We start from the raw sequence: 57,671 nt of genomic DNA, 5'->3' as shown, positions 1-57,671 counted from the left end.
CTGTCCGGCGGCCGCCACCTGCCGGGCCTTGCGGGAGGTCTCGGCGCAGATGGCGGTGGTGGTCACCATCACGTTGTCGTTGACAAAGGCCCCGACCGGCTGGGCGTCCCTGATCGCCGACTTGTAGGACTCGACCACCCACTCCATGTCGGAGACCTTCTGCACGCTGAAGCCCAGCACGCCGAGCCCCTTGCGGGCGGCCATGGCGTACGAGGCGGGCGAGCCGGCCGCGTACCACATGGCGGGGTGCGCGGACCCGTACGGCTTGGGCAGCACCTTGCGGGCGGGCAGCGACCAGTGCTTGCCGGTGAAGCCCGGGTACTCCTCCGACAGCCACATCCGGGGGAACTCGGCGATGGTCTCCTCCCAGATCTCCCGGGTCAGGTTCATATCCGTGACGCCGGGCAGGAAGGCGAGGATCTCATGGCTGCCCGCGCCCCGTCCGGTGCCGAACTCAAAGCGGCCGCCGGTCAGATGGTCGAGCATGGCCGCCTTCTCGGCGACCTTGGCCGGGTGGTTGACCTGGGGCAGCGGGTTGAAGATGCCCGAGCCCAGGTGGATCCGCTCGGTGGCGTGGGCGAGGTAGCCGAGGAAGACATCGTTCGCCGAGAGGTGGGAGTACTCGTCCAGGAAGTGGTGCTCGGTGGCCCAGGCGTATTTGAACCCCGATCTGTCGGCCTGGATCACATACCGGGCCTCCTCCATCAGCGCATGGTGCTCGGCCTGGGGATCGGCCGCGGAGCGGCCGGCCGGCACATAGCCCTGCACAAAGATCCCGAATTCCATGGCGGCTCACCCAGCTTTCTGACGCTCAGTCAGGTTAAGAAGGTGCAGTGGACTGTGGCACCGGCGCCCGGCACCGTCAAGGACTTGCACCCGGCACCGTCAAGGCCTCCGCGCTCGGCACCGTCAAGGACTCGCGGCCGGCCCCCACAGCCCGTCCGCCCTGAGCCCCAGCAGTTCAATGGCGTTGCCGCGCACCAGGCGTTCGGTCGTGACCGGGTCCAGGTGCGCCATCTGCCGCTCGGCCACCTCCCGCGATTCGGGCCAGGTGGAGTCGGAGTGCGGGTAGTCGGTCTCGTAGAGCACATTGCCGGCCCCGATGGCGTCCAGGCTGCGCAGCCCGAAGGCATCGTCGAAGAAGCAGCCGTGGACATGCCCGGCGAACAGTTCGGAGGGCGGGCGCAGCACCTTGTCCGCCACTCCGCCCCAGCCCCGGTTCTCCGCCCAGACGGTGTCCGCCCGCTCCAGCAGATAGGGGATCCAGCCGATCTGCCCCTCGGCGTACATGATCCGCAGTCCGGGGAAGCGGTCGAAGGCGCCCGACATCAGCCAGTCGGCCAGCGAGAAGCAGCAGTTGGCGAAGGTGATGGCGGAACCGACGGCGGGCGGTGCGTCCTCGGAGGTGGAGGGCATCCGGGAGGACGAGCCGATATGCATGGCCAGCACGGTTCCGGTCTCGTCACAGGCGCGCAGGAAGGGGTCCCAGTGGTCGGTGTGCACCGAGGGCAGCCCCAGATGCGGCGGGATCTCGGAGAAGCAGACCGCCGGAACTCCCCGTTCCGCATTGCGTCTTACCTCCTGGGCCGCCAGCTCCGGGTCCCACAGCGGGATCAGCGTCAGCGGAATCAGCCGGCCGCCCGCCGTGCCGCACCACTCCTCGACCATCCAGTCGTTGTAGGCGCGCACACAGAGCAGGGCCAGTTCGCGGTCCGTGGCTTCGGTAAAGGTCTGTCCGCAGAAGCGGGGAAAAGTCGGGAAACAGAGCGCGGACTGCACATGGTTGAGATCCATATCGGCCAGCCGGTCCGGAACCCGGAAGGATCCCGGCCGCATCCGGTCATAGGTGATCCCCTCCAGCCGGACCTCATCCCTGGAGAATCCGACGGCGGTATCCAGCCGAGTGAGCGGACGGTGCAAATCCTCATAGATCCACCAATCCGCCAGCGGACCCTCACTCCCGGGGGCGCCCATCTCCGGCGCGAACCTGCCGCCCACAAAGGTCATTTCCTTCACCGGCGCCCGCACCACCCGGGGCCCGGCATCGCGAAATCGCGCCGGTAAACGGTCCCGCCAGACGTCGGGGGGCTCGACCGTGTGGTCGTCCACCGAGATTATCTTGGGGAAGCTGCGCATGACGGACACCGTAGCGCCGAACTGACGGACCGTCAGTAATAGCGCGTGGATGCCCTTGGGAGGCCCTGCGGAGAGGGCCGGACCGGTGCTGACGCGCGGGCCCGGTACAAGGCAGACTGGCCGGTGCCACCGAGCAGGAGAAGCAGGGGGTCGTCACCATGGCCGGAGACACAGGGCAGCGGCTGCGGTTCACCGTGCTCGGGCCCGTCCGCGCCTGGCGCGGTGACGAACCGCTCAACACCGGCTCACCCCAGCAGCGCGCCCTGCTGGCCGCCCTGCTGCTGCGCGGCGGGCGCACCGCCACCGCCCCGGAGCTGGTGGACGCCCTCTGGGGCGAGGAGCCGCCGCACGCCGCGCTGGCCGCCCTGCGCACCTACGCCTCCCGGCTGCGCAAGGCCCTGGGCCCGGACGCGGACATCCTGGTGAGCGAGGCGGGCGGCTATGCGATCCGGGTGGGCGTGGACTGCCTGGACACCGAGACCGTGGAACGGCTGGCCGCCGAGGCGGACAAGGCCCGCGCCGCCGGGCAGCGCGTCCAGGCCCGGGACCTGATGACCCAGGCCCTGGCCGTCTGGGACGGCGAACCGCTGGCCGGCGTCACCGGCCCGTTCGCCGACACCCAGCGCGCCCGCCTGGAGGAGTGGCGGCTGACCCTGCTGGAAACCCGCCTCGACCTGGACCTGGAGGTCGGCAGCCACGCCGAGGCGGTCTCCGAACTGACCGCCCTGACCGCCGCCCACCCGCTGCGCGAGCGGCTGCGCGAACTGCTGATGCTGGCGCTCTACCGGGGCGGGCGGCAGGCCGAGGCGCTGGCCGTCTACACCGACACCCGGCGGCTGCTGGCCGACGAGCTGGGCGTCGACCCCTGCCCGGAGCTGTCCGAGCTCCAGCAGCGGATCCTGCGCGGCGACGCGGACCTCCACCTCCACCCGGCCGCCGACCGTCCGTCCGCCGGCCTCTCCTTCGTCCGGCCCGCCCAGCTCCCGGCCACCGTCTCCGACTTCACCGGCCGCTCCGCCTTTGTGGACGAGCTCAGCCACCAGCTGGCCACCGCCGAGGGCCGGATCATGGCCGTCTCGGCCGTGGCCGGCATCGGCGGCGTCGGCAAGACCACGCTGGCCGTCCATGTCGCCCATGCCGCCCGCGAGCACTTCCCGGACGGCCAGCTCTATATCGACCTCCAGGGCACCGGCCCGGTGGTCGCCGAGCCGGAGGCCGTCCTGGGCGCCTTCCTGCGCGCCCTGGGCGTCCCCGACTCGGCCATACCCGAGGGCCTGGAGGAACGCGCCGCCCTCTACCGCTCCACCCTGGACGGCCGCCGGGTACTCACCCTGCTGGACAACGCCCGCGACGCCGCCCAGGTGCGCCCGCTGCTGCCCGGCAACGAGGGCTGTGCCGCCCTGGTCACCAGCCGCACCAGGATGGTCGACCTGGCCGGTGCCCACCTGGTCGACCTGGATGTGATGAGCCCCGACGAGGCGCTCGCCTTCTTCACCCGCATCGTCGGCGACGAGCGGGTGGGCGCCGAGCGGGACGCCGCCATGGACGTCGTCGCCGCCTGCGGCTTCCTGCCGCTGGCCATCCGCATCGCCGCCTCCCGGCTGGCCGCCCGCCGCACCTGGACCGTCTCGGTGCTGGCCCGCAAGCTCGGCGACGAACGCCGCCGCCTGGACGAGCTCCGGGCCGGCGACCTCGCCGTCAAGGCATCCTTCGAACTCGGCTACGGCCAGCTGGAGCCCGCCCAGGCCCGCGCCTTCCGCCTGCTCGGCCTGCCCGACGGCCCCGACATCTCGCTGCCCGCCGCGGCCGCCGTACTCGACCTGGGCCCCGAGGACACCGAGGAACTCCTGGAGTCCCTGGTGGACGCCTCCCTCCTGGAGTCCGCCGCCCCCGGCCGCTACCGCTACCACGACCTGCTGCGGCTGTACGCCCGCGCCTGCGCGGAACGGGATGAGCAGCCGCTGGCGGAGCGGGAGGGGGCGATGTCGCGGCTGCTGGATTTCTATCTGGCCACAGCAGCCGGTGTGTACGTCCTGGAGCGCCCGGGCGAACAGTTGCTCAAGCACCTGACGCCGACCTCCCACCCCGGTCTGGTCTTCACGGACCGCGCGAAGGCGGCGGACTGGCTGTATGCGGAGGCGGGGTGTCTGCTGGCATGCGTACAACAGCATGCGAACGCGACCGGTGATGCCCTGCGCCGAGCGGTGGATCTCCTGCGAGCGGCCAAGGACCTCACCGAATCGGGTGCCTACTCACGCCTGTACAGGCAAGCGGCGACGGCCTTGCTGGCCGCCACCCAAGCGGCCGGGGATGCTCGCGCGGAAGGGCGCGCACACACCGTGCTGGCCCATGTGTACAACCTCGCCGGCTCCTTCGACGAGGCGGACGCACATGCCATGGAGGCAGTGCGACTCGGGCAGCAGTGCCAGGACGCCATCCCCTGCTGCTACGCCTCCAACATTCGCGGCATAACGGCCATTTACCGGCACCGTTACGACGACGCGGAAGCGTTCATCAGCCAGGCTCTCGACTGGTTCCGGAAGGACGGCAACCGTCCCGGCGAAGCCAGTGCGCTCAGCAACCTCTCGCATGTGCACGGCGATACCGGACGGGCCGACTCTGCAGTCCGGCTGGCCGAGGAAAGTGTTGCCATCTACCGGGAGCTCAACGTCTCCTGGCGACTGGCCAACGCGCTGTACGCGCACGGGCTGGCGCTCACCAGTGCCAAGCGGTACGAGGAAGCACTGGGTCAGTTCACCGAGGCCCTGCCCATCTTCCGCGCCAATCGCCAGCGCATGTGGGAAGCCTGGACTCTGCACCGCATGGCGGGGCTCTATCTGTCAGCGGGTGACCACGGCCAGGGAGCGGCCTACTCGGAGCATGCCCTGGCCCAGATGCGCGGCATCGACGGTGACTGGCGGCGCGGTAGCGTTCTGACCGTGCTGGGCCGCTGCCTGGAGGCGTTGGGGCAGCGAGGCCGTGCAAGGGCGTGCTGGTCCGAGGGTCTGTCCGTCTTCGAGCAACTCGGGTACTCCAAAGAAGCGGACGAGGTCCGCGGACTGCTGGAAACAGCAACCGTCTGAGCCCGAACCAGTCGCCCGCGCTCAAATCCACGGCGTCATGCATACGTTCATCGATCGTTTATCGGCATCCGCCATTGTTGAGTACGTCGATCCGTCGCGTCGGGGGGCAGGCGGGTCAGGTGAGGAGCACCGTCTCACTACAGGGGAACACCAGCCCTGACAGGCCCATCCGGCGATCTTCGGGGGAGTCGCCGGGTGGGCCCTGCGGTCCCCGCCGTAGCATTCGACTCGCACTGAACCAATGGAGTTGAGAACCATGAACGATGAGCGCAACATCAAGCCGATCGTGACGCCGAAGGACGAACACTCCGGTGGCACCACCGGCCTTGTGGCCTCCTCGCTGCCGCCGCAGGGCGACCTCGGGGCCAGTAACCCGATCACCACGCAGGACGAGCACTCGGGCTCCGAGCCGGTCTAAGCGATACGGCGTCCTCAGCTCGGCGGTACAAATCCCTTCAGCATCAGGGGGAACCGGGGGAATCCAGGAGGGGTTTGTGGCCCGCCAGCCACAAGGCCGGCATCGACGACACGGAGGGGGAGCCGTCGATGTCGGCCTTTCGGCTGAGCATCTGTCCGACTCGGGAATCCAAGTCTTGGTCGTCCAGCACGGCCGTAAACGTCCGGCACGAGTTCTCCGTACTCGTTGACCGCCGGACCGCGTTCTCCAGGAACGCGTTCAACCCCCGAGGCAGAGGAGTCCCGATGACCCGCGCCACCGCAATGTGTATGAGGACGACGCTCGTCACACTCACGCTGGCCGCAGCAACGACCACGCTCGCCGCCGCATCGGCAACGGCGGCCGAGCAGCCGAAGGCCAACCACCTTGCGCTGCACACGGCACCGACGGTGAACGACATCATGCGGCCCAACGACGAGCACGCCAACCACTGTTCATAACCGCTTGACCAGCCGAGGTCCTGCCAGCCCGAAGGCCGGCGGGACCTCGACGCTTCTCCGTCCAGGTCCGGACCGTCCTCTGGGCAACGACTGTTACCGCCGCTCAAGCCCCTGAGGGGCAGTTGGCCGCCCAAGACGCACGCCAACCAACCCCGCCTCCCGCCAACACGCCGCGGCACGACCGTCCTGTCCCATCAGGGCCAGCGCATCCCCCAGAGCCGTCAGGACATCGCTCTCCCGCCAAATGTCGTGCAATTCGCGTGCGATGCCCAGCGCCAGTTCCGCCTGATGTACCGCATCCGACGGACGCCGGGCACCGATATGCGCCAGGGCGATCCGCCAGTGTGTCCAGCCCTCCCATCGCCGCTGCCGGGATGCGCGGAAGATATTCAGCGCTTCGGTCAAGTCCCCTACGGCCTCATCGAACCTGTCGGCCCTGGTCAACACCAAGCCACGCGTGTAGAGAGAATTAGCCCGCCGCCAGACCGTGCCACTCTTCCAGAACAGCTCAAGCGCATCCCCCACCAGCTCAAGTGCCCGTTTAATACGGCCTGTTTCCATGCACACTCGGGCAAGATTGCTCAACGCGCTTGCCGTCCCCGGCAGATTGTCATCGGCTCGAAACGCGTCCAGGGCCGCGTTGCAGCACCCTTCGGCCTTCTCCCAGTCCTTCACATAGATCGCGATAATCCCGCGGACATTCGGTGCATGGGAGCTGGTGACGGGGTCAAGCGCGGCCTCCCCCAGCCCTGCGGCCTGACGGGCATGCTCATCGGCCAGGTCGAACTTGCCGGACAAGCAGTAGTTGTACGCCAGCTGGGTCCGCACCCGTCCCTCCGCCCGGATGTCGTGGGACGCCTGTGCCGCCGCCAGCACCGATTCGGCGACTTCGCCATAAAGCTGATGGCTCTTTCCGGACTCGGAGAGGTCCTTGGCTGCGAAGAGAAGATCAGCCGCCCTCCGCAAACCGACCCCCACCGCCTGCTGCCGGACACACGCCAGCAAACAGGACGCCTCCCTGAACAGCCAGTCAACGGCGGCACGGTTGTCGGCGAAGGACAGACCGGCCCGTCCCGTCGGCTCCAGATGACCGGCCAGCGTATCGCCGGGCCGCTCCGCCGTATAAACCCCCGCCGCCGTAGCCAGATAGAAATCCAGCAACCGGCACAACGCGGCCTCCCGCCCCCCATCACCCTCCTCCCTCTCCGCCCGCGCCCGCGCATACAGCCGCACCAGGTCATGGAACCGGTACCGGCCGGGGGCGACCGACTCCAGGAGGGAGACATCCACCAGGGACTCCAGCAGGACCTCCGCCGCCTCGCCGTCCAGGTCCAGCAGCGCGGCCGCCGCCGTCAGCGAGATGTCGGGGCCCTCCGGCAGGCCCAGCAGCCGGAACGCCCGGGCCTGCGGCGGCTCCAGATGGGCGTAGCTCAGGTCGAAGGACGCCTCCACCGCCAGGCTGCCGGCGTGCAGTTCGGCCAGCCGCCGGCGCTCGTCGGCCAGCCGGTGCGCCAGGAAGGCGATGCTCCAGTTGGGCCGGGAGACCAGGCGGGACGCGGCGATGCGCAGGGCCAGCGGGAGGTAGCCGCAGGCGGCGGCCACCTCCAGCGCCGCCCCGGGCTCCGCGCCGGCCCGCCGCTCGCCGACGATGCCGGTGAACAGCAGCAGCGCCTCCGCGGGGCTCATCACCGCCAGATCGACCAACTGGACGTTCTCCAGGTCGATCAGCCGCGTCCGGCTGGTGATCAGGGCCGCGCAGCTGCGCGTACCGGGCAGCAGCGGACGGACCTGGGCGGCATCCCGGGCGTTGTCCAGCAGCACCAGCACCCGGCGTTCGGACAGCAGGGACCGGTAGAGCGCGGCCCGTTCCTCGGTGCTCTCCGGAACCATGGAATCCGCCACACCCAGGGCACGCAGAAACGAGCCAAGTACCGCGTGCGGCGCCAGATGACCGGGTCCGGCACCCCGCAGATCGATATACAACTGCCCATCGGGATATCGCTCCCGCGCCTCCTGCGCGGCATGGACGGCCAGTGTGGTCTTACCGACGCCGCCGGACCCGGAGATGGCGGAAACCGTGGTGGCGCCCCCGTCCGCGCCGCTCAGCCCGGCCCGTAACAAAGCGAGCGCCGCCGCCCGTCCGGTGAAATGGGCGGCATCGGCGGGAAGTTGGGCGGGGCGCACCCGGTGCGGGGCGACGGAGGGAGCGCAGTCACCGGTGGCGGCGAGTTCGGGATCCGCCAGCAGAATGCGCTGGTGCATCCCGGTCAATTCGGGGCCCGGATCCACCCCGAGTTCCGTGGCGAACAGCCGCCGCGCGTCGGCGAACACCGCAAGCGCCTCCGCCTGCCGGCCGCTTCGATAGAGGGCCAGCATCAGCAGCGTGCGGAACTGCTCGCGCAGCGGATGGGCGGCGATCAGCACGGTGAGTTCGGCGATGGCTTCGACATGGCGCCCCAAGGCCAGGTCAAGGTCCAGCCGCATTTCCAGCAGACCCAGCCGCCGTTCCGCCAGCCGGACCCGCTGGGCCTCCGCATAGGGTCCGGGCAGCCCGGCCAGGGGCTCGCCGTACCACAAACACAGGGCCTCGCCGATGAGTTGCCGGGCTCGGGTGAAGTCGCCGGCGCCGCGCAGGCGTTCCGCCTTGTCCGCCAGCCCTTCGGCCCGGTCGAGGTCGATCGGCTCCCGGCCGTCCCGCGCCGGCCGTACCGCATAGCCGCCCGACTCGTTGAGCAGCATCATCCCGGCGCCCAGGGACTTGCGCAGCCGGGAGGCATAGGTACGCAGGGTGGCCAGCGCGGCCTGGGGTGGCCGCTCGCCCCAGAGGTCGTCGATCAATTCGGCCGCGGTGGCGCCGCGTTGGCCGCGCAGCAGCAGGGCGGCCAGCAGGGCGCACTGCTGGGGTGAGCCCAGGGATATCGGTTCCTCTCCCCGCCAGGCACGGAGCGGGCCGAGCACGGTGAAACGCAACGGAGCCGCCGTGGATTCGTCTGGGGAGGCCGGCGGAGCGGCGGGCGGACGGCAATTGCCGGGTAAAGTCCCGGCCGCGGCAAGGGCGTTGGCATGCAGCGTCCGGGCGCGCTCCCACAACACCGCCCGGCCACGGGAATCCCGTACCAGATCGGCCACCAGCCGCTTCAGCACATGCAGCGGAACGGTCTTCGCCCCGGACCGGTAGTCGCTCCAGCTTGTCTTGCCCGCCGGGTACCGCTCGGCCAGTTCCCTGACCGTGAAGCCCCGGGTCAGCTCGCATAACAGGGAGGCCAGTTCATTGGCCTCCGCGGTCTGCCCTTTTGCCCTGCCCTGGGGACGCCCTGGCCTGCCCACCTTCAACTCCCCCACCTCATTGTCCGCGGACAACAGATATTGTCCGCCACTTTCCCCTGCGTCACCTGCGGTTCGGCAATTCCGCGTTGCCGGACAACCACGCCCGGCGACAAGGTGGACACACCACAGCATCGGGAAAGGGGGATTCACCACCAGTCTGTTGCACCGACCTTGCATGTCACCTTGGGAACACCCGGCCGGAGCGTCTCCACACTTCCCTGCCGCTCCGGCCGACCGGTCCATGCAGGGCACACCGGCCCTTATCCGCCTGACCGTGGAGTCCCCGTGACCGGCAAGGCCATCCGTCTGATCGAGACCGACGAAGCCCTCGACCGCCTGTCCGTGGTCGACTCGCCCGCCTGGTATCCCGGGCTCACCTCGACGGCCGTGGTCGTGCTGCGCCCGGGCGAGGAACTGGACGAGCGCAGCCTCGCCCGCGACGAGGAACTGCTCTATGTGATCAGCGGGGAACTGACCCTGGAATCACCCCTGGGACGGCACACCGCCCATGCGCACCAGGGTCTGGTGGTGCCCGGGAACACCCGCCATCACGCCCGCAACACCGGCACCGAGCCCACCCTGGTCATCCTCCACCAGCTGATCACGGCAGGTGCGCCCCATAAGGGGCGCGGGGGACTGCGCGACCAGCCATAGACGGCCCGCGCCCGCGCCAGAAGGACAGCCCGGCGGCGGCTACTCGGCGGCCACCCCCCGCAGCACCCCCTTCCGCACCTTCCCCGCCGCATTGCGCGGCAGCGAGCCCACGAACCGCACCTCCCTCGGCACCTTGTAGTTGGCCATCTCCCGCCGGGCCCAGGCGATCAGCTGTTCCGCGGTCAGCGCGGTGCCCGCGGCGGAGCGGACCACAAAGGCCCGGGCCACCTCGCCCAGGCGGGCGTCGGGGATGCCCACCACCGCGACCTCGGCGATGCCGGGATGCCGGCACAGCAGGCGCTCGATCTCGGCCGGGTAGGCGTTGAAGCCGCCCACCACAAACATGTCCTTGATGCGGTCGGTGACCCTGAGGTTGCCGTGTTCGTCCAGCACGCCCACATCGCCGGTGCGCAACCAGCCGTCGCCGTCCAGGACTTCGGCGGTGGCGGCCGGGTCCTCGAAGTAGCCGGACATCACCTGGTAGCCGCGCACCCGGATCTCCCCGGGCTCGCCCGCCGGGAGCGGGCGGCCGTCCACGCCCACCACCTCGACCTCGGTGTCCGCCAGGGCCCGGCCGGACGTGGTGGCGGCCGTCTCCGGGGGGTCGTCCCGGCGGCACATGGTGATCACGCCGGTGGCCTCGCTCATTCCATAGGCGGTCAGCACCTCGGGGACGCCCAGTTCACCGCGCAGCCGGTCGATCAGGGTGGGTGGGATCGCGGCCGCGCCGGTCACCACCAGCCGTAGCGAGGACAGGTCATGGCCGGCCCGGCCGGGGTGATCCAGCAGGGACTGGAAGAGCGTGGGCGGACCGGGGAGGACCGAGATCCGTTCCGTCGCGATATGCGCCAGCACGGTGGCCGCGTCGAAGACCGGCTGGGGCACCATGGTGGCGCCGCGCATCAGGCAGGCCAGGATCCCGGCCTTGTAGCCGAAGGTGTGGAAGAAGGGGTTGACGATCAGATAGCGGTCGCCCGCCCGCAGTCCGGCCAGCTCGCTCCAGGCACCGAAGGCCCGCAGTGACTGGGCGTGGCTGACCACGGCACCCTTGGGCTCCCCGGTGGTACCGGAGGTGAACAGGATGTCGGAGGGGTCGGCCGGCCTGATGGTGGCGGCACGGGCGTGGACCGCGGCCGGCGGGACCCGGGCGCCGGCGGCCAGGAACTCCCGCCAGGTGCGGAAGCCGCCGGGCGCGGCCTCCTCCCCGAGCACCACCACCTCGCGCAGCCGGGGCAGCAGCCGCAGGTCCTCCCCGGCCGCCCGGCGGAGCGCGGCCACATAGGAGGTGCCCAGGAAGGTGCCGGTGACAAAGAGCGAACGGGCCCGGGTGCGGGCCAGCACCTGTGCCGCCTCGGCCCCCTTGAAGCGGGTGTTCAGCGGGACCAGCACCGCTCCGGCGGTGACGGCGCCCAGGCCGGCCACCATCCACTCCAGGGTATTCGGGGCCCAGACGGCCACCCGGTCGCCGGGCTGGAGGCCGCCGGCCAGGCAGGCCGCCGCGGCGGCTTCCACCCGGGCGCCCAGCTGGGCGAAGGACAGCCGGGTCCGTCCCGCCACCACCGCCTCACGGTCGGCGTGGCGCTCGGCGGCCGCCCGTACCAGCCGGGGTATCGAACCGAACTCCAGATCCGCGCGCATCGCCCGGCCTCCGTCCCACCAGCTTGCTGACGGCTCGTCAGGTTAGCGATAGCCTTCAGCGCTGTCAGCACCGTCGGCCATCGCAGCCCGGAGGTGACCATGACCGCGACGCTCAAGGACGCCACGGCGATCGTCGGCATCGGACAGACTCCCTTCGCCCGGCAACTCCCGGATTCGGAAAAGACCTTGGCCTGCCGCGCGGTACTGGCGGCACTGGAAGACGCGGGCATCGCCCCGTCGGAGGTGGACGCCCTCGCCTCGTACACCATGGAGGAGACCGATGAGGTCGAGCTGGCCAAGGCGATCGGGGCGGGCGATCTCACCCACTTCTCCCGGGTGGGCTTCGGCGGCGGCGGCTCCTGCGCCACCCTCGCCCACCTCGCCACGGCGATAGCCACCGGTCAGGCCCGGGTGGGCGTCGCCTGGCGGTCACGCAAACGCGGCTCGGGCCCCCGGCCCTGGCGCGGCGCCGCCCAACTCCCCACCCCGGCCCAGTGGACCCGCCCCTATGGACTGCTGCGCCCGGTGGACGAGATCGCCATGCTGGCCCGCCGCTATCTGCACCGCTATGGCGGCACCCGCGAGCACCTGTGCAATGTGGCCCTGGCCTGCCGCCGGCACGCCAACCGCAACCCGGCGGCGGTGATGTACCGGCGGCCGCTCACCCGCGAGGCGTATCTGGCGGCGCGCTGGATCAGCGAACCGCTCTGCCTCTATGACAACTGCCTGGAGACCGATGGGGCGTTGGCCTGTGTACTGGTCTCCGCCGAACGGGCCCGGGACTGCCGCCACACCCCCGTCCACCTCCATGCCGCCGCCCAGGCCCTGCCCGCCCAGCACCATGGCATGGTCAACTACTGGAACGACGACCCGCTCACCGGCCCGTCCTGGACCGCCGCCCGACAGCTGTGGAAGACGGCCGACTTCGGCCCGCCGGACATCGACGTCGCCCAGATCTATGACGCCTTCACCCCGCTGATCCCGCTCTCCCTGGAGGGCTATGGCTTCTGCGCCCGGGGCGAGGGCGCCGCCTTCACCGAGGACGGCGCCCTGGAACTGGGCGGCCGGCTGCCGGTCAACACCAGCGGCGGCGGACTGAGCGAGGCCTACGTCCATGGCTTCAACCTGATCACCGAGGGCGTCCGGCAGCTGCGCGGCACCTCCACCGCACAGGTGCCGGGCGCCCGGACCTGCCTGGTCACGGCGGGCGAGGGCGTCCCCACCTCCGCCGTGCTGCTGAGGAGTTGATGTCTCATGCCGTCCATCATGCAGGGCACCACTGACAACGGGCTCCTGGCTCCGGTGCCCGACCAGGACGGCGCCCCCTTCTGGCGCTACACGGCCCGCGGTGAGCTGCGCGTCCAGACCTGCGCCGCCTGCCGCGTACCGCGCTTCCCGCCGCGCCCCTGCTGCCCGTACTGCCAGAGCTTCGCCCACCGCTGGCAGAAGATGTCCGGGCGAGGACACATCTGGTCATTTGTGGTCGCCCACCCACCGCTGCTGGAGGGCTACGCCCAACAGGCCCCGTACAACGTGGCCTTGGTGGAACTGTTCGACGCGCCGGGGATCCGGCTGGTGGGCAATGTGCTGGCCGCCCCGGACGCACCGCTGGGCGCCCTGGATCCGGCCCGGCTGGCCATTGGTGCGGCGGTCAGGGTGACCTTCACCCGGGTGTCCGGCGGGTTCACCCTGCCGCAGTGGCTGCTGGAGGGCCCATGACCGTACAGACCACCGTCAGCGGCCCCGTCGCCCTGGTGACCCTCAACCGGCCGGACCGCCACAATGCCATCGACCTGGCCATGGCCGCCGAACTCACCGCGCTCTGGGCCCGGTTCCGCCGGGACGACTCGGTGCGGGTGATCGTACTGACCGGCGCGGGCGAGCAGGCGTTCTGCACCGGCATCGACCGCTCGGCCACCGTCCCCCAGCCCAGCGGGCCCTGCGCCCTGGACGACCCGCTGCTGACCGTCGGCCCCAAGTCCGCCGACCTATGGAAACCGGTGATCGCCGCGGTCAACGGGATGGCCTGCGGCGGGGCGTTCTACCTGCTGGGCGAGGCCGAGTTCATCATCGCGGCGGAGCACGCCGCCTTCTTCGACCCGCACACCTCCTACGGCATGGTGAGCGCCTACGAGGCCGCGGAGCTGGTCCAGCTGCTGCCCTATGGGGAGGCCGCCCGCACCGCCCTGCTGGGCGCGGCTGAACGCCTCTCCGCCCAACGCGCCTATGAGCTGGGGCTGGTGACCGAACTGGCCGCCACCCCGGCCGAGGCGCGCGAGGCGGCCCTGCGCGTCGCCGCCGTGCTGGCCGGCCACCCGCCCGGTGCCGTCCAGGGCACGGTGCGGGCGCTCTGGGCGGCCCGGGAGACGGCCCGGGCGCACGCCAGGGCACTGGCCCCGCAGTTGATCAAGCTGGGCAGCGCGCCGCCCGGGGAGCAGGCGGCGCTGTTCGCGGCCCGCGCCCGGGAGCACCGGCTGCGCTGAACCAGCTGCCCGGCACGGTCAACGGCGGCTCTGGCCGGTGCCCTTGGCCGCGTCCAGGGCATAGACACAGCGGTCCTTGCTGCAGGCGTAGACCACACCGCCGGTGACCACCGGCGAGCCGGTGATCTCCCCGCCGGTGGCCAGCTTCCAGCGCAGCTGGCCGCCCATGGCGTCCAGGGTGTAGAGGCAGTGGTCGGCGGAACCGAAGTGCACCCGGCCGTCGGCGACCACCGGCGAGCCCACCACATCGCCACCCGCCGCGAACCGCCAGCGGGGCGTGCCGCTGACCGCGTCCAGGGTGTAGAGCGCCCCGCCGCTGCCCAGGTGCACCAACTGCCCGTTGACCAGCACCGGTTCGGTGGACTGGCGGCCCTCGGTGGCGATCCGCCAGCGCTCCCGGCCGGAGGCCGCGTCCAGCGCGTAGACCGTGCCCAGGTAGTCGGCGACATAGACGCCACCACCGGACACCTCCGCGCCGGGGGCGTACGCCGGCGGGCAGAGGAAGACCGCGGGCGCCTCGAACCGCCAGCGGACCTCGCCCCGGGCGACATCAATGGCCAGCACACGCGTCCCGGCGGTCACATAGACCACACCGTCGGGAGCGGCGAGCAGCCGTACCGGCACCCCGCCACAGGACGCGGTGTCGCCCACCGGGTAGGACCAGCGTTCGGCGCCGGTGCGTGCCTCCAGGGCGCGCAGCCGGGCGTCGGCCCAGACATAGACGGTGTTGTCATGCACCACCGGACCGCAGTCGGGAGTCTCGAAGTCGGTCTGCAGACCGCCGCGTTCCCACAGCAGCTCGCCGGTGGCCGCCTCCCAGGCCTGGGCGCCGCCGCCGCGCGTGCCGGTGACCACGGTGCCCCGGTCGGCCTTGAGCGAGTACACCCAGCCGTCGGTGGACAGCCGCCACCGCTCGCTGCCGTCGGCGGAGTCCAGCGCGTACAGCGTCGGCCCGTCGGAGGCGTGTATCCGGCCGTCCGCCACCGCCATCGCCCAGGCCACATCGCGGGTCTTGAACTGCCGCCGCCCGCTGGCCACATCGAGGGCGTGCACCTCGAAGGAGGTGACATACAGCAGGTCACCGGCGACGGTGGGGGTGCCCCAGACGTCATTGGACATCCGGAACCGCCAGGGCCGCCAACGGCCCGGCTCCGCCGGAGGGTTGGCGGGCTCGGCGGGCGGGGCGGTGGTGGCGCCGGACGGCGGCCGCACCCAGCCGGTGCTCGGCGGGGCCTGTGGTTCACGGGTGTCGGCGACCCGGGGGCCGGGGCCGATGGAGACCCGGGAGCCGGGCAGCCGTACCGGCCCGTCCTCGGTGAAGGCGGGCGCGGGTGCGGGCGCGGCCGCGTGCCTACCGTGCGCCGGGGCGACGGCCTGCGGGCTGCTCAGCCCGCCGCGCGGGTCCGCCACCGGGCCACGCCCGGTGCGGGCGGCGGCGCCCTGGCCCCAGCCGGTGCCCGGCCGGGGCGGCGGGGAGGCCGGCACCGGATCGGCGGCCGGCGGCCGGGCGGGCGGCGGCACGGCGGCCCGGCCGGCGGCACGGGAGGCGGCGGCCGCGGGCCGGTGCCCGGCCCGGCGCTGCTCGATCATGGAGACGGCATTGTCCGGCAGCCAGGCGGAGGCGGTGCCGCTGTCGTCACCGGAGGAGAACAGGTGCGGCGCCAGCTGGGACTGGAGGTCGGCCGGGCTGGGCCGGTGCTCGGCCGCCATCTGCATACAGGAGTCGATCAGCGGCCGCAGCTCCTCGGGCAGGCCACTGAGGTCCGGCCCCTCGCGCAGCAGCATAAAGACCGTCTCCACCGGGTTGACGCCGTGATACGGCGCATGGCCGGTGGCCGCGAAGACCAGGGTGGAGCCCAGCGAGAAGACATCGCTGGCCCCGGTGACGCTGCGGGAGTCGCGGGCCTGCTCGGGTGACATGTACGCGGGGGTGCCGACGGCGACATTGGTCATGGTCAGCCGGGTGTTGGACACCCCGGAGGCGATGCCGAAGTCAATGACCCGGGGGCCGTCCTCCACCACCAGCACATTGGACGGCTTCAGGTCGCGGTGCACCAGGCCCGCGCCATGGATGGACTGCAGCGCCTCGGCGATCCCGGCGGCCAGCCAGCGCACCGCCTGGGCGGGCAGCGGGCCGCACTCGTTGACGATCTCCTCCAGCGAGGGGGCGGGCACATAGGCGGTGGCCAGCCAGGGCACGGCCGCCCGGGGATCGGCGTCCACCACCGCGGCGGTGTAGAAGCCGCTGACCGCCCGGGCCGCTTCCACCTCACGGGTGAAGCGCACCCGGAACAACTGGTCCTCGGCCAGCTCCGTACGCACCGTCTTGATCGCCACCCGCCGGCCGGACGCCGAGCGGGCGAGATAGACCAGCCCCATGCCGCCGGCGCCGAGCCGGCCGAGCACCTCAAAGGGGCCGATCCGTCTCGGGTCGTGCTGCGTAAGCTGCTCCAACTGGCCTGCCACCTCCCCGTGGGGGCTTGAAGGGTTCCAGCCCCGTGCAGCGTCCCACCACGAATTGTCCCGGGATACGCTCCCCCGATTCTCCCTGGCGGAGGCCGTGGTTGCGAACTCGGGTCACGCTTGGCGTGTCCCCGCCACAAACGGAAGCCGGGCCCCCGCTACCCGCCGGCCTTCGGCCGGGCCCTGGTGGGGTCGATGATGACGAAGTCGGCCCCCTGATCATCGGTCAGCACCGCGTACCGGCCGTGCGGGGTGTCCTCGGGCTGACGCCGGACCCGGCCGTGCAGCTGGAGTGCGGTATAGGCGGCGGCGTCGCAGTCGTCGACCACGAAGTACACCAGGAAGTGCGCGGGCATCTCGGCGGGGAACCGGTCGTCCATCACCGCCCGGCCGCCGATGGCGTGGTCATGGGTGGCGGGCTCGCCGGCGGGCGTCCAGGCGGCGTAGCCGATGCCCGCGGTCCCGCTCAGGTCCATGCTCCGGAAGCCGAAGACCTCGGCGTAGAAGGCGTCCACCGCCGCCGGGTCGCGGGTGTAGACCTCGGTCCAGCCGAAGGAGCCCACCTCGCCGCGCTTCTCGAAGCCCCGGTGGGTCCCGGCCTGCCAGACGCCGAACACGGCACCACCCGGGTCCACGGCCAGCAGCACGGTGCCGTACTCGCCGACGGCCACCGGGCCGGTGATCACCTGCCCGCCGGCGGACCGGATGCGCCCGGCCGTGGCGGAGGCGTCGTCGGAGGCGAAGTAGACGGTCCAGGCGGTGGGCATCCTGCCGTCCGTCTTGGGGGCCAGGGCGGCCACCCTGGCGCCCTGGTGGAGGGCCTGGGCGTACTGCCCGAAGCGGGCGTCACCCTCCTGGAAGGTCCAGCCGAACAGTTCACCGTAGAAGCGCTTGCCCGCGTTCAGGTCGGGCAGTGTGACGTCCGCCCAGCACGGTCCGGCCCCCTGGTTACCGCCCGTGGCAGCGCTCATGGCGACCGCCTCCTTCCAACGCCCTCAGCAGCCACGGTATAGGCGGTACGCCGTTCCCGCCCGGGCTGCGGACAACACCGCGGACAACCGGGGGGACGGGCGGCGACCGGACGACGATCGGGCGGGGTACGGACGGCGGCGCGGACCGCCGGTCCACGACTCGCCGGTGCGACGATTCACCGGTACGGGCCAATGTCCAACGGCTCTCTTTTCGGCTCGCCAAAACCCCTCTGAGCTGCATGAAAACCCCGTTTCAGACCCCCGCCCCCATTTGCATGCGGCCGAATCGCGCTCCGATCACCCCTCGGTAAGCTGACGGCATGACAGGACAAGTACGCACCGTCGACGGCCGGGTGGCCGGCCGGCGAGGTCAGGCGACGCGGCAGAAGCTGCTCGACTGCCTCGGCGAAATGCTCAGCTCGTCGCCGTACCGCGACGTCAAGGTCATCGATGTGGCCCGTAAGGCCGGCACTTCGCCGGCCACCTTCTACCAGTACTTCCCGGACGTCGAGGGCGCGGTCCTGGAGATCGCCGAGGAGATGGCCAAGGAAGGCGCCGGCCTCACCGAGCTGGTGGCCGGGCGGAGTTGGGTCGGCAAGGCTGGCTGGCAGGCGGCCGAGGAACTGGTCGACGGCTTCCTGGACTTCTGGCGGCGCAACGACGCCATCCTCCGTGTGGTCGACCTGGGAGCCGCCGAGGGCGACAAGCGGTTCTACAAGATCCGCATGAAGATCCTCAACGCGGTCACCAACTCCCTTACCGATTCGGTCAAGGAGCTTCAGGCCAAGCGCAAGGTCGATCAGGACGTCAACCCCGCCGCGGTGGCGGGCTCACTGGTCGCCATGCTGGCGGCGGTCGCCTCGCACCAGAAGGGCTTCCAGAGCTGGGGCGTCAAGCAGGCCGAACTCAAGCCCAATCTGGCCCTCCTGGTCCACCTGGGCATCACCGGCAAGAAGCCCACCAGGTAACGGCGCGGCGCGCGTCCTGTCATCGCAAGGGCGGGCCACCGGGCCCGCCACCGCGCGCACCCTCACCTGACCCTTCCGGCCCATCCGGCCCATCCGGCTTGTGCAGCTCATCCGGCTCCAGCCGGAACAACCGGATCTCCCGTTCCACCCGCGCCTGATAACGGGCGTACGGCGGCCAGAAGGCCACCACCCGCCGCCAGACGGCCTCCCGCTCCGCACCGCGCAACAGCCGTGCGGTGACCGGCACTTGCCTGCCCCTACGACTGACCTCCGCCCGGGGGTGCGCCAGCAGATTGGCCGTCCAGGCCGGATGCGCGGGCCGGCCGAAATTGCTGCCGATCACGATCCACCCGTACTCCGCACCGTCCGCGCCACGCTCCGGCAGACAGGCCAGTGGTGTCCGCCTGGGCAGTTGACTCCTGGCACCGGTGCTGATGAGAACCAGACTCGGCAGCAGGCGGGCACTGAGCAGCGTCCGGCCGCCGGTCAGCCGGTGGACGGCCGAGTCCAGGGCAGGCACAAAGTGCGGGCCCACCCGGGCGAATGCCCTGCTGGACGAGACCTGTTGGACGATCCGTTCGACAGCGCCCCTCACAACACCACCGCCTCCTGGTAACGGCCCTCCTCGAACAGGCCGACCGCTTCAGCCGCCCTGGCCCGCAGCCGGTGCACCGGACCGAACAGCACGGCGTCGGAGGCGGCCCGCTTGAAGTACAACTGCGCGTCGTGCTCCCAGGTCACCCCGAGGCCACCGTGCAACTGCACGGCTTCGCCGGCGACCAGGCACTGGGTTCGCAGCGCCTGGGCCAGGGCCAGCGCCACGGTCGCCGACCGCCGGGCGGCACCGGCGGGACGGTCGGCGCCGGTGGACTGTTCGGCATCGGTGGACTGGGCCGCATCAGTGGAACGGTGGGCATCGGCGGGACGGTCAGCGCCGGCGGGTTGGACGGCATGGGTGGAACGGTCGGCGCCGGTGGGTTGGACGGCATGGGTGGAACGGTCGGCGCCAGCGGGGCGGGCGACCGCCCAGGCCGCGTAGTACGCCGCAGAACGCGCCGCCCGCACCGCCACATAGAGGTCCGCCAGCCGGTGCTTGACCGCCTGGAACGAGCCGATGGGCCGGCCGAACTGCTCCCGCGTCCGGACATGTTCCAAGGTCAGCTCCAGCGCCCGGTCGGCGGCGCCGGTGGCCTCGGCGGCCAGCACAGCGGCGAACGGGCCGCCCAGCCCGGCCAACGCGGGCCGCGCGTCCACCGGTTGGGGCCCCAGCGGTTCGGCCGGCGCGTCCCGGAACTCCACCCTGGCCTGGGCGCGGGTCTCGTCCATCGCGGTCAGCCGGGTGCACCGCACCCTCTCATCCGGCACCACCGTGAACAGCGCCGGGTGGCCGCGGGCATAGCCACCGGTGTGCGCGGCGACCAGCAGCAGGTCCGCGCCATGCCCGGCCGGCACCTGGGCGGCGGAGCCGAACAGCCGCCAGCCGTCGCCGGTTTGCCTGGCCTGCACCCCGCCGGACCGTCCGCCGCCCGACCAGTCGCCACTGGGCCGGTCACCACCGGTCCGGTCGCCACCGGGCCAACCACCGTCATTGGGGGCGGTGAGCGCCAGGGCAGCGGGCAGGGTACCCCGGGGTACGGCCAGGGTGGCGGTCAGCCGGCCGTCGGCCAGCCGGGGGAGCAGGCCGGCGCGCTGCTCAGGGGTACCCAGCGCGGCGATCAGCGGAGCCGCCAGCACCGTGGTGCCCAGCAGGGGCGAGGGCAGCAGGAACCGTCCGGTCTCCTCTGCGGCCAGGGCGAGTTCGGTCCAGCCGCAGCCCACTCCCCCATAGCGCTTGGGCACCGCCAGCCCCGCGAGGCCCAGCGATGCCAGCTCCCGCCACAGCCCCCGGTCCCAGCCGACGGGGGTGGCGACCGCCGCCCGCACCTCGCCGGACCCACAGCGCTTGAGCAGCAGTTCGCGCAGCGTACGGCGGATCTCCCGCTGCTCCGCGCTCAGTTCGACGTCCATAGGGCGACCTCCATCGCTCCCGACGGAGCCGGGTGTACGGAGCGGATGTGCGGATATTAGGCAGCCAGGCCATAACTTCCCAGCCCTGAACTGATGTACCGTCAGTTTTTATGAGCCCGGGCACCCGCAAGGTCGCCGTACTCGGCGTGGCGCTCTCCGACTGCGGCCGGCTGGACACCGTCTCGCCCTACGCCCTGCACGCCCAGGCGGCCCGGCGCGCGCTCGCCGACTGCGGCCTGGACCGGTCAGTGATCGATGGGTTCGCCTCCGCCGGGCTGGGCACCCTGGCCCCGGCCGAGGTGGCGGAGTACCTGGGACTGCGCCCGGCCTGGGTGGACTCCACCTCGGTCGGCGGAGCCACCTGGGAGGTGATGGCGGCGCACGCCGCCGACGCCATCGCGGCCGGGCACGCCGAGGCCGTACTGCTGGTCTACGGCTCCACGGCCCGCGCCGACCTGCGCGCCGGACGGCGCACCGCCAACCTCTCCTTCGGCGCCCGCGGCCCGTTGCAGTTCGAGGTGCCCTACGGGCATACGCTGATCGCCAAGTACGCCATGGCGGCCCGGCGCCATATGCACCAATACGGCACCACCATCGAGCAGTTGGCGGACATCGCCGTGCAGGCCCGGACCAACGCCGCACACAATCCACAGGCGCTGCACCGCTCCCCGATCACCATCGACGACGTCCTTGCCGGACCGCCGGTGGCCGAACCCTTCACCAGGCTGCACTGCTGCATCCGCTCCGACGGCGGCTGCGCGGTACTGCTCGCGGCCGAGGAGTACGCGGCGGACGCAGCCAAACCGCCGGTCTGGGTGCTGGGCACCGGGACCGCCGTCTCCCACGCCGCCCTCTCCGAATGGCCCGACTTCACCGTGTCCCCGGCCGCCGCCTCCGGACCACCGGCCTTCCGCCGGGCGGGCATCACCCCCGACGACGTCCAAGTGGCCCAGATCTACGACGCGTTCACCTATATGACCCTGGTGACCTTGGAGGACCTGGGCTTCTGCGCCAAGGGCGAAGGCGGCGCCTTCGCCGCGGACGGCAGGCTGACCATTGGCGGAGCACTGCCGGTCAACACGGACGGCGGCGGCCTCTCCGCCTGCCACCCCGGTATGCGCGGCCTGTTCCTCCTGGTGGAGGCGGTGCGCCAGCTGCGCGGCGAGGCAGAGGAGGGCCGCCAGGTCCGCCTGCCCGACGGAGCCCCGCCCCGCCTGGCACTCGCCTCCGGAACCGGCGGCTGGTTCTGCTCCTCGGGCACGGTGATCCTGGGACGCGACTGAGCACCCGGGGGGGGCGGGCCCGGCACTCGGCTCCCTTGGCCCGGCCCCCATACCGCCGGGCTCCCATGCGCCGCCCGGCCCGCTTGGTTGGATCTTGGTTGGATCTTGGTTGGATGAGGCATATGACCACCACCCCGCCGCCCGACGACCAAGCCGCCCAGCAAGCCTTCCGCGAGCTCCTGCGCACGCTCCGGGTCTGGGACACCGAGTTGCCCGCCTTCGACCCGGACACCGCCCCGCCCGCCCCGCTGCCCCTGTTCCAGCGCTGGCTGACCGAGGCGGCCGCGGCTGGCAGCCCGGAGCCGCACACCATGACACTGGCCACCGCCGACGCCCATGCACGCCCTTCGGTGCGGACGGTGATGCTGCATGACGCTGATCACCGCGGCTGGCACTTCGCCACCCACCGCACCAGCCGCAAGGGCCGGGAACTCCAGGTCCGCCCGCAGGCCGCACTGGGCTTCTACTGGCCGGCCGTGGGCCGCCAGGTCCGGGTGCTGGGCACGGTGACCCAGGCCGGCGCGGCCGAGAGCCGGGCGGACCTGGCCAAGCGCTCCACCGGTGCGCTGGCCGCCGCCCTGGTGGGCCGCCAGAGCGAGGAGCTGACCTCACTGGCGGAGCTGGAGCGCGCCTCCAGCGATGCCTGGGCACGGGCTACCCGGGAACCCGAGGCCCCGGTGGACAGCTGGCGGCTGTACATCCTGGACCCGGACGAGGTGGAGTTCTTCCAGGGCGACGCCAAGCGCAGGCACATCCGCCTCCGCTACCGCCGCTCCCCGGACGGCTCCTGGACCACCGGACTGCTCTGGCCCTGATGCCCGGGCACCGGGTCGGTGGCCAGCCGGGCATGCAGGTGCGCATCCCACATCCGGCCGTCGGTGCCCGGCATCTCCCCGCGCATGACGCCCTCCGGCAGGTAGCCACAGCGGCCGGCCACCCGGCAGGACGCCCGGTTGGGCAGCACATGGCTCAGCTCGATCCGGTGCAGCCCCACCTCCGGCCCGAACCCCCAGCGGGTGACCGCCTCCACGGCCCCCGAGGCCCGGCCCCGCCCGCGGTACTCCGGCAGCACCCAGTAGGAGATCCGGGCACTGCGGTTGATCCAGCTGAAGTTGGCCAGCCGCACATCACCGATCACGACCTCACAGTCCGGCCCGGCCATCACCACCGCGAACGCGGCCACCCGGCCCTCCTGCCAGCCGGTGATACTCCGCCGCAGGTAGTCATGCGCACCATCCGCGGTCGGCGGCGGAATGGTCACCGCGTTCCAGCGCCGGAAGTCCGGGTCGGCTATGCCTCGCTGCACCGCCTGGACATCTCCCTCCCGCCAGGGGCGCAGCAGGAGATCGCCATGCTGACCACCATGTGTCAACCGAACTGGTCCATGCCATGCCGTGGGTTGTGTCATAAACCCATTCAACAGGGCCGGAACAACGGCACGGTGGGCATCACCTCGACGACCCCGGACCGTCCGTCCCGAGGGTCGGGGACGGTAGGCAGGGCCGGTGCGACAGGCATGGTCGGAATGGCAGGCATGGTTGGGACGGCAGGCATGGTTGGGACGGCAGACATGGTCGAGGTGGCAGGCGCGGTTGGGCTGACAGGGACGGTCGAGGTGGCAGGCATGGTCGGGGCGGCCGATGCCTCGGGAGCGGCCCGCGCTGCCGGTGGGGCCAGCTCCGCCGGTGCGGCGGGTGGGACCTTTGGGGCCTGTGGGGCCAGCTCCGCCGGTGCGGCCGCAGCCACCGGGCCTATCCGGCCGTCCGAGCTTCCCAAACTCCCCGGGGTCCCCGGGGTCTCCAGGCTCCCCGAACTTCCCGGGGCGTCCGGAAGAGCCCGGAGACCACCAGAGCCCCGGAATCCCCCGCGGTCCCCAGAGTCCCGAAGGTCTCGGAGGTCCCGGAACACCACCCCCAGCCGCATCCCCACACGCAGGGCATCCGGCGCGCAGTCAACCACCTCGGTGGCCAGCCGCGGCCCCTCGGCGAGATCCACCATGGCAGCCACATAAGGCAACCGGTCATGGAACGGCGGCAGATCGTTTATATGGACCACGGACCAGGTGTAGAGCACCGCATCCCCACTCGCCTCCTCCCAGATGACGTTCTCGCTCCAGCAGTGCGGGCAGAACTCCCGCGGATAGTGGTGCGCCCTGCCGCAACCGGCCGCCCGGCAGCGGCGGATCAGCAGCCGGCCATCGGCGGCCGCCTCCCAGTAGGGCCGGGTGAACTCGTCGATCTCCGGCACATCGAACCGCCCATGGGCTGGGGAGCGTTCCATGATCCGCCCTCCCTTCTCCTCGCTTTCTCCGGTACGACGCGTTCCTGACGGTGAGTCAGCTCAGTACGCTGACTGTACGTCAGCTCATCGGTCCTCGAGCAGGAGTGGGCGAGAACGATGCTTGGATCGACTCACGGCACCCTCACCACCACCTCCCGGCCGGCCCGCGTGGTGGCCTGCGGCGAACGACCGGGCCTCACCGTGCACGGTGACGCGGGCGCCACCGCCGACCTGGACGCCGGCGGCCGCCCCCTGACCTCCACTGTCCCCGACCTCGACCGATTCTTCCGCCCCAGAACTCTGGCCGTGATCGGCGCCGGTGACACCGAGGGCCGCCCCGGCACCCGCATCACCCGGCAACTCATCGGCTGGGCCGACCGCGTCGGCGCCCGCGTCCTCCCCGTCACCCCCTCTCGTGACTCCGTCTTCGGCCTGCCCTGCCTCCCTTCCGTCCGCGAGCTCCCCGAGGGCATCGACGTGGCCGCCCTGCTCATCGCCAATCCCATACCGGTGATCGAGGAACTCGGCCCGCGCAAGGCCGGGTTCGCCGTGGTCTTCGCCTCGGGCTTCGCCGAGACCGGTCCCCAGGGCGCCCTGGCCCAGGACCGGCTGGCAGCCGCCGCCCGGAGTGCCGGGGTCCGCCTGCTCGGCCCCAACACCAACCTCAACGCCTTCGAAACCTTCCGCGAAGACCTCCACGGTCCGGCCATCGCGCTGATCACCCAGTCAGGCCACCAGGGCCGCCCGCTGTTCGCCCTCCAGGAGCTGGGCATCCGGCTGTCCCACTGGGCGCCCACCGGTAATGAGGCGGACCTGGAATGCGCCGACTTCCTCTCTTACTTCGCCACCCGCCCGGAAGTCGGCGCGGTCGCCGCCTATGTGGAAGGGCTCAAGGACGGGCGCGCCTTCCTCCTGGCCGCCGACCGCGCCGCCCGGCACCGGGTGCCGGTGGTGGCCGTCAAGGTCGGCCGCACCGAGGCCGGAGCCCGCACCGCCGCCACCCACACCGGCAAACTCACCGGCGCCGACGCGGTGGTGGACGCGGCCATGCGCCAGTTCGGCGTGGTCCGGGTGGCCGGGCTGGACGAACTGCAGGACACCGCCACCCTGCTGGCCCGCGCCCGGCCGCCGCGCGCCACCGGCGTCGCCGCGTATTCGATCTCCGGGGGCTCGGGGGCCCACTTCGCGGACCTGGCCACAGCGGCCGGCCTCCACCTGCCCACCCTCTCGCCCGAAAAACAGCGGGAGTTGCACCAGTGGATCCCGGACCACCTCTGCGTCGCCAACCCGGTGGACAATGGTGGCCATCCGGTGGGCGACTGGCGCGGCCGCCGGATCATCGACGCGCTGCTCGCCGACCCCGCCATCGGCGTCCTGGTCTGTCCCGTCAGCGGCCCGTTCCCGCCGCTGAGCGACAAACTGGCCCAGGATCTGGTGGATGCGGCGGAGCAGACCGACAAGCCGGTGTGTGTGGTGTGGGGCTCGCCGGTCGGCACCGAGGACGCCTATCGCCGGACCCTGCTGGGTTCCTCGCGAGTGATCACCTTTCGCACCGTCGGCAACTGTGTGACCGCCCTGCGCGCCTACTTCCGCCACCACCGCTTTGCCGCCGACTACCGGTCTCCCTTCGAGGATGCCCCGCGCACCGCCTCGCCCGCGGCCGGCAAGGCGCGGGCCCTGCTGCGCCCGGGCGAGCAGCTCAGCGAACACGCGGCCAAGCAACTGCTGCGCACCTATGGCATACGAGTGCCCAGGGAACAGCTGGTGACCAGCGCGGCCGCGGCCGTACGGTCGGCGGCCCAGGTGGGCTACCCGGTCGTCATGAAGGCATCGGCGCCCCGGCTCGCCCATAAGACCGAACTCGGCCTGGTCCGCATCGGGTTGACCTCGGCCAGCCAGGTGCGTGACGCCTACCGCGACCTCACCGAAATCGCCCGCTGCCAGGAGATCCCGCTGGACGGGGTGCTGGTGTGCCAACTGATCGAGCGGGGCGTGGAAATGACCGTGGGCCTCTCCCAGGACAGCCTCTTCGGGCCCACCGTGACCGTGGGCCTGGGCGGGGTGTTTGTGGAGGTGTTCCGGGACACCACCGTATGCGTGCCGCCGTTCGGCGAACGTCAGGTTCGGGATGCCCTGGCCGAGTTGCGCGGGCATGCCCTGCTCACCGGCGCCCGGGGGGCTCCCCCGGCCGATATGGACGCCCTGGTCGAGACGGTGCTGCGCATCCAGCGCATGGCTCTGGACCTGGGTGACGCACTTGCTGAGCTGGACGTCAATCCCCTGGTCGTACTCGAACGCGGACAAGGCGCGGTGGCCCTGGACGCGCTGGCCTACTGCGGCTGAACCGCCCCGCCGCCCCGGCCTGCCGTCCATGAACCGCCGGCCCACCCGTACCACCCGGTCCCATGAACCGCGGAACCTACGGAGCTCCTTCATGACCCTCTCCCCCCAGGATGTGTCCCCCGGCTCCGGCGACCTCGCCGAACCCGGTGGAGCCGATGGGATATTGATAGGGCACACCACTGACAACGGAGTGTCCTGGATCACACTCAACCGCCCGCAGACACTTAACGCCATCACTCCTGACCAGCGGGAATGGCTAATCTCAAGATTTTTTCGGGACTCTTCCGACCCGGCCGTCCGAGCCGTGGTGATCACAGGTTCGGGCAAGGGATTCTGCTCGGGTGCGGACCTCCGCACCGCGGCCGGACCGGCGGGCGCGGCACGGGTTCCGGGCGATGTGGCCCGTACCCTCCGGCTGGGCGCCCAGCGGCTGATCGGTGCCGTACTGGACTGCGAGAAACCGGTGATCGCCGCGGTCAACGGGGTCGCCGCCGGACTGGGCGCCCACCTGGCACTCGCCTGCGACCTGGTGCTGGCGGCGGAACGGGCCACGTTTATCGAGGTGTTCGTGCGGCGCGGACTGGTCCCGGACGGCGGCGGCGCCTACCTGCTGGCCCGTCTCGTCGGACCCCAGCGGGCCAAGGAGCTTATGTTCTTCGGCGATCCGCTGACCGCCACCGAGGCTCACCGCCTCGGGGTGGTCAACCGTGTCGTCCCGGATGGTGAGTTGACGGCCACGGCGCGGCGGTGGGCCGAGCGGCTGGCCGCTTCCCCCACCCGGGCGCTGGCCCTGGCCAAGCAACTCGTCAATTCTGCGGGCGAGTCCGACCGGGCGGCCGCCTTCGCCGCCGAAGCAGCGGCCCAGGAGATCAATATGAACACCGCCGACGCGGCCGAGGGCATCGCCGCCTTCCTGGAGCACCGCCCTCCGGTTTACCGGGGACGATGATGCGCCCCCGACTCAACCCTGAGATCTCCTGGACCACCTTCCCCGCCGCATTTCCGTCGGCTTCAATGGAGGGGTGATGGGACACGCGGGCATGGCCACCGCCGCCCTGCGCCACCTGCGCGCCCAGGGCTCCTTGCCGGTACCTTCCGAGGCGTTCCGGCCGGTGCTGCGGGCGGTGCGCGCCGATGAACCCCTGCCACCGCCACCGGAGGAATTCCGGCGTACGTTGGGCCACTTCGCCAGCGGTGTCACGGTGATCACCGCACCGGGCGCCGACGGCGAGCCACCGGCCGGCTTCGCCTGCCAGTCCTTCGCCTCGCTGTCGCTGGAACCACCCCTGGTGGTCTTTATGGTGGGCCGGACATCCACCACCTGGCCACGAATCGCCCGGGCCGGAGTGTTCTGCGTCAACGTCCTGAGTGCACAACACGGTGAACTATGCCGGGACTTCGCGGCCAGCGGCGCCCGGGTGCGCGACAAGTTCGCCGGGGTGTCCTACGAAGCGTCCCCGGTGACCGGTTCGCCCCGGCTCACCGGCGTACCCGCATGGGTCGACTGCGGCATCCACACCGTGCACACCGGCGGGGACCACCTGATCGTGGTGGGCAGTGTGCTGGCGCTGGGGACGGACGAGGCGGCCGCCGAGGCGGGGCCGCTGCTTTTCCACCGGGGCGCGTTCGGCACGTTGGGCACCTTCGAGGGGTGAAGGGCTCAGGGGTGAAGGACTCAGAGGTGAACGCCGAGGGTGCCCAGGGGGCCAAGAGACGGAGCGCTACTTGTCGGCTCTGACCTTGGCCTTGCTGACGCCCTTTCCCTTGACGACCTTCTTCAGTTCATAGCGCTTTCCGGAACCCGGCTTGCCGACACCGTAGAAGATCCGCGGTTCCTTGGCTGTACCGGCGACACTCCAGTTCCGGTTGAAGCCGCACTTTGCTATTTCCAGGTGCACTCCCTGGACCTTGCCGCCGTCCTTCATGGGCGACCAGGTGCCGGGGCCGTCACAGTCCTTGGCCTTGTCCTGGCCCGTCCCGTCCCACAGGTAGTTGTCGAGCCCATTGGCCACAGCGGTGCCGTTCTCGCTGAGCTCCACCCGGCCACCGCGCCCGTCGTCCCAGACGCCGGCCAGATCCGACTTATGCAGTTTTGGCGGTTTGTAGACGGCCACCAGACCGGTGCCGTACAGCGCCGCACCCAGCGCACCTATGGTCAGCCAGGCGATGGCGCCGTCCCGGGTGACTCTGCGGGCCATGCTGCCGGACCGGCCCGCCCGGACCCGGCGGTCGGCGATGCGGGCCACAAAGGCCGCGGGCAGCAGCCCCACGGTGAGCGACGCCCACCAGATGAGATAGGACAGCGGGTTGGCGAGCGAGAGGCTGCCGAGCGCCGCCACCGCGCCGAATGTGATCACCCCGGCCGCCGACACCGCGGCCACGGCGCCCGCGGTCCATGGCCAGCGTCCGGAACGCCCCGTGCGCCGTGCCGCACGGCGCGCGAGGGTGAGCGCGGGCATCACGGCGGCGGCTGTGACGAAGCCACTGAGCAGCACGGTCAACAGCAGCGCGGCCAGCGATACGGCGGCGAGCAGCAGGACACCGTGTGGCAGACCATCGTGCTCGCGGGAGAGCAGCACCAGCAGACCAGAGGTCGCCGCGATGACGACCTCGGCGCTCAGGGTGGCCATCGAGGCGCAGAACGCGGCACCGAAGCCGTCCGGCTTCTCCTCTTGCCGGGAGGGACCGTCGGTCCGCACCACCGCTTCGGCGGCCGGCTCCCCGACTGCCTCCGCGATCGTTTCCGCGGTCGGCTCCGGGTCCGTCCCCGCGTCCGCCTCCACGTCGGTTCTCTCGACCGCACCCTTCGCCGTCGTCGCCTCGTCCGGTATCGCGTCCGGCTCGGCTTGCTGTGTCATATCGGCCCCTCTCTCCCTGAAAGATTCCCCCAGAGGCCGAGAGGTTGCGTGGAGAGGTGTTTCGAGACCCCGCTCACCCCCGCTGATTCCGCCGAAAGGGAGGTCCGGGCGCACAACGGCACCGCGGCGGCCGCAGGCGGGCACCATTTTTTACCGGTTGATCCCTGATGAGTCGAGGGAGAGGGCGGCCAGGAAACGATTCGGCGAGCGACGGCTCAGCACGAGAGACAACTCGGAGCGAGAGGCGGCTCAGAAGGCCAGCACGCAGCGGGCCACCCGTCCGCCCCGCACATCCTCCGCCGCCCGCACAAAGTCCTCCACCGGGTGGACGGCCGTCACCAGCTCATCCAGCAGCAACCGGCCCTCTCGGTAGAGCCGCGTGTAGAGGGCCACATCATGGTGCGGACGGGAGGAGCCATAGCGACAGCCCAGTACCGACTTGTCGAGATAGAGGGCGGAGATCGGAATAGGTACCTCCGCTCCTCTGGGTGGCACACCGAGCAGCACCGCCTGGCCTCGCCGGTCCAGTAGTTCCACGGCCTGCCGGACCAAGTGGGGGGCACCCACGCACTCGAAGGCGTGGTCCACGCCATTGGGAACGATCTTCCGCACCGCGGCCTCGACATCCATCGCGGAGGCGTCCACAAAGCAGCTGGCACCGAACTTCCGGGCCGTCGGCTCCTTCGCCGGGTTGGCATCCACCGCGATCACCGGGTACGCCCCGGCGAGCCTGGCTCCCTGCAGCACATTGAGGCCGATGCCACCGGCGCCGATCACCAGCACGGATTCACCCTGGGCTACCCGGGCCCGATTGAGGACGGCTCCAACACCGGTCAGGACGGCGCAACCAAGGAGGGATGCCGAGGTCAGCGGCATATCGGCGGGAATCCGCACCGCCTGCACGGCCTTGACGACGGTGCGCTCCGCGAAGGCGGAGACGGCCGCGAACTGGTACAGGGGCTCACCGCCCCGGGAAAAGGGCTGCCCGGGCCGGCCGATGGAACGCCGGCACATCGTGGGCCGTCCCCGGTCACAGTCGCCACAGGCGCCACAGGCAGCCAGGGTGGAGAGCACCACGTGATCACCGGGTGCCAGATGGGTGACGCCCGCGCCGACCTTCTCGACCAGCCCCGCGCCCTCATGGCCCAGGACGACCGGAGCCGGGTGAGGAAGGGTGCGGTCGATGACCGAGAGGTCGCTGTGACAGATGCCGGCGGCGACCAGGGAAACCTGAACCTCGCCGGGGCCGGGAGCCCGGACTTGGAGATCGTCCACGACCATGGGCCGCCCACCGTCGAAGATCACGCCCCTCATGACCACTTCTTCCTCTGGTATCCGGTGGTGCCCGTTGGTACTCACGTGGTGCCCGTTGGTCTCCAGTGGTGTCCGGCGACATCAGCGGTGCCCGGCGGCTTCAGCGGTGCCGGCGGCTTCCGGCCGGCGGTGCCCGGCATGTCACCGGCCACCGGCCACCTCCCCCGCCCCCGGCCCCCGGCCCCCGCCCTCAGGACGGCCAGACCACCGACTGGAGTTCGCTATAGGCGTGCAACCCGAAGGAGCCGCCATCCCGGCCGATGCCACTCCCCTTACAGCCGCCGAAGGGTGTCTCCGGGTGCCGCTGCAATGTGTTGATCCCTACGTTGCCGCTGTACAGCCGGCCGGCGAGTGCCCAGGCCCGGGCGGTGTCGGAGCTGAAGACATAGTCATAGAGGCCATAGGACGTGCCATTGGCGATCCGGACCGCCTCGTCCTCATCCTCGAAGGGCAGCGCCACCACCACCGGCCCGAAGATCTCCTCACGGGCCACCGTCATCTCGGGAGTGACCTCGGCGATCAGGGTGGGCGCCACATAGAAACCGGGTGCCAGCGGCGGCCGAACACCGCCTGTGACGATCCGGGCTCCCTGACCCCGGGCCCCCTCGATATACATCTCCACACGTTTTCGCTGGTCATCGGAGATCAACGGCCCTATGTCGGTGGAGTTTTCCACAGGGCTTCCCATTGTCAGTGACTCAGCGTAGTCTTTGAGACCGGTGACGACCCTTTCGTACAACGGCCGTTGGACGAGCACCCGGGTCGGTGCCGTGCAGATCTGCCCGCTGTGGAAGGACCAGACCGACCCGACCGCCTTGATCGCCGACCTGAGCACCTTCTCGTCGGCGTCGCCCAGGACGATGGCCGCGCCCTTGCCGCCCAGCTCCATCAGGGTGCGCTTCATCGACCGCCCGGCAGTCTCGGCGATCTTCCTTCCCACTGAGGTGGATCCGGTGAAACTCACCATGTCGACGCCGCTTTGGGACACCAGCAGTTCGCCCGCCCCTGTCCCGGAGCCGGTGATGACGTTGAACACGCCGTCCGGACAGCCGGCTTCCCGGAATATCGGACCCAACTCCAGGCAGCAGAGCGGGTCCTGGGGCGCCGGTTTGGCGATGGCGGCATTGCCCATGGCCAGCGCGGGCGCAACCTTGCCCGCCAGGTTGGCGAGCGGAAAGTTGTAGGAGGTGATGCAGGCGACGACGCCCACCGGGCGCCGGACCGCGGCGGCGCCGATCAGGCCGCCGGGGGCAAGGGGGTTGGCCCGCACGGGCCACGGCGGGAGCGGCAGGACGCCGGGCTCCAGCGCGCCGCGCGCAGCGCGCCGGAACCGGTCCACGGCCGACGGAAGTTGCACGGCCGAGGCGACGCGCAGGGTGGCGCCGGTCTCGGCCTGGATCAACGGAACCAGTTCCGCCGCACGCTCAAGAAGAAGATCGGCCACCCGGTCCAGTACAGCGGCACGCTGTTGTGGACCGGTGAGCGACCAGCCGCTCTGCGCGGCCCGCGCGGCGGCCACGGCTTCGGCGACCTCGGCTTCGGTCGCCTCCGGGGCCTCCCCGACGACTTGCTCGGTCGCCGGATTGACAACTGGATAGTGCCCTTTGTCCGGCGTGCGCCACGCCCCGTCGATCCAGTGTCCATAGGCCCTCACGGCCGGACCTCCTTCAGCAGGCCGAGGACGCGCTCGGCGATGACGGTGCGCTGGATTTCATCCGAACCGCCATAGATGGTGTCGGCTCGGGAGAGCAGGAAGTGGCGTTGAAGGAAGTCGAGTTGGTACGGGCGGTCGGCGTTCCAGTCCTCCGGCCCGATCGCGGCGGCAGCGCCACGCACCAGCATCGCCAGTTCGCCGAGCCGCTTGTGCCAGCTGGCCCACAGCAGTTTGGCGACGCTCGGCGCCCCAGGGTCACCGGCCGCCCCCAGGGTGCACAACGCGTTCCAGCGCAGGGCCTGCAACTCGGCCCAGTGCCGTACGAGCCGGTCGCGCAGTACCGGCTCCGCTGCGGCCCCGCTGTCCACCGCCGTCTTGATCACCCGGGCCAATTCGGCTGCGAAACCAATCTGTTGGGCCAAGGTGGCCACGCCGCGCTCCCGGGCCAGGAGGTCTACGGCGACCCGCCAGCCATTGCCCTCCCCTCCCACCAGGTGTTCCGCTCGAGCAATGGCGCCATCGAAGAACACCTCGTTGAAATCGGAGTCCCCGTGCAGTTGGCGGATGGGGCGGACCTCGATCCGGCCGGGCTGGTCCATTGGTACCAGCAACAGGGACAGGCCCTGGTGGCGGCTCGATCCCCGGGTGGTCCGGGCCAGGACGAAGCACCAGTCGGCCTGGTGGGCGAGGGAGGTCCAGATCTTGTGTCCCTCGATCCGGTAGCCGCGGCCGCCATCGTCCCAGGTGGCGGCGGTCCGTACGGCGGCCAGGTCGGACCCGGCGCCGGGTTCGCTGTAGCCCTGGCACCAGATCTCCTCGCCGCTCGCGATGGCGGGGAGGAAGCGGGCACACTGTGCGTCGTCGCCATCGGCGAGCAGGGTGGGTGCCAGCAGTCGCTCACCGATATGCCCCAGCCGGGCGGGTGCCCCGGCCCGGGCGTACTCCTCGGCCCAGACGACCTGTTGGGTGAGGGTCGCCGTCCGGTTGCCATAGCTGCCGCGGCTCCGGTCCCAGGCGAGCCCGATCCAGCCGCCCTCACCCAGCCGGCGCTCCCAGGGGCGGCCGGCCACGGGAACCCGGCCACCGGCGAACTGCCCGGCCAGCCAGGCCCGGGCCGCTGTGCGGAACTCCTCGTCTTCCGGGCCGAACGCGAAGTCCACGCCCGCTCCTTCCGCCGGTGCCGCCCGTCCGCGGCGGCTGTGTCACAGACCGGGAACCAGGGGTTGTCGGGGATCAGAGGTTGGGCCGCGCCTTGGCGGCGGCGGCCTCGGCCATCGCGTCCACCAGGGCGAGCATGGGCATGGGATCGGTGCCCACGGTGCCGGGGAGGAGATCGGCGATCCGCTGGGGCGTCCAGGCCCCGTCCGCGTAGGCGGCCCGCAATTCACGGGGCTGTGCCCAGACCGCGATCTTGGGCCCGGCCACCGTGTAGACCTGACCCGTGACAGCCTGTTCCCGGGCCCGCTCACTGAGCAGGTAGACCACCAGGGGCGCGACGTCCTCGGCCTCCCCGATCTCGGCCAGTTTCAGGGGCACTTCGGCCGACATCCGGGTACGGGCCACCGGGGCCACGCAGTTGGCGGTGACCCCGTACTTCCGCAGGCCCAGTGCGGCACTGCGCACCAGGGAGATCACCCCGCCCTTGGCGGCGGCATAGTTGGCCTGAGAGACACTGCCCTGGTGGTTGCCGCTGGTGAACCCTATGAAGGTGCCGCCGCGTTGGCGCCGCATCACGGCGGAGGCGGCGCGCAGCACGGTGAAGGTGCCCTTGAGGTGGGTGGCGATGACCGGATCCCATTCCTGTTCGGTCATATTGAAGAGCATCCGCTCGCGGAGGATGCCCGCCGCGCACACCGCTCCGTCGAGCCGGCCGTAACGATCCACGGCCGTGTCCACGACCCGCTGGCCGCCGGCCATGGTGGACACATCGTCGGCGACCGCGGTCGCCTGACCGCCCGCCGCCTCGATCTCCTTGGCCACCGCGGCGGCCACCTCGCTGGTGGGTTCGGCGCCCGAGACCGATACGCCGTAGTCGTTGACGACGACCTTGGCGCCCTCGGCGGCGCAGGCCAGAGCCACAGCCCGGCCGATGCCACGCCCCGCGCCGGTGACGGCGACCACCTTGCCTGCCAAGAAGTTCCCCACGGTGGACACCCCTTCCCGCAGTTCTGACGGCCCGTTAGATTTTTGGGCAGCGCGGGCCGGAGCACAACCCCTACGGGCGTGGAAGGGAAGGCAACGATGTCACTGCCTGACGAGTTCCATGAGATCGCCAAACGGGTCAGCAACTGGGGGCGTTGGGGTGCGGCCGATGAGATCGGCACCCTCAACCTGATCAGCGAAACCGTCACCCGGTCCGCCGCCGCCCGCGTGACCAGCGGACGAAGGGTTTCGCTGGCACTGCCGCTGCGCCTGGACGGGGTGCAGAACGGACTGATCCCCGGCAGAGTCAACCCCCTGCACACCATGGTTGCGGTGAATCTGGAGATGTTCGGCCCCGGGACGGTGGCCACCAGTGACGACATGGTGGTCATGGGGCTGCAGGCGGCCACCCACTGGGATGGGCTCGGCCATGTCTCCCACAGCGGCAGGATCTACAACGGCCGCCCGGCGGCATCGATCACCGCGCATGGCCGGGCCGGGTTCAGCGGACTGGAGAAGGCCGGGCCGGTCGTCTCCCGGGGGGTGCTGCTCGATGTGGCCAGGGCCCGGGACGTGGAGCGCCTCGATGGCGGCCATGCCGTCACCCCGGAGGACCTTGCGACGGCCGAGGAGCTGGCGGGGGTGACCGTTCAGGCCGGCGACATCGTGCTGGTCCGCACCGGACAGATCCAGCGGTATCTGGCGGGCGACAAGGACGGCTATGCCCACCCCTCCCCAGGGCTCTCCATTCGCACACCCGAGTGGTTCCACGCCCGGGATGTGGCGGCGGTCGCCAATGACACCCTCACCTTCGAGATCATCCCGCCGGAGATCGAGGGCCTGTGGCTGGGGGTGCACGCACTCCACCTGGTCGAGATGGGGATGCTCCAGGGGCAGAACTGGAATCTGGAGGAGCTCTCCAGGGTGTGCGCGGAGGAACAGCGGTACACCTTCCTGCTGTCGGCCACCCCGGAACCGTTTGTGGGTGCGGTGGGCGCACCGGTCGCACCCGTCGCCGTCTTCTGACCCTTCCCGCGCACGGTAGTGCGATGACATGTGGGCCACAGCGCCCAACAGCGGGTGACAGCGGACACCGGCACGCGGGCCACCAAGTCCGGTTCTCACCCGACCGCTGACTGTTATGCGCCAATTACCAAAGGTCGGGCGAGCGGCGGCGTACAGATGCGCACCCCGAGCACGGCACCGTGCGCCGCCGCCCAGCTCCGGCGCTTGAGCCCTGTTGCCGCGCCGGTCCGCGACCCGCACTCGCCAAGGCAGCCCGGGTCACATGGGCCTCTCGACGTCCCCTCGCAACGAATCGCTTCATCCAAGGGTGATCAGGTGGCCACTTCACGTCAACACCTGGTCTGGACTTTGCCACCTACGCCCTATTTGTGACGGCGTGTTGTGGCTCAAAAGCACCACTCCACCGTGTCAACGGCGATGAACCCCGGTCGATCTCGCACCAGATGCGCTTCCCCGCACCCTCCGGCTGCCAGCCCCAGCGGTCGGCCAAGCCCTCCACCAGTTCCAGGCCACGGCCTCCGGTGTCATCGCCATGGGCGCACCGCTGCCGGGGCGGGCGGGCGCTGTTGTCGGTCACCTCGACCCGGACGATGCCCGCGCGGGGATGAGTGACCGCACCTGGAGTACCACTGGCCCCGGGGAACAACATCCGTAGCACGCCCGGGCATCCGGTGTGCACCACGGCGTTGGTGACCAACTCGGAGATCAGCAGGATCAGCGTGTCCGCAAGCGGCTCGTCAACCCCTATCCCCGACCCGGCCAGCCTTGACCGTGCCCACTTGCGGGCGCGGCCGACCTCGGCGGGGTCGGCCCGCACCTCCATCTGCATCTGAAGCACCTGCAACGCTCACACCATCCGAACCGGCGGACACAATGCCTCGCGCCCTAGTGGAGTCACCGAGGGTGATCTCCTTCCACGACAGCATGGTTGACGCTGAGTTACCCCGACAAACGCTTCCGACGTATTCCCGCGCAAAGTAATGAGTCTGCCGGAAACCGCGCGAAGCACCTGGCCGGGGTTCGGGGCCGGGATATTCACACACCCCACCCCCAACGAGAGGGAACCGATCGGGCAGCGGGCAAGGTCACTTGGGCAACCCCCATGCCACCCCGCATATCCGAACCGCTCGCATTCAAGGGAGCGTACCCGAGCGGGAAGCCGACTCCGCGCCGTGGCAAGTTACGCTCAGAACACAACTCGATATCAACGCAGCGTGACCTCTCTTCCCGGCCGAACTCGTATTTCTCTCGCGGGGCTTACCCTCCGCATTCACATCGCTCAGGGTTTCGCCCGAGCGGATTTCCGATCGACTACCTGGGACCGGCCGGGTCGTCGGCCAGAAGGCGCTCCGCCAGTTCGGTCTCGGCCTGGGCGGCCGTCTGCCACTGACCGGCCCTGAGCCAGGCCCGTTTGAGATGGGGATGGACATCGGCCTCCCAGGTGAATCCCAGGCCGCCATGCAGTTGCACACAGTCACGGGCGTTGCGTACGGCGGCCTCGTCAGCGAGGAGTTTGGCCGCCGAGACATCCGCGGGCAGCACGGTCAGTGACGCGGCGTATACGGCGGCGCGGGCGAGTTCGGTGCGCAGCAGCATCTGGGCGCACAAGTGCTGGACCGCCTGGAAGGCGCCGATCGGCCGGCCGAACTGCGTACGGGTCTTCGCATGGGTGACCGCCATCTCCAGAGTGCGGCCGGCGCTGCCAAGTTGCTGGGCGGCGGTCAGCACGGTGCCCTCCAGTCGCAGCCGGGAGGCGGCGGCGCCGGGGACGGGGCGGGCGTCGCCGAGCGGCGGGATTGCGGACAACAGGTGCAGGGGCGTGACCGGGTCAACGGACCGGATGGGGGTGGCCAACAGGGCGTGGACGGCGGCACCTTGGGTGTGCCGGGCTCCTTGGAGCAGTCGGGGCCGGGGGCCGTCGAGGAGGAGCACGGCATCGGCGGTGGCGAGGTGTTCGACGGGCCCCGGGCCGTCCACCGCGGTCACCACACAGGTGCCCTCAGCCGCTCCGGGCAGCAGCCCGGCTGCCAGGTGGGTGGCGGTCAGTGGCCCGGGCAGCAGGTGCCGTCCGGTCTCCTCGAAGACCAGTGCCGCCTCCGGCAGGGCGAGGCCGGCGCCGCCGTCCTGCTCCGGCAGCCGCAGGGAGAACAGTCCGGCGTCGCCCAGCTTCCGCCACAGCGAACGGTCGATGTCCTCGCCGGTGCTGTCGACCGACTCCCGCAGGCGCTCGCGGGGGTAGAGCGCGGCAAACAGCCGGCGGGTTTCCGAGCGGAGCAGCCGTTGGTCGTCAGTGAGCCGGAAGTCCATGGTCATCTCCAACTTCCGCTGGGCAGGCCGAGGATGCGCTCGGCGATGATGTTCTGCTGGATCTGGGAGGTGCCCGCGGCGATGGTGTAGGCCAGCGAGGAGAGCCGGTCGGCCGTCCAGCTCTGGTCGGCGTCCAGGGAGCGGGGCCCCAGGACTTCGGCGGCCGCCTCATAGAGTTCCTGGCGGGCGTGTGAGTAGCGGAGTTTGAAGACCGAACCGCCCACGCCCGGCACTCCTCCCGCTCCGGAACGCCAGGAGTGTTCGGCCTCGCTCACATTGGCCTGGACCAGTCTCCAGAGTGCTGTGAAGTCCGCGTGGAGCCGGCCCAGTCGGCGGCGCAGCACCGCGTCCTGCCAGCTGCCGTTGGCCCGGGCCGCGCGGGCCAGTTGGGCCAGGGTGCGCCGGCAGGCGACCACTTCTCCGGCGAAGGCGGTGCCGCGTTCGAAGGACAGGGTGACCATGGAGACCCGCCAGCCGTCGTTCTGGGCGCCCACCCGGCAGGAGACCGGCACCCTCACCTCGTCCAGGAACACCTCGGCGAACTCGGTGGAGCCGGCCAGGGTACGCAGGGGCCGTACCGTCACCCCGGGCGCGTTCATCGGCATGGCCAGCCAGCTCAGCCCCCGGTGCCGGGGTGCCGAGGGGTCGGTGCGGACCAGCAGTTCGCACCAGTCGGCGATCTGGGCATGGGAGGTCCAGATCTTGCTGCCGGTGACCAGGTAGTCATCGCCGTCCCGGACCGCCCGGGTGCGCAGGGCGGCGAGGTCGGAGCCGGCTTCCGGTTCCGAGAAGCCCTGGCACCACACCTCCTCGCCGCGCAGGATCGGCGGCAGCCAGCGGGCCCGCTGGGCATCGGTGCCCTCGGCGGCGATGGTCGGCCCGGCATGCAGCAGTCCGACGAATCCCGCACCCACATAGGGGGCGCCGGCCCGTTCGGCCTCCTCCAGCAGGATCAAGTGGCGCAGTGGGCCCGCCCCTTGGCCACCGGCCTCGCGGGGCCAGTGCAGTCCGGCGTACCCCGCCCCGTGGAGCGCCCGTTGCCAGGCACAGTCATGGGCGCGGCGGGCGGGCCAGTCGTCGGGGTCGGGTGCGGGGGGCAGGGTGGGCAGTGTCCGGTGCAGCCAGGAGCGCAGCCGGCGGCGGAAGTCCGCTTCCTCGGGGGTGTCGTCGAGGTTCATGAGGCGTCCGGCCGGTCGAGGTCGAGTCCGAGCATGCGGATGGCGTTGCCGCGCAGCAGTTTGTGGACGGTCTCCTTGTCCAGGCCCCGGACGTGCTCCAGGGCCACGGCCTTGGTGTGCGGGAAGGTCGAGTCCACATGGGGGTAGTCGGTCTCGAAGGTGGCGTTGTCCGGGCCCACGGTGTCCAGCGCGGCGATGCCGTGCTTGTCGCGGAAGAAGCAGCAGTAGATCTGCCGGTAGTAGTAGTGGGAGGGCGGTTCGGGGATCAGGTCGCGTACCCCGCCCCAGGCGCGGTGTTCCCGCCAGACATCGTCGGCGCGTTCCAGGGCGTAGGGGATCCAGCCCATCTGGCCCTCGCTGTAGGCGAGTTTGAGCTCGGGGAAGCGCACCAGGACTCCGCTGAAGAGGAAGTCGGCCATGGAGGCCATGGCGTTGTTGAACGACAAGGTGGCCTGCACCGCCGGGGGTGCGTCGGGCGAGGCGGCGGGCATCTGGGATGAGGAGCCGATGTGCATGGCGACCACGGTCCGGGTCTCCTGGCAGACGGCGAAGAAGGGGTCCCAGTGGCCGGAGTGGATGCTGGGCAGACCGAGGTGGGTGGGGATTTCACTGAAGGTGACGGCCCGCACGCCACGGGCCGCATTGCGGCGGATCTCCTGGACGGCCAGGTGCACATCCCAGAGCGGGATCAGGCACAGCGGGATCAGCCGGCCCCCGCTGTTGCCGCACCACTCCTCCACCATCCAGTCGTTGTAGGCGCGCACGCAGGCCAGGGCCACCTCCTTGTCCCGGGCCTCGGCGAAGGTCTGGCCGCAGAAGCGGGGGAAGGTGGGGAAGCACAGGGACGCCTCGACATGGTTGAGGTCCATGTCCTTCAGCCGTTCCACCGGATCCCAGCAGCCGGGGCGCATCTCGGCGCGGGTGATGCCCTCCAGGGTCATCAGGTCGCGGTCGAAGCCGGCGGCGGCGATGTTGCGCTTGTAGGGGAAGGCCAGGTCCTCGTAGATCCACCAGTCGGCCGGCGGCCCGTCGGGGTCCATGGTGAAGCGGTACTTCCCGCCGGTGTACTCCAGCGCTCCGATGCCGGTGGTCAGCGGCCGGGGGCCGCGGTCGCGGTAGACCGCCGGGAGCCAGGTGTCGAAGAGGTGGGCGGGCTCGATCACATGGTCATCCACGCTGACGATCAGGGGCAGTTCCACGAGAGCCCTCCGTTGCGAAGGTCGACAGAGCATGCGTCTGACGCTCCGTCAGTTTTTCTGTCGAAGCTAGCCGCCACCCCCTGGACCGGCAAGCGGCCGCCGCCCTAGGCTCGAAACTCCAGCTGATGCGGCATCAGTTCAGCGAGGTGGCCATGCTCCCTGTGCCCGGCACGCTGTGGGAACTTCTCGACCGCCGCGCCGGCCGCTCCCCCGGCGCACCCGCCCTGATCCAGGCCGAGGACCACCGCACCCTGACCTTCGCCGGTCTGCGCGAACGGGCCCTGTGCACCGCCGGCCGCCTCCACCGGCTGGGGGTGCGCTCCGGCAGCCGGGTGGTGTGGCAGCTGCCCACCGGAATCGAGACCGTAGTCCTCTGTCTCGCCCTCTCCCGCCTGGACGCTCTGCAGAGCCCGCTGATCCCGCACGGCCGGGACCAGGAGGCGGGCCATGCGCTGCGCACCACCGGGGCCGGATTCTTCGTGGTCCCCGGCGTCTGGCGCGGCTTCGACCACACCGCCATGGCCCACCGGCTGGCGGGCGGGCTGACCCGCCCGCCAAAGGTGATCACGCCCGGCGACCTGGCCGGCGCGACACCGGGGAAGGTGCCCCCGGAGCCGGCGGACGGTTCGGCCGTCCGCTGGGTCCACTGGACCTCGGGGACCACCGCCGATCCCAAGGGCGTGCTGCACACCGACCGCTCGCTGCTGGCCGCGAGCGCCGCCCTGGCCGGGGCCCTGCGGCCGGGGCCGGAGGATGTGGGCTCCATCGCCTTCCCCTTCGCGCATGTGGGCGGGGTCCACTACCTGGTGATGCTGCTGCTGGGCGGCTTTCCCGCGCTGCTGGTCGAGCACTTCGCCCTGCCGGCCGCACTGGACGCCTACCGCCGCCACCGGGTCACCATCGCGGGCGGGTCCACCGCCTTCTACACGATGTTCCTCGCCGAACAGCGCAAGGCTCCCGGCCGGCCGCTGCTGCCCGCACTGCGGATGCTGGCCGGCGGCGGGGCGCCCCGGCCGCCCGCGCTCCACCGGGAGGTCACCGAGGAGCTGGGCTGCGCCCTGCTGCACGGCTATGGCATGACCGAAGCCCCACTGATCACCATGGGCACTCCCGATGACCCGCCGGACCGGCTGGCCACCACCGAGGGCCGGCCGCCCGCCGGAATGGAGATCCGGGTCACCGCCGCCGACGGCACCCCGCTGCCCGCCGGTACGGACGGCGAGATCAGGCTGCGCGGCCCGGCCGTCTGCCGGGGCTACGCCGACCCGCACCACCGGGGCCGGGCCTTCGACCGGGCCGGTTTTCTGCCCACCGGCGATGTCGGCCATCTGACCCCGGACGGCTATCTGGTGCTCACCGGGCGGCTCAAGGACGTCATCATCCGCAAGGGAGAGACCATTTCCGCCTCCGAGGTGGAACGGCTGCTGCGCACCCACCCGGCGGTCGAGGACGTCGCGGTGATCGGGCTGCCCGACCCGGCCCGCGGCGAACGTGTCTGTGCCGTGCTGCAACTGCGGCCGCAGTCAGCACCGTTGACCGTGCCGGAAGTGGCGGACCATCTGCGCGGCCAGGGGCTGGCCGGGTACAAGGTGCCCGAGCAGGTGGAGGTCGTGGCCGAGCTGCCACGCGGTCACACCCTGCGCAAGGTGCTCAAGGACGAGCTGCGGGCCCGTTTCTCCGGCGGGGCCGGGCGTCAGCCGTCGGCCCGGTAGCTGCTGGTGGCCTGCTCGAAGAAGGAGTCCACCGAGCGCTGCCCGGAGGCCGGGCCGATCACCTGGAGCACATGGTAGCGGCCGTCCAGGATCAGCGCCGCGTTGCGGACATAGAGCTGATGGCCGCTGTCATCGGTCCAGTTGAAGGTGCCCTGCGCCCCGGCGTTCCGGCCGACATCCACCCGGCGCAGACCGGAGGCACCGGACCAGGCCGAGGCACGGAAGGGATCCAGCTCCGACTCCTTCTCCTCCTGGTAGACCAGCGGATCGGCACCGAACTCGGCGACCTTGTCCCGGCCCGGCACCACCAGCAGCCGGAAGTCGCCCCGGACGTACGTCACTTGGCCGCGCCCGGTGTCCCCCTGGCGCTGCCAGTCCGAGCCGACCGCCACCGTGAAGCCCTTGGGGTCATGGCGCAGGGCAACGCCCTGGGCCGGCTCACCGCCGGCGGAGGCACCGGGCGACGCGGCGCCTGCACCGCCTTCCGGAGCCGGGCTGTTGGGGCCTGCGCTCAGCGCCTGGGTGGCGGCGGTACGGTCCCCGGTGCTCTGGCCGGCGCTCTCGGTGGCACGCGGCATAAACAGCAGCGCATAGAGCACGGCCCCCACCAGCAACAGCAGTATCAGCCCCAGCAGCAGCCGGCCCAGCCGGTGCGGGCTGGCCTCGGCACGTACCCGCTGCTCCTGGAGGTAGGCGCTGGGCCGTTCCCCGCCCGGCTCCCGGTCCCCCGCTCTCTTGTGCCGCCCGTGCGGCGCCTCCGGACCGGCGGCGGTGCGCCCGCGCCGGCGCATCAGCTCGCCCCGCCGCCGGACGGTGGGCAGCCGGCCCGCCTCCGCGGCGGCGCCCGTCCCCAGGGCGGTGGACGGCACGGTGACGGTCCGGCTGCCGATGTCCGGCTCGGGGGCGGAGCGGATCAACGACCGCAGCCAGCCGCGTAGTTCCTCGAAGTCGGGCCGTTCCGCCGGGTCCTTACGCATCAGCGACTCGACCACCGGGCGCAGCGCACCGCACTCCTCGGCGTAGGCGGGGGGCTCCTCACACACCAGCCGGACCAGGTCGGCGGTGTTGTCCTCCGGGTAGGGGGCGTGCCCCTGGACGACCCGGAACAGCAGGGCGCCCAGCGCCCACAGGTCGGCGGCGGGACCGACCGGCGGGGCGAGCTGCCAGTTCTCTGTCAGGGGCCAGGCCTGCTCGGGGGCCCAGCGTTCGGTGACCGGTCCCACCACCAGCATCCGCGCCTGCCGGGCGCGTTCGGCGGCCAGCGCGCCACCGGAGCCGGCGGTCTGCGCCCAGCCCTCGGCCACCCGCCCGGCCGGGGCTCCGGACTGGGTTCCGGGCTGGGCTCCGGCTTGAACTCCGGCCTGGGCCCCGTTACGGCCCGAGGCGCTGTCCTTGAGCAGTGCGTCGGCGTTCCAGCGGGTGGTCTGCGGGGCGGGTGAGCCGGGGGCGGGTGCGGTGCCGCTGGCGGCGCTGCCGCCGCCCCAGGTGGCGGCACCGGCCGACGGGCCGGGGAGCGTACCGCGCGCGGCGCCGGCCTTGGCGCCCGCCCGGTAGGCGGCGATGGCCCCCGGCTTGGGCCGGGAGCCCGGGGCGCCGCCGGCCGCCTGGACCGGCACCCGGGCCACGCCTGCGGTACCGGCCGGGCCGGCGGCGCCGGACGGGGCCTCGGCGGTCACCGGTGGCACCGGGTCATAGCCGCACAGCGCCTCCTCCGCCGCGCCGGCCGCCAGCCCGGTGAGGATCGCTCGTCCGTCCTCGCAGATCAGCACGGTGCGGGTGGTGATGTTGCGGTGCGTCCAGCCCTGGGCGTGCAGGGCACGCAGCGCGGTGAGGATGTCGGCGGCCACCTCGGCGGCCCGGTGCGGGGACAGGGCGCGCTCGGCGAGCACCGCGGCCAGCGGGCGGGCGCAGACCAGTTCGCTGACGATCCACAGGCTGCCCGCCTCGGCGAACACATGGAAGACCTGGTCCAGCCGTGGATGGTCGGGGATCCGGGCGGCGGCGGTGGCGGCGGCCAGCGCCCTGCGCACAGCGGGGTCGCCGGGGCCCACCACGGTGCGCCCGGGGCTGGCGGCCTCCGGCCGGGCGCCGTTCTCCCCGGGCCCGTCCACCAGTTCGGCGTCCACCACCTCGGGCAGCGGGATCTGGCGGACCAGTACCTCCTGCCCGCTGTAGGTGTCGAAGGCCCTGGTCTCCACCAGTTCGAAGGCATCGGACGGGGGCCGTGGCAGGCGGTAGCGGTCGGCCAGCACCCGGCCCGCGTAATCGTCCACGACGCCTCCCCAAGCGCGCGATACCCGTGTTGCCAGAGCCCGAACGGCCTTACCGGCAGCGCGAGTTGCCGCGAAGCACGGCTGCGCACCGTCCGCGCTCCCTCACGATACGTGCCGAAGAGCCCCTTTCGGGGCCGTACGGCGCAGCTCGTCCGGCCGGCCCGCCGCCTCCCGCCGGCAATCCGGACGGACGGCCGGCCCAGTGGTCACTCGGCGCTCAACTGACCCTGCTGCCAGGGCTGGTTGCCCACTGCTGCATACCCATCCGGGCTGGTTCCGACGCCCAGGTGCCCGGGCCGGAAGAGCGCGGCGTGGGCGTGGTTGGTGCCCTTGCCGCTGTTCTTGCTGTCGCCGCCGTGCATCACCAGGGCGATCACCGTGCCGATCACCGCCAGCACCACCAGGGCGATCACCAGGATCAGCACCCGGCGCTGGGCGGGCACCCGCATCCGGACCAGCGTGGAGGTGTAGCCGCCGGCCAGCGGCTCCTGGATGTCGCGGGCGGTGGTCGAGGAGCCGGACGGGATCTCGTCCCGCAGCGGCCGGAAGGCGCTGCCCGCCGGGGTCTTCTCGGTCCTGGCGGGCTGCTGCACCGGCGCCCGCTTGGGCGCCTTCTTCTCGGACGGACCGGACGGACCGGACGGGCCGGACGCGCCGAAGGCACCGGACGGGGCGCTCTTCCGGGCGGCGGCCGGCAGCTCAATGGCCTGGGTGACGTCCAGGTCGGGGGCCGGCGGCCGCTTCTTGGCCAGCCGCTCGTCCGTGGTGTTGATGGCCTCGGTGAGCAGCGCCCGGGCACCCGCCTCGTCCAGCCGCTTGGCCGGGTCCTTGGCGAGCAGCCCGTACATAAGGCCTTCCAGCGGGCCCGCGTTCTTCGGCGGACCCAGCGGTTCGGTCATCACGGCGGTCAGGGTGGCGATGGCCGAGCCCTTGTCATAGGGCGGCGCACCCTCGACGGCCGCGTACAGCAGGCCGCCCAGCGACCACAGGTCGGCGGGCGGGCCGGGTTTCTGACCGCGTGCCCGTTCCGGCGATATGTAGGAAGGGGCGCCCACCAGCATGCCGGTGGAGGTGACCGAGGGGTCGCCCTCGACCTGGGCGATGCCGAAGTCGGTGAGCACCACCCGGCCGTCGTCCGCGATCAGCACATTGGAGGGCTTCACATCACGGTGCAGGATGCCCTGTTGGTGGGCGGCACGCAGCACGTCCAGCACGGCCAGGCCGACTTCGGCGGCCCGGCGCCACTTCAGGGGGCCGTCCTCGCGGATGACATCGGCGAGCGAGCGGCCCTCGATCAGCTCCATCACGATCCAGGGGCGGTCGTCCTCGTGCACCACGTCATAGACGGTGACGGCACCCTTGCTGCGGATTCGGGCAATGGCCTTGGCCTCACGCAGGGTGCGGGTGATCAGGCGGCGCTTCTCGTCCTCGTCGATATTCGACGGGAAACGAAGTTCCTTGACGGCGACCACACGGCCCAGCGTCTCGTCGTTGGCGCGCCAGACCGTACCCATGCCGCCCCGGCCGAGAACGTCACCGAGGCGGTACCGCCCGGCGAGGAGGCGCCCGGTCGTGCCCTGCGTCTGCTCCGCGTCCGACATGCGTCCCCTCTGGCATCCAGCTCTGCGACCAACCGGCCCCGGCAGAGCGACCATTGTCTCTCATCCGCGGACCAGTGGAAGTCCAGGGTCCGAGTGACCACGGGTGATGAACGCGCGCTGCGCCGGGTTTCCGGATGGCGGAGTGTATGGCGGAGTGTCATGGCCGCGCTGCCGGCTGCCCCTTTACATGACCCCGTTTCCGATAAGTCGGTTCCCGGTGAGGCCCGGCCGTCACAGAATGCTCATGCCGCGTACCGAATCCTCATGGAGCGTCAGCGACCCGGCCCCCCTACAGCGGCTGCACATCGGGAGCGCCCAGCCGTGCCGCGTCCGCCGTCAGGTCGTCCGGCTGCAACTGGGACTCGCGCTCCGCCTCCACCCGCTTCTCATAGCGCTCCACCTCCTTGTCCACCTGGGCGGCGTCCCAGGCCAGCACCGGCGCCATCAGCCCGGCCGCCTCCCGGGCGCAGCGGGTGCCCCGGTCGAAGGTCTCGATGGAGATACGGGTGCGGCGGGTGAGCACATCGTCCAGGTGACGGGCGCCCTCGTGCGAGGCGGCGTAGACGATCTCGGCGCGCAGATAGTCGTCGGCCCCGGTCAGCGGCTCGCCCAGGGAGGGGTCGCCGGTGACATACGCCAGCACCTCATCCGTCATCGAGCCATACCGGCCCAGCAGGTGCTCCACCCGTGCCACATGCAGCCCGGTGCGCTGGGCGATCCGTGCCCGGCCGTTCCACAGCGCCTTGTAGCCCTCGGCGCCCACCAGCGGGATGTCCTCGGTGACGCAGTCGGCCACGCGCTGGTCCAGACCGTGCACCGCCTCGTCCACCGCGTCCTTGGCCATCACCCGGTAGGTGGTGTACTTCCCGCCGGCCACCACCACCAGCCCGGGCACCGGATGGGCCACCGTGTGCTCCCGGGAGAGCTTGCTGGTGGCGTCCGACTCCCCGGCCAGCAGCGGGCGCAGCCCGGCGTAGACGCCCTGCACATCGTCCCGGGTCAGCGGGACGGCCAGCACCGAGTTGACATGTTCCAGCAGGTAGTCGATGTCGGCGCTGGAGGCGGCGGGGTGGGCCTTGTCCAGGTCCCAGTCGGTGTCGGTGGTGCCGATGATCCAGTGCCGGCCCCAGGGGATGACGAACAGCACGCTCTTCTCGGTGCGCAGGATCAGACCGGTGGTGGAGTGGACGCGGTCCTTGGGCACCACCAGGTGGATGCCCTTGGAGGCACGGACATGGAACTGACCGCGCTCGGCGATCAGCTGCTGGGTGTCGTCCGTCCACACCCCGGTGGCGTTGACCACCTGCCGGGCCCGGACCTCGAACTCCGCCCCCTTTTCTGTCGAGGGCGCTTCCAGATCCCGCACCCGGGCGCCCACCACCCGCTCGCCCTCGCGCAGAAAGCCCACCACCCGGGTCCGGTTGGCCACCTCCGCGCCATAGGCGGCGGCGGTGCGGGCGAGGGTGGCGACATAGCGCGCGTCATCCATCTGGGCGTCGTAGTACTGCAAGGCGCCCACCAGCGCGTCCTTGCGCAGGCAGGGTGCCACCCGCAGGGCACGGCGGCGGGTGAGATGGCGGTGGACGGGCAGTCCACGGCCGTGCCCGGAGGAGACCGACATGGCGTCGTAGAGGGCCACCCCGGTGCCCGCGTAGAGCCGTTCCCAGCCGCGGTGCTGCAGCGGATAGAGGAAGGGCACCGGCTTGACCAGATGCGGGGCCAGCCGCTGGAGCAGCAGCCCGCGTTCTTTGAGCGCCTCGCGGACCAGGGCGAAGTCCAGCATCTCCAGGTAGCGCAGGCCGCCGTGGATGAGTTTGCTGGACCGGCTGGAGGTGCCGGCCGCCCAGTCCCGCGCCTCCACCAGGCCGGTGGCCAGCCCCCGGGTGGCCGCGTCCAGCGCGGTGCCCGCGCCGACCACCCCGCCGCCCACCACCAGGATGTCCAGTTCCCGCTCGGCCATCCGGGCGAGTGCCGCGCTCCGTTCGGCCGGACCGAGTGTCGCCGTCCTCACCACTGCCTCCCGATACCTGAAGTCGCGCGGTGCCCCTGCTGTCTCACCGCACCCGGACGCGTACCCGCTCTTCCTCCGATGCTGCCCCAGAACCGCCGCTTCGGCCGGTCCGCGAACGCCACCGGCGCAGGGGGCCGATCCCGTGATCCGGGCCGGAGAGCTGAGTCAATCCCAAAGATCTGTCATATATCCGCTTAACCTGATACTCGTCCGAGGCCCGCTCCGGGAAGGACCGCATCCCGTCATGCCCGCAGACCTCGCCGTCATCGGACTCGGCCATCTCGGCCTGCCCCTGGCACAGGCCGCCACCGCCGCGTCCATCACCACCGTCGGCTATGACCCCGACCCGCACACGGTCGCCGAACTGCGCGCCGGCCGGCTGCCCGCGGAGCATGGCTGCGGCGGGCTGACCGCCGCCGACCTGCGCCGGATGCTCTCCTCCGGCTTCCATGCCACCACCGAGGACGCCGAACTGGGCCGGGTCCGCACCGCCGTCATCTGCGCCCCCACCCGGCTCGGCGAGAACCGGGCCCTGGACCTCACCGCCATCGGCGCCGCCGCCCGCACCCTGGCCGCCCGGCTGCGCCCGCACACCACCGTGCTGCTGGAGTCCCCGGTCTACCCCGGCGCGACGGAGGAGTACCTGCGCCCCCTGCTCGAAGAGGGCTCCGGGCTGGTGGCCGGACGCGACTTCCACCTGGCCTACTCCCCCAGCCGGGTGGACGCCGGCAACCGGCGCTACGGCCTGCACAACACCCCCAAGGTGATCGGCGGCCTCACCCCCGCCTGCACCGAGGCCGCCGCCGCGTTCTACGGGCGCCTCTGCGAGAAGGTGGTACGCGCCCGGGGCCCCCGCGAGGCCGAGGCGGTCAGGGTCTGGGAGACCAACTACCGGTACGTCAATATCGCGCTCGCCAATGAGATGGCCGTCTTCTGCCATGACATCGGTGTGGACCTGTGGGACGTGGTGCGCTGCGCGGAGACCAAGCCCTTTGGCTTCCAGGCATTCCGCCCCGGCCCGGGAGTCGGCGGCCACGGGGTGCCGGTGGACCCCAACTACCTTGCCTACAAGGGCCGTACGCTGGGCTATCCGCTGCGGATGGTGGAACTGGCACAGGAGGTCAACGGGCGGATGCCGCGCTATGTGGTGCAGCGCTGCGCCACCTTGCTCAATGAGCACGGCAAATCGGCGCGCGGGGCACGGGTGTTGCTGCTGGGCGTCGGCTACAAGGCGGACATCGCCGACCAGGAGGGCTCACCCGCCCGGGAGGTGGCCTCCCGGCTGCTGGAACTGGGCGCACAACTCAGCTACCACGACCCCCATGTGACCGAGTGGCGGGTGCTGGGCCGGCCGGTCCCCCGGGCGGACAGCGTCTACGAGGCCGCGGCGGCCGCCGACCTCACGGTGCTGCTCCAGCACCACCGCACGTACGACCTGCAAGGGCTCGCGGTCAAGGCCCAGTTGATGCTGGACACCCGGGGTGCGAGCCCCGCCGGCACGGCGCACCGGCTCTGAGCGCAGGAGCCGGGAAGACCTGGCCCTACAGTCGCCCGCTCATCGGCAGCCGCGGCTGGGCGTCCAGCAGCGTCCGCAGCGAGGCGAAGTCCTCCACACAGCGGCCGGTGCCCACCGCCACACAGTCCAGCGGGTCATCGGCGATCAGCACCGGAATGTCCAGCTCCTGGCTCAGCCGCACATCCAGGCCGCGCAGCAGGGCGCCGCCGCCGGTGAGCACAATGCCCCGGTCCATGATGTCGCCGGAGAGCTCCGGCGGGGTCTCGTCCAGGGTCTGCCGGACGGCCATCACAATCGCGTCCACCGGCTCGGTCAGCGCGTGCCGGATCTCATCGGCCGTCAGCTCCAGCGTCTTGGGCAGCCCGCTGACCTGGTCGCGGCCCCGGATGGTGTAGCGCTCGGCGGGGGCCAGACCCTGGGTCCGCTCGGAGTCGGCGGAATCCTCGACGGCCGACCAGCGGACGGTGGGCGAGGCGGAGCCAATGCTCAACTTGATGTCCTCGGCGGTGCGTTCACCGATGGCCAACGCGTACTTCTTCTTCACATAGGAGATGATCGCCGCGTCCATGGCATCACCCGCGGTGCGCACCGAGCGGGCGGTGACAATGCCGCCCAGCGAGGTCACCGCGACCTCGGTGGTGCCGCCGCCGATGTCCACCACCATGCAGCCGGTGGGCTCGCTGACCGGCAGCCCGGCGCCGATCGCCGCCGCCATGGGCTCCTCCACCAGGTGCACCGCCCGGGCGCCGGCCTGGGAGGCGGCCTCGATGACCGCGCGGCGCTCCACCCCGGTGATGCCCGAGGGAACGCAGATGACCACCCGCGGCCGGGTCAGCCGGCGGTTGCCGGTGACCTTCTTGATGAAGTGCCGCAGCATCCGCTCGGCTATCTCGAAGTCGGCTATGACGCCGTCCCGCAGCGGACGGACGGCCACGATGTTGGACGGGGTGCGTCCAATGGTCTCCTTCGCCTCGGAACCGACCGAGAGCACACTGCCGTCATCGGCGTTGACGGCCACCACCGAGGGCTCGTTGAGCACCACTCCCTTGCCGCGCACATACACCAGCGTGTTGGCGGTGCCGAGGTCGATGCCCATGTCCCTGCCGCTGAACGACTTACTTTGCGCCATAAGTCGCCAGTATTCCCTATCGCCGAACCTTTATACGGAGTTGACGGGACCCGTGGACATGCGAAGGGCCCGGCCGGTGCGGCCGGGCCCTTCACCGACGGAGCGTCAGCGCTTGTCGTGTGCGGACGGCGCGACCGTCACCTCGACCCGCTGGAACTCCTTGAGCTCGCTGTAGCCGGTGGTGGCCATGGCCCGGCGCAGCGCGCCGAAGAAGTTCATGGAACCGTCCGGGGTGTGCGAGGGGCCGAGCAGGATCTCCTCGGTGGAGCCCACCACACCCAGGTTCATCCGCTTGCCGCGCGGCACGTCCTCGTGGACGGCCTCCATGCCCCAGTGGTGGCCGCGGCCCGGAGCGTCGGTGGCGCGGGCCAGCGGGGAGCCCATCATCACGGCGTCGGCACCGCAGGCGATGGCCTTGGGCAGGTCGCCGGACCAGCCCACGCCGCCGTCGGCGATGACATGGACATAGCGGCCGCCGGACTCGTCCATGTAGTCACGGCGGGCCGCGGCCACATCGGCCACCGCGGTGGCCATCGGCACCTGGATGCCCAGGACATTGCGGGTGGTGTGCGCGGCGCCGCCGCCGAAGCCCACCAGCACACCGGCCGCGCCGGTGCGCATCAGGTGCAGGGCGGCGGTGTAGGTGGCACAGCCGCCGACGATCACCGGGACGTCCAGCTCATAGATGAACTGCTTGAGGTTCAGCGGCTCGGCGGCGCCGGAGACATGCTCGGCGGAGACAGTGGTGCCCCGGATGACGAAGATGTCCACGCCCGCGTCCACCACGGCCTTGGAGAACTGCGCGGTGCGCTGCGGGGAGAGCGCGGCGGCGGTCACCACACCGGAGTCACGCACCTCCTTGATGCGCTGCCCGATCAGCTCTTCCTTGATCGGAGCGGCGTAGATCTCCTGCAGGCGCTTGGTGGCGGTGCGCTCGTCCAGCTCGGCGATCTCGGCCAGCAGCGGCTCGGGGTCCTCGTAGCGGGTCCACAGGCCCTCGAGGTTGAGCACGCCCAGGCCGCCCAGCTCGCCGATGCGGATGGCGGTCTCCGGGGAGACCACGGAGTCCATGGGGGCCGCCAGGAACGGCAGCTCGAAGCGGTAGGCGTCGATCTGCCAGGCGATCGAGACCTCCTTGGGGTCGCGGGTACGGCGGCTCGGGACGACGGCGATGTCGTCGAACGCGTATGCCCGGCGGCCGCGCTTGCCGCGCCCGATCTCGATCTCAGTCACGTTGTGGCCCTTCTTTTCACGTCTGCCGTTCCAGTATCCCCGACGCGCCGAAGCCCGCGGCCGGTCGGTCGCGGGCTTCGGCTGAACGCGTGGCTGCTACCGGCGGGAGTAGTTCGGCGCTTCCACCGTCATCTGGATGTCGTGCGGGTGGCTCTCCTTGAGCCCCGCGGTGGTGATCCGTACAAAGCGGCCCTTGTCCTTGAGCTCCTGGACATTGGCGGATCCCACATAGCCCATGGAGGCCCGCAGACCGCCGATGAGCTGGTGGGCGACCGAGGCCAGCGGGCCGCGGTAGGGCACCTGGCCCTCGATGCCCTCGGGCACCAGCTTGTCCTCGGAGAGGACGTTGTCCTGGAAGTAGCGGTCCTTGGAGAACGAACGGGCCTGGCCGCGCGACTGCATGGCGCCCAGCGAACCCATGCCCCGGTAGGACTTGAACTGCTTGCCGTTGATAAAGACCATCTCGCCCGGCGACTCCTCACAGCCGGCCAGCAGCGAGCCCAGCATCACGGTGTCGGCACCGGCCGCGATGGCCTTGGCGATGTCGCCGGAGTACTGCAGGCCGCCGTCGCCGATCAGCGGCACGCCCGCCGCGTGGCAGGCCTGCGCGGCCTCGTAGATCGCGGTGACCTGGGGCACGCCGATGCCGGCCACCACCCGGGTGGTGCAGATCGAGCCCGGGCCCACGCCCACCTTGACGCCGTCCACACCCGCGTCGATCAGCGCCTGGGCGCCGTCCCGGGTGGCGACATTGCCGCCCACCACATCCACGTTGATGTTGGACTTCACCTTGGCGATCATGTCCAGGATGCCCCGGCTGTGGCCATGGGCGCTGTCCACCACCAGGAAGTCCGCCCCGGCCTCGACCAGCGCCTGGGCCCGCTCATAGGCCTCGTCGCCGACGCCCACCGCGGCACCGACGATCAGCCGGCCGCCGGCGTCCTTGGCGGCGTTGGGGTACTGCTCGGCCTTGACGAAGTCCTTGACCGTGATCAGGCCCTTGAGCACACCGGAGTCGTCCACCAGCGGCAGCTTCTCGATCTTGTGGCGGCGGAGCAGCTCCATGGCGTCCGCGCCGGAGATGCCGACCTTGCCGGTGACCAGCGGCATCGGGGTCATCACCGCGCGCACCGCACGGTTGCGGTCGGTCTCGAAGGCCATGTCGCGGTTGGTGACGATGCCCAGCAGCTTGCCCGCCTCGTCGGTGACCGGCACACCGCTGATACGGAAGCGGGCGCACAGCGCGTCCGCCTCGGCCAGGGTGGCGTCCGGACGGACCGTGATCGGGTCCGAGACCATGCCGGACTCGGAGCGCTTGACCAGGTCGACCTGGTTGGCCTGGTCCTCGATGGAGAGGTTGCGGTGCAGCACGCCGGCGCCGCCCTGGCGGGCCATGGCGATCGCCATCCGCGCCTCGGTGACCTTGTCCATCGCCGCGGAGAGCAGCGGGATGTTCACCCGGACGTTGCGCGAGACTCGCGAGGAGGTGTCCACCGCGTTCGGCAGGACCTCCGAGGCGCCCGGCAGCAGCAGGACGTCGTCGTATGTCAGACCGAGCATCGCGAACTTCTCGGGCATTCCGTCGATGTTGTCAGCCATGACACCTTCCCAGACGCGGTATTGCGGGCCGGAGGACACCCCGGGGAGCCCCTTGCCTCAGCGAGGACTCCCATGCTAACGGCCGCCCGAAGGTGGCCCATTCCACCAGCACTGAGGCCCGCATCACTTGGAGTTTTCTACGAGCAGCGGTCGGCGGCGGATGCCCTCACTGCTCTGCGAGCGCCCGCAGCCTGCTCAGCGCCCGGTGCTGGGCGACCCTTACCGCCCCCGGCGACATCCCCAGCATCTGTCCGGTCTCCTCGGCGGTCAGCCCCACCGCGACCCTGAGCAGCACCAGCTCCCGCTGGTTCTCCGGCAGGCTGGCCAGGAGCTTCTTGGCCCACTCGGCATCGCTGCTGAGCAGCGCCCGCTCCTCGGGGCCCAGGGAGTCGTCCGGCTGCTCGGGCATCTCGTCGGAGGGCACGGCGGTGCTCCCCGGGTGGCGCATGGCGGCGCGCTGCAGGTCGGCGACCTTGTGCGCGGCGATGGCCACCACGAATGCCTCGAAGGGCCGCCCGGTGTCCCGGTAGCGCGGCAGGGCGCACAGCACGGCCAGGCAGACCTCCTGGGCGAGGTCGTCCACAAAGTGCCGGGCGTCACCCGGCAGCCGGGACAGCCTGGTGCGGCAGTAGCGCAGCGCCAGCGGGTGCACCAGGGCGAGCAGGTCATGAGTGGCCTGGCGGTCACCCTCCACGGCGCGGGTGACAAGGGCACCGATCTCCCCGGGGCCGGCGGCCACCGGGGGACTCGCCTCGTCGTTCTCGCGCATCGGTCCATGGTGCCTTGGCGCCGGAGCGTCCGCGGCATCGCGTCCGTGGTTGTGCACCGTCACGTCTTGAGCGGGTGCGCCGGCAGTCATCTCCCGCGCCCTCCCATCACGCCCGACCGAGCCGTCCCCGAGGAACTCCATAGCTCAAGGATGCGGCAGCGCGCGGGAAACGTGCAGCGGGCCGGGAAGCGACGGCACACCGCCCCGCCCGCCCCAGGGCGAGCGGGGTGCGTCAATCCCCCACAGCACCGCACGTCACGGCGCCTAGCGGACCAGGCCCCAGCGGAAGCCGAGCGCCACGGCGTGGGCCCGGTCGGAAGCTCCGAGTTTTTTGAACAGCCGCCGGGCGTGGGTCTTGACGGTGTCCTCGGAGAGGAAGAGCTCACGGCCGATCTCGGCGTTGGAGCGGCCGTGGCTCATGCCCTCCAGCACCTGGATCTCGCGCGCGGTGAGGGTGGGCGCCGCGCCCATCTCCGCCGACCGCAGCCGCCGGGGGGCCAGCCGCCAGGTCGGGTCGGCCAGCGCCTGGGTCACGGTGGCCCGCAGCTCGGCGCGCGAGGCGTCCTTGTGCAGATAGCCACGGGCTCCGGCGGCGACCGCCAGGGCCACCCCGTCCAGGTCCTCGGCCACTGTGAGCATGATGATGCGGGCGCCGGGGTCCGCGGAGAGCAGCCGGCGGACCGTCTCCACGCCACCCAGGCCGGGCATGCGTACGTCCATGAGAATGAGATCCGAACGATCGGCGCCCCAGCGGCGGAGGACTTCCTCGCCGTTGGCCGCCGTCGTCACACGCTCGACACCGGGCACGGTCGCCACCGCACGGCGGAGCGCTTCTCGGGCAAGCGGGGAGTCGTCGCAGACGAGGACGGAAGTCATGGCCGTCCTCCGCAGCTGATGCGCGTCACCTTGAGCCTCCAGGCTGGTACTGATCGTCACCTGCGCGATTGGCGAGCGCGGACCGCCTCGGGCATCCGCCGGCCGCTGCGATCACCAACCGCCTCCGCACTCTCAACGACGGTCACCCGAAAGAGTTACGGGCTTGGTCGGCCATGTTCGGCACTCTACGTGAGGGTGCGGACACGGAGCAGGGCGCACCAGGGGCGCTCGCCACATCGTTCGAGTCATGCACCGTTTGCCTGCTTGGACCCGTTTTTCTTCGCATTTCCCGGAGACTGCCGCTAGATTCGCAAATGAGTCATATTTTCTGCTCATACGGCAACAGATCGCGGCAACAGATCACCTGACGGTTCGCATCAACGAGTTCGTATCGAGGGGACTAGCAATGGCAGATTTCTCCCGCCTTCCCGGCCCCAACGCCGACCTGTGGGACTGGCAGCTGCTGGCGGCCTGCCGGGGCGTCGACAGCTCGCTGTTCTTCCACCCCGAAGGCGAGCGCGGGGCGGCGCGCAGTGCGCGCGAGACTTCGGCGAAGGAAGTGTGCATGCGGTGCCCGGTACGCGCGGAGTGCGCGGCGCATGCTCTGGCGGTCCGCGAACCGTATGGAGTGTGGGGCGGACTCACCGAGGACGAGCGCGAGGAGCTGATGGGGCGGGCCCGGCACCGACCCATCTCGGCGGCCGGAACCATCAGTGCCTGACCCCGCCGCCCCCTTCTGACAAAACGTTTCTGCAAACCGGCCGGCCCGGACGGGCGCTCAGCGCCCGGCTGCCGTCGCCAGCTGGTCCAGCATGGCCCCGACCGCCGGCACCCGCGCCAGGTCCGGCAGCGTCAGGGCCACGATCTCGCGCTGCACCAGCGGCTCCACGGCCACCGTCCGGATCCCCTTGGGCCGTACCGACTCCAGCGCCAGCTCCGGCATCACGGCCACGCCCAGACCCGCGCCCACCAGCCCGAACACCGCCGGGTAGTCATCGGTGGCGAAGTCGATGCGCGGGGTGAAGCCGGCGTTCTCACACACCTCCACCAGGTGCCGGCGGCAGCGCGGGCAGCCGGCGATCCAGGGCTCTCCGGCCAGCTCCGCTATGCCGATCCGCTCCGTCCCGGCCAGCGGGTGCCGCTCCGGGACCACGCCGATCAGGCGGTCGGTGAGCAGCGGCCGGACCACCAGGTCCTCCCACTCCGCGCCGGCCGGGTCGGCACCGCGCACCTCGGGGTAGCGGAAGGCCAGCGCGATCTCGCAGTCACCGGAGCGCAGCATCTCCACCGAGCGCGGCGGCTCGGCCTCCACCAGGGAGACCCGGGTGCCGGGGTGCTCGGCCCGCATCTGCGCCAGCGCGCCGGGCACCAGGGTCGAGCTGCCGCTGGGGAAGGACACCAGCCGCACCCGGCCCGCCCGCAGCCCGGCGATGGCGGCGATCTCCTCCTCGGCGGCGGTCAGCCCGGCCAGGATCCCGGCCGCGTGCCGCACCAGGGCCTGGCCCGCCTCGGTCAGCCGCATCTCCCGGCCGGTGCGGATCAGCAGCGGGGTGCCGGTGGACTGCTCCAGGGCCTTCATCTGCTGGCTGACCGCGGGCTGGGTGCAGCCCAGTTCCCGGGCGGCGGCGGAGAACGAACCGCTGGCGGCCACCGCGCGCAGCACCCTCAGATGACGAGCCTCGATCATGACTCAAGCATAAGTGCCACTTGGGGTCGATGGGCGATAAATCGTGGACGCTTTGAGTTACGCCCGCCTACCCTTCGGTTATGCGCATCCTCTCCGTCAACCTCGGCTCCGCCGCCACGGTGGACGACCGCCCGGGCCACCCCGGCGAGTTCACCGGCGGTCTGGCCACCGGTATCGACAAGCGCCCGGTCGCCGGGCCGGTCGCGGTGGCCGCCCCGGGCCCCAAGGGCGTCGCGGGCAGCGGACTCGCCGGTGACTCCGTGGTCCTGCGGCGCCACCACGGCGGTGACGACCAGGCGGTGTACGCCTTCGCCCGGGAGGACCTGGACTTCTGGGAGCGGGAGTTGGGGCGCATCCTGCCGCCGGGCTCCTTCGGGGAGAACCTCACCACCACCGGGGTGGATGTCAATGGCGCCCGGATCGGGGAGCGTTGGCGGATCGGTGAGCGGCTGCTGCTGGAGGTCACCTCGCCGCGCATCCCCTGCCGGACCTTCGCCGACTGGCTGAAGGAGTCGGGCTGGATCAAGCGGTTCACCCAAGCCGCCGCGCCCGGCGCGTACTTGCGGGTCATCGAGCCGGGAGAGGTCCGTGCGGGTGATCCCGTGACCGTGGTGCACCGGCCCGAGCACGAGGTCAGCATCTCCTTCGCCTTCCGGGCATCGACCACCGAACGGGCCCTGCTGCCCCGCGTTCTGGCGGCCGGGGACGGGCTGCACCCCGAGCTCCGGCAGAAGGCGCTGGCGCACCGGGCGGGTCAGCGTTCCGTAGAAGGCTGAAACCGCCGCGACCACGGGGCCCTCGCGGGCACTAACGTTCCGGCATGACCACTGCACTGATCACGGGCGCGACGGCCGGCATCGGCGCGGCCTTCGCACGGCGGCTCGCCGCCGACGGGCATGACCTCATTCTGGTCGCCCGGGACGAGAAGCGGCTGCACGAGCACGCCACCGAACTCCACGACCGGCACCGGGTGGAGGCCGAGGTGCTGCGGGCGGACCTCTCCCAGGAGGAGGGGATCGCCGCCGTGGAGGCCCGGCTCTCGGACCGCAAGCGC

Annotated in this window: 45 protein-coding genes and 2 pseudogenes (2 of these 47 cut by a window edge); 19 read left to right on the top strand and 28 right to left on the bottom strand. The window is 71.3% G+C overall.

Annotated elements, in window-relative coordinates:
- Both ACIHFE_RS12630 and ACIHFE_RS12625 read right to left on the bottom strand, forming a co-directional pair.
- Positions 1-786: the 5' portion of an LLM class flavin-dependent oxidoreductase gene (locus ACIHFE_RS12630; protein ID WP_400105842.1), read on the bottom strand. 342 nt of this gene lie to the left of the window's left edge; only the first 786 of its 1,128 coding nucleotides appear in the window; it begins with the start codon at positions 784-786; its stop codon lies off the left edge, out of view.
- Positions 787-909: 123 nt separating this feature from the next.
- Entirely contained in the window at positions 910-2,136 is a 1,227-nt protein-coding gene (locus ACIHFE_RS12625; protein WP_400105841.1) for an amidohydrolase family protein, read from the bottom strand.
- Positions 2,137-2,294: 158 nt separating this feature from the next.
- Here ACIHFE_RS12625 and ACIHFE_RS12620 point away from each other — a divergent pair, with 158 nt between their 5' ends.
- The 3 genes from ACIHFE_RS12620 to ACIHFE_RS12610 all read left to right on the top strand — a co-directional run bounded on the left by ACIHFE_RS12620 (position 2,295) and on the right by ACIHFE_RS12610 (position 6,116).
- Entirely contained in the window at positions 2,295-5,219 is a 2,925-nt protein-coding gene (locus tag ACIHFE_RS12620; protein WP_400105840.1) for a BTAD domain-containing putative transcriptional regulator, read from the top strand.
- 256 nt (positions 5,220-5,475) lie between these two features.
- Positions 5,476-5,637, top strand: coding sequence for a hypothetical protein (locus ACIHFE_RS12615; protein ID WP_400105839.1), 162 nt, complete (start codon positions 5,476-5,478; stop codon positions 5,635-5,637).
- Positions 5,638-5,921: 284 nt separating this feature from the next.
- Entirely contained in the window at positions 5,922-6,116 is a 195-nt protein-coding gene (locus ACIHFE_RS12610; RefSeq protein WP_400105838.1) for a hypothetical protein, read from the top strand.
- A 93-nt stretch (positions 6,117-6,209) separates the two neighbouring features.
- On the opposite strand, the gene ACIHFE_RS12605 is transcribed toward ACIHFE_RS12610, so the two are convergent.
- Positions 6,210-9,476, bottom strand: a complete 3,267-nt coding sequence (locus tag ACIHFE_RS12605) for a BTAD domain-containing putative transcriptional regulator (protein WP_400105837.1) — start codon at positions 9,474-9,476, stop codon at positions 6,210-6,212.
- Between the two features lie 252 nt (positions 9,477-9,728).
- Between ACIHFE_RS12605 and ACIHFE_RS12600 the strand changes: the two genes are divergently transcribed.
- A complete protein-coding gene (locus ACIHFE_RS12600; RefSeq protein ID WP_400105836.1) occupies positions 9,729-10,097 on the top strand; it encodes a cupin domain-containing protein in 369 nt (122 codons plus the stop codon).
- A 39-nt stretch (positions 10,098-10,136) separates the two neighbouring features.
- Here ACIHFE_RS12600 and ACIHFE_RS12595 read toward each other — a convergent pair whose 3' ends face one another.
- Positions 10,137-11,735 (bottom strand): FadD3 family acyl-CoA ligase, encoded by a 1,599-nt coding sequence (locus tag ACIHFE_RS12595; protein ID WP_400105835.1) that lies wholly within the window; start codon positions 11,733-11,735, stop codon positions 10,137-10,139.
- A gap of 99 nt (positions 11,736-11,834) precedes the next feature.
- On the opposite strand from ACIHFE_RS12595, the gene ACIHFE_RS12590 reads away from it, so the two are divergent.
- From ACIHFE_RS12590 to ACIHFE_RS12580, 3 genes are read left to right on the top strand one after another with little or no spacing between them, the layout of a single operon-like run.
- Positions 11,835-12,983, top strand: coding sequence for a lipid-transfer protein (locus ACIHFE_RS12590; protein ID WP_400105834.1), 1,149 nt, complete (start codon positions 11,835-11,837; stop codon positions 12,981-12,983).
- 6 nt (positions 12,984-12,989) lie between these two features.
- Positions 12,990-13,454 (top strand): Zn-ribbon domain-containing OB-fold protein, encoded by a 465-nt coding sequence (locus ACIHFE_RS12585; RefSeq protein WP_400105833.1) that lies wholly within the window; start codon positions 12,990-12,992, stop codon positions 13,452-13,454.
- Positions 13,451-14,218: an enoyl-CoA hydratase/isomerase family protein gene (locus tag ACIHFE_RS12580; protein WP_400105832.1), complete on the top strand. Its 768-nt coding sequence runs from the start codon at positions 13,451-13,453 to the stop codon at positions 14,216-14,218. Before ACIHFE_RS12585 ends, ACIHFE_RS12580 begins: the two co-directional genes overlap by 4 nt.
- A gap of 18 nt (positions 14,219-14,236) precedes the next feature.
- Here the strand turns inward: ACIHFE_RS12580 and ACIHFE_RS12575 are convergent, their stop codons facing one another.
- Both ACIHFE_RS12575 and ACIHFE_RS12570 read right to left on the bottom strand, forming a co-directional pair.
- The gene (locus ACIHFE_RS12575) at positions 14,237-16,672 is read right to left on the bottom strand and encodes a PQQ-binding-like beta-propeller repeat protein (RefSeq protein ID WP_400105831.1); all 2,436 of its coding nucleotides are present in this window, start codon (positions 16,670-16,672) and stop codon (positions 14,237-14,239) included.
- A gap of 167 nt (positions 16,673-16,839) precedes the next feature.
- On the bottom strand, positions 16,840-17,652 hold the full coding sequence (locus tag ACIHFE_RS12570; protein ID WP_400105830.1) for a VOC family protein: 813 nt from the start codon (positions 17,650-17,652) through the stop codon (positions 16,840-16,842).
- A gap of 320 nt (positions 17,653-17,972) precedes the next feature.
- Between ACIHFE_RS12570 and ACIHFE_RS12565 the strand changes: the two genes are divergently transcribed.
- Entirely contained in the window at positions 17,973-18,620 is a 648-nt protein-coding gene (locus ACIHFE_RS12565) for a TetR family transcriptional regulator (protein WP_109281651.1), read from the top strand.
- A gap of 19 nt (positions 18,621-18,639) precedes the next feature.
- Here the strand turns inward: ACIHFE_RS12565 and ACIHFE_RS12560 are convergent, their stop codons facing one another.
- Both ACIHFE_RS12560 and ACIHFE_RS12555 read right to left on the bottom strand, forming a co-directional pair.
- The gene (locus ACIHFE_RS12560; protein WP_400105829.1) at positions 18,640-19,215 is read right to left on the bottom strand and encodes a nitroreductase family deazaflavin-dependent oxidoreductase; all 576 of its coding nucleotides are present in this window, start codon (positions 19,213-19,215) and stop codon (positions 18,640-18,642) included.
- Positions 19,212-20,627, bottom strand: a complete 1,416-nt coding sequence (locus tag ACIHFE_RS12555; protein WP_400105828.1) for an acyl-CoA dehydrogenase family protein — start codon at positions 20,625-20,627, stop codon at positions 19,212-19,214. The genes ACIHFE_RS12560 and ACIHFE_RS12555 overlap by 4 nt, the downstream gene beginning before the upstream one ends.
- Before the next feature lie 110 nt (positions 20,628-20,737).
- On the opposite strand from ACIHFE_RS12555, the gene ACIHFE_RS12550 reads away from it, so the two are divergent.
- Together ACIHFE_RS12550 and ACIHFE_RS12545 are read left to right on the top strand one after the other, a co-directional pair.
- Positions 20,738-21,910 carry a thiolase C-terminal domain-containing protein gene (locus ACIHFE_RS12550; RefSeq protein WP_400105827.1) on the top strand — a complete coding sequence of 391 codons (1,173 nt, stop codon included), beginning with the start codon at positions 20,738-20,740 and terminating at the stop codon, positions 21,908-21,910.
- Between the two features lie 122 nt (positions 21,911-22,032).
- Entirely contained in the window at positions 22,033-22,725 is a 693-nt protein-coding gene (locus tag ACIHFE_RS12545; protein ID WP_400105826.1) for a pyridoxal 5'-phosphate synthase, read from the top strand.
- Here the strand turns inward: ACIHFE_RS12545 and ACIHFE_RS12540 are convergent.
- Positions 22,674-23,282: a GNAT family N-acetyltransferase gene (locus ACIHFE_RS12540; RefSeq protein ID WP_400105825.1), complete on the bottom strand. Its 609-nt coding sequence runs from the start codon at positions 23,280-23,282 to the stop codon at positions 22,674-22,676. The two genes, ACIHFE_RS12545 and ACIHFE_RS12540, sit on opposite strands and share 52 nt — an antisense overlap.
- Positions 23,283-23,806: 524 nt before the next feature.
- Positions 23,807-24,190, bottom strand: a pseudogene (locus ACIHFE_RS12535) (Zn-ribbon domain-containing OB-fold protein); the annotation flags it as partial.
- A gap of 117 nt (positions 24,191-24,307) precedes the next feature.
- On the opposite strand from ACIHFE_RS12535, the gene ACIHFE_RS12530 reads away from it, so the two are divergent.
- From ACIHFE_RS12530 to ACIHFE_RS12520, 3 genes are all read left to right on the top strand, one after another.
- On the top strand, positions 24,308-26,533 hold the full coding sequence (locus ACIHFE_RS12530) for an acetate--CoA ligase family protein (RefSeq protein WP_400105824.1): 2,226 nt from the start codon (positions 24,308-24,310) through the stop codon (positions 26,531-26,533).
- Positions 26,534-26,624: 91 nt separating this feature from the next.
- A complete protein-coding gene (locus tag ACIHFE_RS12525) occupies positions 26,625-27,482 on the top strand; it encodes an enoyl-CoA hydratase/isomerase family protein (protein WP_400105823.1) in 858 nt (285 codons plus the stop codon).
- A gap of 76 nt (positions 27,483-27,558) precedes the next feature.
- The gene (locus ACIHFE_RS12520; RefSeq protein WP_400105822.1) at positions 27,559-28,188 is read left to right on the top strand and encodes a flavin reductase family protein; all 630 of its coding nucleotides are present in this window, start codon (positions 27,559-27,561) and stop codon (positions 28,186-28,188) included.
- 66 nt (positions 28,189-28,254) lie between these two features.
- Here ACIHFE_RS12520 and ACIHFE_RS12515 read toward each other — a convergent pair whose 3' ends face one another.
- The 5 genes from ACIHFE_RS12515 to ACIHFE_RS12495 all read right to left on the bottom strand — a co-directional run bounded on the left by ACIHFE_RS12515 (position 28,255) and on the right by ACIHFE_RS12495 (position 34,504).
- Positions 28,255-29,391: a hypothetical protein gene (locus ACIHFE_RS12515; RefSeq protein WP_400105821.1), complete on the bottom strand. Its 1,137-nt coding sequence runs from the start codon at positions 29,389-29,391 to the stop codon at positions 28,255-28,257.
- 249 nt (positions 29,392-29,640) lie between these two features.
- Positions 29,641-30,705: a Zn-dependent alcohol dehydrogenase gene (locus ACIHFE_RS12510; protein ID WP_400105820.1), complete on the bottom strand. Its 1,065-nt coding sequence runs from the start codon at positions 30,703-30,705 to the stop codon at positions 29,641-29,643.
- A 190-nt stretch (positions 30,706-30,895) separates the two neighbouring features.
- Positions 30,896-32,359 carry an aldehyde dehydrogenase family protein gene (locus ACIHFE_RS12505; RefSeq protein WP_400105819.1) on the bottom strand — a complete coding sequence of 488 codons (1,464 nt, stop codon included), beginning with the start codon at positions 32,357-32,359 and terminating at the stop codon, positions 30,896-30,898.
- Entirely contained in the window at positions 32,356-33,519 is a 1,164-nt protein-coding gene (locus ACIHFE_RS12500; protein ID WP_400105818.1) for an acyl-CoA dehydrogenase family protein, read from the bottom strand. The genes ACIHFE_RS12505 and ACIHFE_RS12500 overlap by 4 nt, the downstream gene beginning before the upstream one ends.
- A gap of 73 nt (positions 33,520-33,592) precedes the next feature.
- The gene (locus tag ACIHFE_RS12495; RefSeq protein WP_400105817.1) at positions 33,593-34,504 is read right to left on the bottom strand and encodes an SDR family NAD(P)-dependent oxidoreductase; all 912 of its coding nucleotides are present in this window, start codon (positions 34,502-34,504) and stop codon (positions 33,593-33,595) included.
- Positions 34,505-34,600: 96 nt separating this feature from the next.
- Here ACIHFE_RS12495 and ACIHFE_RS12490 point away from each other — a divergent pair, with 96 nt between their 5' ends.
- Positions 34,601-35,527, top strand: coding sequence for a cyclase family protein (locus ACIHFE_RS12490; protein WP_400105816.1), 927 nt, complete (start codon positions 34,601-34,603; stop codon positions 35,525-35,527).
- Positions 35,528-35,882: 355 nt separating this feature from the next.
- Here the strand turns inward: ACIHFE_RS12490 and ACIHFE_RS12485 are convergent, their stop codons facing one another.
- The 4 genes from ACIHFE_RS12485 to ACIHFE_RS12470 form a co-directional block, all read right to left on the bottom strand.
- Positions 35,883-36,371, bottom strand: a complete 489-nt coding sequence (locus tag ACIHFE_RS12485; RefSeq protein ID WP_400105815.1) for an ATP-binding protein — start codon at positions 36,369-36,371, stop codon at positions 35,883-35,885.
- Positions 36,372-36,838: 467 nt separating this feature from the next.
- Positions 36,839-37,834, bottom strand: a complete 996-nt coding sequence (locus tag ACIHFE_RS12480) for an acyl-CoA dehydrogenase family protein (RefSeq protein ID WP_400106066.1) — start codon at positions 37,832-37,834, stop codon at positions 36,839-36,841.
- A gap of 2 nt (positions 37,835-37,836) precedes the next feature.
- Positions 37,837-39,012: an acyl-CoA dehydrogenase family protein gene (locus ACIHFE_RS12475; RefSeq protein WP_400105814.1), complete on the bottom strand. Its 1,176-nt coding sequence runs from the start codon at positions 39,010-39,012 to the stop codon at positions 37,837-37,839.
- Positions 39,009-40,244: an amidohydrolase family protein gene (locus tag ACIHFE_RS12470; protein WP_400105813.1), complete on the bottom strand. Its 1,236-nt coding sequence runs from the start codon at positions 40,242-40,244 to the stop codon at positions 39,009-39,011. The genes ACIHFE_RS12475 and ACIHFE_RS12470 overlap by 4 nt, the downstream gene beginning before the upstream one ends.
- Before the next feature lie 92 nt (positions 40,245-40,336).
- On the opposite strand from ACIHFE_RS12470, the gene ACIHFE_RS12465 reads away from it, so the two are divergent.
- Positions 40,337-41,923 carry a class I adenylate-forming enzyme family protein gene (locus tag ACIHFE_RS12465; protein ID WP_400105812.1) on the top strand — a complete coding sequence of 529 codons (1,587 nt, stop codon included), beginning with the start codon at positions 40,337-40,339 and terminating at the stop codon, positions 41,921-41,923.
- On the opposite strand, the gene ACIHFE_RS12460 is transcribed toward ACIHFE_RS12465, so the two are convergent.
- The 3 genes and pseudogenes from ACIHFE_RS12460 to ACIHFE_RS12450 form a co-directional block, all read right to left on the bottom strand.
- Positions 41,905-44,196, bottom strand: coding sequence for a protein kinase (locus ACIHFE_RS12460; protein ID WP_400105811.1), 2,292 nt, complete (start codon positions 44,194-44,196; stop codon positions 41,905-41,907). The genes ACIHFE_RS12465 and ACIHFE_RS12460 overlap by 19 nt on opposite strands.
- Positions 44,197-44,971: 775 nt before the next feature.
- A pseudogene (locus tag ACIHFE_RS12455) lies at positions 44,972-45,797 on the bottom strand (serine/threonine-protein kinase); the annotation flags it as partial.
- Positions 45,798-46,086: 289 nt separating this feature from the next.
- A complete protein-coding gene (locus tag ACIHFE_RS12450) occupies positions 46,087-47,808 on the bottom strand; it encodes a glycerol-3-phosphate dehydrogenase/oxidase (protein WP_400105810.1) in 1,722 nt (573 codons plus the stop codon).
- A gap of 244 nt (positions 47,809-48,052) precedes the next feature.
- On the opposite strand from ACIHFE_RS12450, the gene ACIHFE_RS12445 reads away from it, so the two are divergent.
- The gene (locus tag ACIHFE_RS12445) at positions 48,053-49,324 is read left to right on the top strand and encodes a nucleotide sugar dehydrogenase (RefSeq protein WP_400105809.1); all 1,272 of its coding nucleotides are present in this window, start codon (positions 48,053-48,055) and stop codon (positions 49,322-49,324) included.
- A 25-nt stretch (positions 49,325-49,349) separates the two neighbouring features.
- Here ACIHFE_RS12445 and ACIHFE_RS12440 read toward each other — a convergent pair whose 3' ends face one another.
- The 5 genes from ACIHFE_RS12440 to ACIHFE_RS12420 all read right to left on the bottom strand — a co-directional run bounded on the left by ACIHFE_RS12440 (position 49,350) and on the right by ACIHFE_RS12420 (position 54,930).
- Positions 49,350-50,453 (bottom strand): rod shape-determining protein, encoded by a 1,104-nt coding sequence (locus tag ACIHFE_RS12440; RefSeq protein ID WP_400105808.1) that lies wholly within the window; start codon positions 50,451-50,453, stop codon positions 49,350-49,352.
- A gap of 105 nt (positions 50,454-50,558) precedes the next feature.
- On the bottom strand, positions 50,559-51,686 hold the full coding sequence (locus tag ACIHFE_RS12435; RefSeq protein WP_400105807.1) for a GuaB3 family IMP dehydrogenase-related protein: 1,128 nt from the start codon (positions 51,684-51,686) through the stop codon (positions 50,559-50,561).
- A gap of 96 nt (positions 51,687-51,782) precedes the next feature.
- Positions 51,783-53,285 carry an IMP dehydrogenase gene (gene guaB / locus ACIHFE_RS12430; protein WP_400105806.1) on the bottom strand — a complete coding sequence of 501 codons (1,503 nt, stop codon included), beginning with the start codon at positions 53,283-53,285 and terminating at the stop codon, positions 51,783-51,785.
- A 166-nt stretch (positions 53,286-53,451) separates the two neighbouring features.
- Entirely contained in the window at positions 53,452-54,054 is a 603-nt protein-coding gene (locus ACIHFE_RS12425; protein ID WP_400105805.1) for a sigma-70 family RNA polymerase sigma factor, read from the bottom strand.
- 264 nt (positions 54,055-54,318) lie between these two features.
- The gene (locus ACIHFE_RS12420) at positions 54,319-54,930 is read right to left on the bottom strand and encodes a response regulator transcription factor (protein ID WP_003948568.1); all 612 of its coding nucleotides are present in this window, start codon (positions 54,928-54,930) and stop codon (positions 54,319-54,321) included.
- Between the two features lie 406 nt (positions 54,931-55,336).
- On the opposite strand from ACIHFE_RS12420, the gene ACIHFE_RS12415 reads away from it, so the two are divergent.
- The gene (locus ACIHFE_RS12415; protein WP_400105804.1) at positions 55,337-55,651 is read left to right on the top strand and encodes a WhiB family transcriptional regulator; all 315 of its coding nucleotides are present in this window, start codon (positions 55,337-55,339) and stop codon (positions 55,649-55,651) included.
- Positions 55,652-55,708: 57 nt separating this feature from the next.
- On the opposite strand, the gene ACIHFE_RS12410 is transcribed toward ACIHFE_RS12415, so the two are convergent.
- Positions 55,709-56,617 (bottom strand): LysR family transcriptional regulator, encoded by a 909-nt coding sequence (locus tag ACIHFE_RS12410; RefSeq protein ID WP_400105803.1) that lies wholly within the window; start codon positions 56,615-56,617, stop codon positions 55,709-55,711.
- An 80-nt stretch (positions 56,618-56,697) separates the two neighbouring features.
- On the opposite strand from ACIHFE_RS12410, the gene ACIHFE_RS12405 reads away from it, so the two are divergent.
- Together ACIHFE_RS12405 and ACIHFE_RS12400 are read left to right on the top strand one after the other, a co-directional pair.
- On the top strand, positions 56,698-57,393 hold the full coding sequence (locus ACIHFE_RS12405; RefSeq protein ID WP_400105802.1) for an MOSC domain-containing protein: 696 nt from the start codon (positions 56,698-56,700) through the stop codon (positions 57,391-57,393).
- A gap of 44 nt (positions 57,394-57,437) precedes the next feature.
- Positions 57,438-57,671: the start of an SDR family NAD(P)-dependent oxidoreductase gene (locus ACIHFE_RS12400; RefSeq protein WP_400105801.1), read on the top strand. 540 nt of this gene lie beyond the right edge of the window; the window shows 234 of its 774 coding nt (coding positions 1-234); it begins with the start codon at positions 57,438-57,440; the stop codon falls past the right edge of the window.

It is taken from the genome of Streptomyces sp. NPDC052396, assembly GCF_044593195.1.
GTDB lineage: Bacteria > Actinomycetota > Actinomycetes > Streptomycetales > Streptomycetaceae > Streptomyces.
This window is presented reverse-complemented; position numbering and strand designations above follow the sequence as displayed.

Coding starts and splice junctions, on each gene's coding strand:
- ACIHFE_RS12625 (WP_400105841.1), bottom strand. CDS start 2,136: ATGCGCAGCTTCCCCAAGATAATCTCGGTGGACGACCACACGGTCGAG.
- ACIHFE_RS12620 (WP_400105840.1), top strand. CDS start 2,295: ATGGCCGGAGACACAGGGCAGCGGCTGCGGTTCACCGTGCTCGGGCCC.
- ACIHFE_RS12615 (WP_400105839.1), top strand. CDS start 5,476: ATGAACGATGAGCGCAACATCAAGCCGATCGTGACGCCGAAGGACGAA.
- ACIHFE_RS12610 (WP_400105838.1), top strand. CDS start 5,922: ATGACCCGCGCCACCGCAATGTGTATGAGGACGACGCTCGTCACACTC.
- ACIHFE_RS12595 (WP_400105835.1), bottom strand. CDS start 11,735: ATGCGCGCGGATCTGGAGTTCGGTTCGATACCCCGGCTGGTACGGGCG.
- ACIHFE_RS12590 (WP_400105834.1), top strand. CDS start 11,835: ATGACCGCGACGCTCAAGGACGCCACGGCGATCGTCGGCATCGGACAG.
- ACIHFE_RS12585 (WP_400105833.1), top strand. CDS start 12,990: ATGCCGTCCATCATGCAGGGCACCACTGACAACGGGCTCCTGGCTCCG.
- ACIHFE_RS12580 (WP_400105832.1), top strand. CDS start 13,451: ATGACCGTACAGACCACCGTCAGCGGCCCCGTCGCCCTGGTGACCCTC.
- ACIHFE_RS12570 (WP_400105830.1), bottom strand. CDS start 17,652: ATGAGCGCTGCCACGGGCGGTAACCAGGGGGCCGGACCGTGCTGGGCG.
- ACIHFE_RS12565 (WP_109281651.1), top strand. CDS start 17,973: ATGACAGGACAAGTACGCACCGTCGACGGCCGGGTGGCCGGCCGGCGA.
- ACIHFE_RS12555 (WP_400105828.1), bottom strand. CDS start 20,627: ATGGACGTCGAACTGAGCGCGGAGCAGCGGGAGATCCGCCGTACGCTG.
- ACIHFE_RS12550 (WP_400105827.1), top strand. CDS start 20,738: ATGAGCCCGGGCACCCGCAAGGTCGCCGTACTCGGCGTGGCGCTCTCC.
- ACIHFE_RS12545 (WP_400105826.1), top strand. CDS start 22,033: ATGACCACCACCCCGCCGCCCGACGACCAAGCCGCCCAGCAAGCCTTC.
- ACIHFE_RS12530 (WP_400105824.1), top strand. CDS start 24,308: ATGCTTGGATCGACTCACGGCACCCTCACCACCACCTCCCGGCCGGCC.
- ACIHFE_RS12525 (WP_400105823.1), top strand. CDS start 26,625: ATGACCCTCTCCCCCCAGGATGTGTCCCCCGGCTCCGGCGACCTCGCC.
- ACIHFE_RS12520 (WP_400105822.1), top strand. CDS start 27,559: ATGGGACACGCGGGCATGGCCACCGCCGCCCTGCGCCACCTGCGCGCC.
- ACIHFE_RS12515 (WP_400105821.1), bottom strand. CDS start 29,391: ATGACACAGCAAGCCGAGCCGGACGCGATACCGGACGAGGCGACGACG.
- ACIHFE_RS12510 (WP_400105820.1), bottom strand. CDS start 30,705: ATGAGGGGCGTGATCTTCGACGGTGGGCGGCCCATGGTCGTGGACGAT.
- ACIHFE_RS12490 (WP_400105816.1), top strand. CDS start 34,601: ATGTCACTGCCTGACGAGTTCCATGAGATCGCCAAACGGGTCAGCAAC.
- ACIHFE_RS12480 (WP_400106066.1), bottom strand. CDS start 37,834: ATGGACTTCCGGCTCACTGACGACCAACGGCTGCTCCGCTCGGAAACC.
- ACIHFE_RS12475 (WP_400105814.1), bottom strand. CDS start 39,012: ATGAACCTCGACGACACCCCCGAGGAAGCGGACTTCCGCCGCCGGCTG.
- ACIHFE_RS12470 (WP_400105813.1), bottom strand. CDS start 40,244: ATGCTCTGTCGACCTTCGCAACGGAGGGCTCTCGTGGAACTGCCCCTG.
- ACIHFE_RS12465 (WP_400105812.1), top strand. CDS start 40,337: ATGCGGCATCAGTTCAGCGAGGTGGCCATGCTCCCTGTGCCCGGCACG.
- ACIHFE_RS12445 (WP_400105809.1), top strand. CDS start 48,053: ATGCCCGCAGACCTCGCCGTCATCGGACTCGGCCATCTCGGCCTGCCC.
- ACIHFE_RS12440 (WP_400105808.1), bottom strand. CDS start 50,453: ATGGCGCAAAGTAAGTCGTTCAGCGGCAGGGACATGGGCATCGACCTC.
- guaB (WP_400105806.1), bottom strand. CDS start 53,285: ATGGCTGACAACATCGACGGAATGCCCGAGAAGTTCGCGATGCTCGGT.
- ACIHFE_RS12425 (WP_400105805.1), bottom strand. CDS start 54,054: ATGCGCGAGAACGACGAGGCGAGTCCCCCGGTGGCCGCCGGCCCCGGG.
- ACIHFE_RS12420 (WP_003948568.1), bottom strand. CDS start 54,930: ATGACTTCCGTCCTCGTCTGCGACGACTCCCCGCTTGCCCGAGAAGCG.
- ACIHFE_RS12415 (WP_400105804.1), top strand. CDS start 55,337: ATGGCAGATTTCTCCCGCCTTCCCGGCCCCAACGCCGACCTGTGGGAC.
- ACIHFE_RS12410 (WP_400105803.1), bottom strand. CDS start 56,617: ATGATCGAGGCTCGTCATCTGAGGGTGCTGCGCGCGGTGGCCGCCAGC.
- ACIHFE_RS12405 (WP_400105802.1), top strand. CDS start 56,698: ATGCGCATCCTCTCCGTCAACCTCGGCTCCGCCGCCACGGTGGACGAC.